Source organism: Pseudenhygromyxa sp. WMMC2535 (genome assembly GCF_011083025.2).
This window is the reverse complement of the sequence record NZ_JABJWV010000001.1, coordinates 6394350-6449457: the sequence shown is the minus strand read 5'-3', so window position 1 is coordinate 6449457 and position 55108 is coordinate 6394350. Positions and strand designations below refer to the sequence as shown.

Annotated in this window: 55 protein-coding genes (2 of these 55 only partly in view); 28 read left to right on the top strand and 27 right to left on the bottom strand. The window is 70.8% G+C overall.

The features are described from left to right. On the top strand, positions 1-249 hold the 3' end of the coding sequence (locus G6O69_RS25060; protein ID WP_176397076.1) for a leucine-rich repeat domain-containing protein. The gene continues 1008 nt to the left of window position 1, outside the view; the window shows 249 of its 1257 coding nt (coding positions 1009-1257); its start codon lies beyond the left edge, outside the window; it ends in the stop codon at positions 247-249. Positions 250-259: 10 nt separating this feature from the next. Here the strand turns inward: G6O69_RS25060 and G6O69_RS25055 are convergent, their stop codons facing one another. Then, a complete protein-coding gene (locus tag G6O69_RS25055; RefSeq protein ID WP_172306030.1) occupies positions 260-937 on the bottom strand; it encodes a hypothetical protein in 678 nt (225 codons plus the stop codon). A 325-nt stretch (positions 938-1262) separates the two neighbouring features. After that, a complete protein-coding gene (locus G6O69_RS25050) occupies positions 1263-1706 on the bottom strand; it encodes a CBS domain-containing protein (RefSeq protein ID WP_172306029.1) in 444 nt (147 codons plus the stop codon). Positions 1707-1840: 134 nt separating this feature from the next. Between G6O69_RS25050 and G6O69_RS25045 the strand changes: the two genes are divergently transcribed. The 4 genes from G6O69_RS25045 to G6O69_RS25030 all read left to right on the top strand — a co-directional run bounded on the left by G6O69_RS25045 (position 1841) and on the right by G6O69_RS25030 (position 5517). Then, positions 1841-3091: a hypothetical protein gene (locus G6O69_RS25045; RefSeq protein ID WP_172306028.1), complete on the top strand. Its 1251-nt coding sequence runs from the start codon at positions 1841-1843 to the stop codon at positions 3089-3091. After that, positions 3091-3915: a TatD family hydrolase gene (locus G6O69_RS25040; RefSeq protein ID WP_172306027.1), complete on the top strand. Its 825-nt coding sequence runs from the start codon at positions 3091-3093 to the stop codon at positions 3913-3915. Before G6O69_RS25045 ends, G6O69_RS25040 begins: the two co-directional genes overlap by 1 nt. A gap of 130 nt (positions 3916-4045) precedes the next feature. Beyond that, positions 4046-4717, top strand: coding sequence for a 50S ribosomal protein L3 (gene rplC, locus G6O69_RS25035; RefSeq protein ID WP_172306026.1), 672 nt, complete (start codon positions 4046-4048; stop codon positions 4715-4717). Positions 4718-4836: 119 nt separating this feature from the next. Beyond that, on the top strand, positions 4837-5517 hold the full coding sequence (locus G6O69_RS25030; protein WP_172306025.1) for an RlmE family RNA methyltransferase: 681 nt from the start codon (positions 4837-4839) through the stop codon (positions 5515-5517). 117 nt (positions 5518-5634) lie between these two features. Here G6O69_RS25030 and G6O69_RS25025 read toward each other — a convergent pair whose 3' ends face one another. Further along, positions 5635-5787, bottom strand: coding sequence for a hypothetical protein (locus tag G6O69_RS25025; RefSeq protein WP_172306024.1), 153 nt, complete (start codon positions 5785-5787; stop codon positions 5635-5637). Between the two features lie 442 nt (positions 5788-6229). Between G6O69_RS25025 and G6O69_RS25020 the strand changes: the two genes are divergently transcribed. After that, on the top strand, positions 6230-7177 hold the full coding sequence (locus G6O69_RS25020; RefSeq protein WP_172306023.1) for a hypothetical protein: 948 nt from the start codon (positions 6230-6232) through the stop codon (positions 7175-7177). A 43-nt stretch (positions 7178-7220) separates the two neighbouring features. Here G6O69_RS25020 and G6O69_RS25015 read toward each other — a convergent pair whose 3' ends face one another. The 5 genes from G6O69_RS25015 to G6O69_RS24995 form a co-directional block, all read right to left on the bottom strand. Beyond that, a complete protein-coding gene (locus tag G6O69_RS25015; RefSeq protein ID WP_176397075.1) occupies positions 7221-7937 on the bottom strand; it encodes a hypothetical protein in 717 nt (238 codons plus the stop codon). Between the two features lie 87 nt (positions 7938-8024). After that, positions 8025-8627: a hypothetical protein gene (locus G6O69_RS25010; RefSeq protein ID WP_172306021.1), complete on the bottom strand. Its 603-nt coding sequence runs from the start codon at positions 8625-8627 to the stop codon at positions 8025-8027. 65 nt (positions 8628-8692) lie between these two features. Then, entirely contained in the window at positions 8693-9307 is a 615-nt protein-coding gene (locus G6O69_RS40565) for a pentapeptide repeat-containing protein (RefSeq protein WP_217909909.1), read from the bottom strand. Next, positions 9304-9816, bottom strand: coding sequence for a thioesterase family protein (locus tag G6O69_RS25000; protein ID WP_172306020.1), 513 nt, complete (start codon positions 9814-9816; stop codon positions 9304-9306). Before G6O69_RS25000 ends, G6O69_RS40565 begins: the two co-directional genes overlap by 4 nt. A 22-nt stretch (positions 9817-9838) precedes the next feature. After that, on the bottom strand, positions 9839-10699 hold the full coding sequence (locus tag G6O69_RS24995) for a hypothetical protein (protein WP_172306019.1): 861 nt from the start codon (positions 10697-10699) through the stop codon (positions 9839-9841). A 212-nt stretch (positions 10700-10911) separates the two neighbouring features. Between G6O69_RS24995 and G6O69_RS42340 the strand changes: the two genes are divergently transcribed. The 5 genes from G6O69_RS42340 to G6O69_RS24970 all read left to right on the top strand — a co-directional run bounded on the left by G6O69_RS42340 (position 10912) and on the right by G6O69_RS24970 (position 16326). Beyond that, the gene (locus G6O69_RS42340) at positions 10912-11868 is read left to right on the top strand and encodes a class I SAM-dependent methyltransferase (protein WP_172306018.1); all 957 of its coding nucleotides are present in this window, start codon (positions 10912-10914) and stop codon (positions 11866-11868) included. 11 nt (positions 11869-11879) lie between these two features. Beyond that, a complete protein-coding gene (locus G6O69_RS24985; RefSeq protein WP_172306017.1) occupies positions 11880-13967 on the top strand; it encodes a prenyltransferase/squalene oxidase repeat-containing protein in 2088 nt (695 codons plus the stop codon). A 207-nt stretch (positions 13968-14174) separates the two neighbouring features. Then, positions 14175-14594 carry a hypothetical protein gene (locus tag G6O69_RS24980; RefSeq protein ID WP_172306016.1) on the top strand — a complete coding sequence of 140 codons (420 nt, stop codon included), beginning with the start codon at positions 14175-14177 and terminating at the stop codon, positions 14592-14594. Between the two features lie 354 nt (positions 14595-14948). Further along, positions 14949-15437, top strand: coding sequence for a hypothetical protein (locus tag G6O69_RS24975; protein WP_172306015.1), 489 nt, complete (start codon positions 14949-14951; stop codon positions 15435-15437). Positions 15438-15444: 7 nt separating this feature from the next. Then, positions 15445-16326: a hypothetical protein gene (locus tag G6O69_RS24970; RefSeq protein WP_172306014.1), complete on the top strand. Its 882-nt coding sequence runs from the start codon at positions 15445-15447 to the stop codon at positions 16324-16326. A 9-nt stretch (positions 16327-16335) separates the two neighbouring features. On the opposite strand, the gene G6O69_RS24965 is transcribed toward G6O69_RS24970, so the two are convergent. Beyond that, the gene (locus G6O69_RS24965) at positions 16336-17898 is read right to left on the bottom strand and encodes a serine/threonine-protein kinase (RefSeq protein WP_172306013.1); all 1563 of its coding nucleotides are present in this window, start codon (positions 17896-17898) and stop codon (positions 16336-16338) included. 142 nt (positions 17899-18040) lie between these two features. Here G6O69_RS24965 and G6O69_RS24960 point away from each other — a divergent pair, with 142 nt between their 5' ends. After that, entirely contained in the window at positions 18041-19588 is a 1548-nt protein-coding gene (locus G6O69_RS24960) for a DNA polymerase Y family protein (protein WP_172306012.1), read from the top strand. A gap of 27 nt (positions 19589-19615) precedes the next feature. Here G6O69_RS24960 and G6O69_RS24955 read toward each other — a convergent pair whose 3' ends face one another. Beyond that, entirely contained in the window at positions 19616-20398 is a 783-nt protein-coding gene (locus tag G6O69_RS24955) for a dienelactone hydrolase family protein (RefSeq protein WP_172306011.1), read from the bottom strand. A 268-nt stretch (positions 20399-20666) separates the two neighbouring features. On the opposite strand from G6O69_RS24955, the gene G6O69_RS24950 reads away from it, so the two are divergent. From G6O69_RS24950 to G6O69_RS24940, 3 genes are all read left to right on the top strand, one after another. Continuing rightward, a complete protein-coding gene (locus G6O69_RS24950; RefSeq protein ID WP_176397074.1) occupies positions 20667-21560 on the top strand; it encodes a hypothetical protein in 894 nt (297 codons plus the stop codon). A 74-nt stretch (positions 21561-21634) separates the two neighbouring features. After that, positions 21635-22792 carry a hypothetical protein gene (locus tag G6O69_RS24945; RefSeq protein WP_172306009.1) on the top strand — a complete coding sequence of 386 codons (1158 nt, stop codon included), beginning with the start codon at positions 21635-21637 and terminating at the stop codon, positions 22790-22792. A 74-nt stretch (positions 22793-22866) separates the two neighbouring features. After that, positions 22867-23997 (top strand): hypothetical protein, encoded by a 1131-nt coding sequence (locus tag G6O69_RS24940; RefSeq protein ID WP_172306008.1) that lies wholly within the window; start codon positions 22867-22869, stop codon positions 23995-23997. Between the two features lie 75 nt (positions 23998-24072). Here the strand turns inward: G6O69_RS24940 and G6O69_RS24935 are convergent, their stop codons facing one another. Beyond that, positions 24073-24369, bottom strand: coding sequence for a Fe-Mn family superoxide dismutase (locus tag G6O69_RS24935; protein ID WP_217909908.1), 297 nt, complete (start codon positions 24367-24369; stop codon positions 24073-24075). Here G6O69_RS24935 and G6O69_RS24930 point away from each other — a divergent pair. Beyond that, complete coding sequence (locus tag G6O69_RS24930; RefSeq protein ID WP_172306007.1) at positions 24343-25569, top strand: hypothetical protein; 1227 nt, start codon at positions 24343-24345, stop codon at positions 25567-25569. The two genes, G6O69_RS24935 and G6O69_RS24930, sit on opposite strands and share 27 nt — an antisense overlap. Here G6O69_RS24930 and G6O69_RS24925 read toward each other — a convergent pair. Continuing rightward, complete coding sequence (locus G6O69_RS24925; protein WP_172306006.1) at positions 25531-25809, bottom strand: hypothetical protein; 279 nt, start codon at positions 25807-25809, stop codon at positions 25531-25533. The genes G6O69_RS24930 and G6O69_RS24925 overlap by 39 nt on opposite strands. 317 nt (positions 25810-26126) lie before the next feature. Continuing rightward, positions 26127-26702 (bottom strand): superoxide dismutase, encoded by a 576-nt coding sequence (locus G6O69_RS24920; RefSeq protein WP_172306005.1) that lies wholly within the window; start codon positions 26700-26702, stop codon positions 26127-26129. Between the two features lie 226 nt (positions 26703-26928). On the opposite strand from G6O69_RS24920, the gene G6O69_RS24915 reads away from it, so the two are divergent. Next, positions 26929-28329: a hypothetical protein gene (locus tag G6O69_RS24915; RefSeq protein ID WP_172306004.1), complete on the top strand. Its 1401-nt coding sequence runs from the start codon at positions 26929-26931 to the stop codon at positions 28327-28329. Here G6O69_RS24915 and G6O69_RS24910 read toward each other — a convergent pair. Continuing rightward, entirely contained in the window at positions 28326-30722 is a 2397-nt protein-coding gene (locus G6O69_RS24910; protein ID WP_172306003.1) for a hypothetical protein, read from the bottom strand. The genes G6O69_RS24915 and G6O69_RS24910 overlap by 4 nt on opposite strands. Between G6O69_RS24910 and G6O69_RS24905 the strand changes: the two genes are divergently transcribed. Continuing rightward, positions 30721-32505, top strand: coding sequence for a hypothetical protein (locus G6O69_RS24905; protein WP_176397072.1), 1785 nt, complete (start codon positions 30721-30723; stop codon positions 32503-32505). The two genes, G6O69_RS24910 and G6O69_RS24905, sit on opposite strands and share 2 nt — an antisense overlap. Positions 32506-32530: 25 nt before the next feature. On the opposite strand, the gene G6O69_RS24900 is transcribed toward G6O69_RS24905, so the two are convergent. Continuing rightward, complete coding sequence (locus G6O69_RS24900) at positions 32531-33712, bottom strand: metallophosphoesterase (protein ID WP_172306001.1); 1182 nt, start codon at positions 33710-33712, stop codon at positions 32531-32533. A 175-nt stretch (positions 33713-33887) separates the two neighbouring features. Beyond that, on the bottom strand, positions 33888-34406 hold the full coding sequence (locus tag G6O69_RS24895; protein ID WP_172306000.1) for a hypothetical protein: 519 nt from the start codon (positions 34404-34406) through the stop codon (positions 33888-33890). 230 nt (positions 34407-34636) lie between these two features. Between G6O69_RS24895 and G6O69_RS24890 the strand changes: the two genes are divergently transcribed. Continuing rightward, positions 34637-35848 (top strand): hypothetical protein, encoded by a 1212-nt coding sequence (locus G6O69_RS24890; protein WP_172305999.1) that lies wholly within the window; start codon positions 34637-34639, stop codon positions 35846-35848. 16 nt (positions 35849-35864) lie between these two features. On the opposite strand, the gene G6O69_RS24885 is transcribed toward G6O69_RS24890, so the two are convergent. Next, positions 35865-36692, bottom strand: coding sequence for a hypothetical protein (locus G6O69_RS24885; RefSeq protein ID WP_172305998.1), 828 nt, complete (start codon positions 36690-36692; stop codon positions 35865-35867). Between the two features lie 86 nt (positions 36693-36778). Next, a complete protein-coding gene (locus tag G6O69_RS24880; protein ID WP_172305997.1) occupies positions 36779-38821 on the bottom strand; it encodes a hypothetical protein in 2043 nt (680 codons plus the stop codon). Between the two features lie 189 nt (positions 38822-39010). Between G6O69_RS24880 and G6O69_RS24875 the strand changes: the two genes are divergently transcribed. From G6O69_RS24875 to G6O69_RS24860, 4 genes are read left to right on the top strand one after another with little or no spacing between them, the layout of a single operon-like run. Further along, positions 39011-39775 (top strand): HAD family hydrolase, encoded by a 765-nt coding sequence (locus tag G6O69_RS24875; protein ID WP_172305996.1) that lies wholly within the window; start codon positions 39011-39013, stop codon positions 39773-39775. A 42-nt stretch (positions 39776-39817) separates the two neighbouring features. Beyond that, on the top strand, positions 39818-40645 hold the full coding sequence (locus G6O69_RS24870) for an STM4013/SEN3800 family hydrolase (RefSeq protein WP_172305995.1): 828 nt from the start codon (positions 39818-39820) through the stop codon (positions 40643-40645). Continuing rightward, on the top strand, positions 40642-42012 hold the full coding sequence (locus tag G6O69_RS24865) for an STM4012 family radical SAM protein (RefSeq protein ID WP_172305994.1): 1371 nt from the start codon (positions 40642-40644) through the stop codon (positions 42010-42012). Before G6O69_RS24870 ends, G6O69_RS24865 begins: the two co-directional genes overlap by 4 nt. A 45-nt stretch (positions 42013-42057) precedes the next feature. Continuing rightward, the gene (locus G6O69_RS24860) at positions 42058-42969 is read left to right on the top strand and encodes an STM4011 family radical SAM protein (RefSeq protein WP_172305993.1); all 912 of its coding nucleotides are present in this window, start codon (positions 42058-42060) and stop codon (positions 42967-42969) included. Here G6O69_RS24860 and G6O69_RS24855 read toward each other — a convergent pair. The 7 genes from G6O69_RS24855 to G6O69_RS24825 form a co-directional block, all read right to left on the bottom strand. Next, positions 42928-43710: a siderophore-interacting protein gene (locus G6O69_RS24855; protein ID WP_172305992.1), complete on the bottom strand. Its 783-nt coding sequence runs from the start codon at positions 43708-43710 to the stop codon at positions 42928-42930. The two genes, G6O69_RS24860 and G6O69_RS24855, sit on opposite strands and share 42 nt — an antisense overlap. A 69-nt stretch (positions 43711-43779) precedes the next feature. Beyond that, positions 43780-44226 carry a MarR family transcriptional regulator gene (locus G6O69_RS24850; protein ID WP_172305991.1) on the bottom strand — a complete coding sequence of 149 codons (447 nt, stop codon included), beginning with the start codon at positions 44224-44226 and terminating at the stop codon, positions 43780-43782. Between the two features lie 42 nt (positions 44227-44268). After that, complete coding sequence (locus G6O69_RS24845; protein ID WP_172305990.1) at positions 44269-45252, bottom strand: hypothetical protein; 984 nt, start codon at positions 45250-45252, stop codon at positions 44269-44271. Continuing rightward, positions 45249-45638: a hypothetical protein gene (locus tag G6O69_RS24840; RefSeq protein ID WP_176397071.1), complete on the bottom strand. Its 390-nt coding sequence runs from the start codon at positions 45636-45638 to the stop codon at positions 45249-45251. Before G6O69_RS24840 ends, G6O69_RS24845 begins: the two co-directional genes overlap by 4 nt. 249 nt (positions 45639-45887) lie before the next feature. Beyond that, positions 45888-46688 carry a hypothetical protein gene (locus G6O69_RS24835; RefSeq protein ID WP_217909907.1) on the bottom strand — a complete coding sequence of 267 codons (801 nt, stop codon included), beginning with the start codon at positions 46686-46688 and terminating at the stop codon, positions 45888-45890. A 186-nt stretch (positions 46689-46874) separates the two neighbouring features. After that, entirely contained in the window at positions 46875-47537 is a 663-nt protein-coding gene (locus tag G6O69_RS24830) for an SDR family oxidoreductase (protein ID WP_172305987.1), read from the bottom strand. A gap of 15 nt (positions 47538-47552) precedes the next feature. Continuing rightward, positions 47553-48410: a hypothetical protein gene (locus G6O69_RS24825; protein ID WP_172305986.1), complete on the bottom strand. Its 858-nt coding sequence runs from the start codon at positions 48408-48410 to the stop codon at positions 47553-47555. Positions 48411-48585: 175 nt separating this feature from the next. On the opposite strand from G6O69_RS24825, the gene G6O69_RS24820 reads away from it, so the two are divergent. Beyond that, entirely contained in the window at positions 48586-49866 is a 1281-nt protein-coding gene (locus tag G6O69_RS24820; RefSeq protein WP_172305985.1) for a hypothetical protein, read from the top strand. A gap of 109 nt (positions 49867-49975) precedes the next feature. Here the strand turns inward: G6O69_RS24820 and G6O69_RS24815 are convergent, their stop codons facing one another. Then, the gene (locus tag G6O69_RS24815) at positions 49976-50173 is read right to left on the bottom strand and encodes a hypothetical protein (RefSeq protein ID WP_172305984.1); all 198 of its coding nucleotides are present in this window, start codon (positions 50171-50173) and stop codon (positions 49976-49978) included. Positions 50174-50300: 127 nt separating this feature from the next. Beyond that, positions 50301-50531 (bottom strand): hypothetical protein, encoded by a 231-nt coding sequence (locus tag G6O69_RS24810; RefSeq protein WP_172305983.1) that lies wholly within the window; start codon positions 50529-50531, stop codon positions 50301-50303. Between the two features lie 435 nt (positions 50532-50966). Here G6O69_RS24810 and G6O69_RS24805 point away from each other — a divergent pair, with 435 nt between their 5' ends. The 4 genes from G6O69_RS24805 to G6O69_RS24790 all read left to right on the top strand — a co-directional run. Further along, positions 50967-51248, top strand: a complete 282-nt coding sequence (locus tag G6O69_RS24805) for an acylphosphatase (RefSeq protein ID WP_172305982.1) — start codon at positions 50967-50969, stop codon at positions 51246-51248. A gap of 32 nt (positions 51249-51280) precedes the next feature. After that, on the top strand, positions 51281-54139 hold the full coding sequence (locus G6O69_RS24800; protein ID WP_172305981.1) for an insulinase family protein: 2859 nt from the start codon (positions 51281-51283) through the stop codon (positions 54137-54139). 132 nt (positions 54140-54271) lie between these two features. Continuing rightward, positions 54272-54946, top strand: a complete 675-nt coding sequence (locus tag G6O69_RS24795; RefSeq protein WP_172305980.1) for an Ig-like domain-containing protein — start codon at positions 54272-54274, stop codon at positions 54944-54946. 3 nt (positions 54947-54949) lie between these two features. Continuing rightward, on the top strand, positions 54950-55108 hold the beginning of the coding sequence (locus G6O69_RS24790) for a DUF1592 domain-containing protein (protein WP_172305979.1). The gene runs 1440 nt beyond the window's last position; only the first 159 of its 1599 coding nucleotides appear in the window; it begins with the start codon at positions 54950-54952; its stop codon lies beyond the right edge, outside the window.

Below are 55108 nucleotides of genomic sequence, written 5' to 3'. Positions count from 1 at the left end.
CTGCGCGAGCTACCTGCGCTGCGCGACCTCGACCTCTCGGGCACCAACATCAACACCGTCGACCAGCTCATGACCTTCCCCGCCCTCGAGCGGGTCGAGGTCCACGGCTCGAGCCTGCGCGAGGTCCAGCGCCTGGTCGAGCGAGGCGTCCGCGTGGACGGGCGGCCGCCCGCGCAGCCGCCGAGCTGGCGCGACCTCGCCGATCAGCTCCTGCGCCAGAGCACGGACGAGCCGGCCTCGGGCTCCTGAGACCCGCGGCTCAGAGCTCGCCAGCGTCGATCCGCGCCCGCAGCTCGTCGAGCGGCTCGAGGCCCGCGCGCACCATGGCCAGGCGCTCGGGCTGCTCCGGCCGCGCGGCGCTGTTGACCGAGCTCGTGTAGCGCCCGATCACCCGGCGCAGCCGAGCCCTGCGGGCCTGGAGCTCCCGGCCGCCGCGCAGGGTCCACAGCTCGCTGGAGACCAGCGCCGCGTAGGCGGGGGCCCACGCGCGCAGGGCCGCGAGCAGCTCGGGGCCGATCAGCTCCGCGGGGCTCGCGGCCTGGCCGTCGCGCCCCTCGCAGCGGACCAGGATCTCCGAGAGGAGCGCGGCCTGCTCCCCGAAGCTCGGCCGCATGAAGCGGCTCATGGGCGGGAAGAGCTCGTCGAAGAGCGCCGACCGGCTCGCCCGCAGGCGCTCGAAGATCCGCGTCCACAGCCCCTCCGTCCGCCGCTCGATCTCGACCACCTCGCGCTCGGCGACCACGTCGAAGTCCTCCCCGAGGTCCGCCAACAACGCCCGCGTCAGGCTCAGCTCTTGCTCGATGCTCTTGGCTCGTTCGCGGATCGGCTCGCCGTCGAGGGGCGGCGCGAGCACATAGAGGGCGACAGCCAGGTCGATGGTGTCGAGGGTGCCGACGGGGGGAAGGTCGATGCCGTCGAGTCCTTTGGCTTCGAGCATGCTGCGGAGGCTCGGAGCAACTCCCGTGCCATATGGCACTCGACTTACATTGCGTGAACTGCCCACCGCCACCTGGCAGCAGCGCCGCCATGCGCGGCGAGCACTCGGGCGCTAGCGCCCATACGAACGCGATTCCTCCAGGATCCGACCACATTCGGGCCAATCAGGCACCCTATGCCGTTTTTGTCGCTTGGCAACGGAAAAAATCGACCTAACCCCAAGCGTAATTCACGACCCCGAGGTCACGGAAATGCTGACCGTGGAGATTTGGGACCGCGAGGTCTTCGGGTCCAGCTCGGCGGCCGAGCCGGACCCGCGGCGCGGGCTACTCGTCGCCTTCTTCGAGGATCTCGCGGGCGTAGCGGAGCACGTCGATGTAGCTGACGATGCCGACGAGCTCGTCGCTGTCGCGATCCACGACCGGGACGGCACCCACGCGATACTCGATCATCGCCGCGATCACCGAGTCGATGCTCTCGCTGCTGTCGACGGCCACGATGTCCGTGTTCATCGCCTCGCTGACCGGGGTGTCCAAGATGCGGTCGGCGCGGGCGCGGTCCTCCTCGTCGAGGCGCTCGATCTCCAACATCACGGGGATCCGATACTCGCGCAGGTCGCGATCACTGACGATGCCCACGAGCTCGCACCCACCCTCGACGACGGGGAGGTGGCGGACGTCGCTGTCCTCGAGCAGACGCACCGCCTCGCGCACGGTGGTCTCCGGGCTCACGCTGAGCACCTCTTTGGTCATGATCGCCTCGACACTCATGGGCCCCGAGTAGCACGGCGGGGAGCCCGTCCCAAGCGCTAAGTTCCGCCTCTTTGCGCCTCCAGGGGCCGCTGCGCCCGGCTCTCGCTTCGCCCTTTCCCGAGCAGGGCGAGCGTGCATTACTTTCGCCGACCATGGCTCCCCTCGCCCGACCGCTGTCCGCCACGCTGCTCGCCGCCCTCACCCTGAGCTGCGCGGGATCGGGCTGCGCGGGCGAGACCGCCGGCGAGGCCACCGAGACCACCGAGACCGCCAGCGAGACCGCCGAGACCGCTGGCGAGACCGCCGACGACACCGCTGGCGAGACCACCGAGGGCGCGCCGCAGACCTTCGAAGGCTGCGCGGGCGCCAGCTTCCTCGCGCTCCCCGACGACCCCGCCGCGCGCGGACCGTGGCCCGTGGGCGCGCTGACCTCGGAGGTCTCCGGCCTGAGCACGGAGATCTGGTATCCCGCCGCCTTGGGCAGCGAGCTCGGCGCGCCAGCCAAGACCTACGACATCCGCGAGGCCCTGCCGCCCTCGGAGCAGGCCAAGATCAGCGACGAGCTCGCGCCTGCCCAGAGCTGCGCCTGCGTCGACGACCTGCCCATCGACGCCGAGCGCGGGCCCTACCCCGTGATCGTGTTCATCCACGGGACCGCGGCCTGGCGCAGCCAGTCGCTGACCCAGATGACTCACTGGGCCAGCCGCGGCTTCGTGGTCGTGAGCGCGGACCACCCCGGGCTGTGGCTCGCCGATCTGTTGTCGGCCGTCTGCGGCGGCAGCCCGCCGGCCCAGGATCTCGGCGGCGACACGGACACGCTGCTCGCGGCCCTCGCGGCCCCGAGCGGCCCCCTCGCCTTCCTCGACGGCCACCTCGACCTCGAGCGCGTGGCCATCGTCGGCCACAGCGCGGGGGGCAACGCCGCCGCGCTCCAGACGGGCAGGCCCGGCGTACAGGTGGCGATCCCCATGGCCGCGGCCCAGGCCGTGAGCGAGAGCGCCACGCTCGCGTCCACCTTGCTGCTCGCGGCCCTCACCGACGGCGTGGTGCCCTACGAGAGCAGCCTCGACGCCTACGCCGAGTCCCCCGCGCCCAAGCGCTTCGTGGGCATCGCCGACGCCGGGCACCTGGCCTTCTCGGACATCTGCGCCTTGAAAAACGCGGACGGCCAGAACATCCTCGAGATCGCCGTCGACGCTGGCGTCTGCGGAGCCGAGCTCGCGGGGGCGCTCTTCGACTGCGACCCCGCCTTCCTCGACGCGGCGATCGCCGGCGAGATCATCGACTACACGACCACGGCCGCGCTCGAGCAGGTGCTCCAATGCCGCGACCTGGGCGACCCCTTCGCGGACCTCCAGGCCCGCTTCCCCGAGGTCGCCGAATACCGAGAAGAGCTCCCCTGATGGCCCGCAAGCCCAAGCAGCCCCCGCACATCCCCGGACTGATCGACAGCCACTGCCACCTCGACTACGAGCCGATGGCGGCGGACCTCGACGCGACCTTGGCCCGGGCGCGCGCGGCCGGGGTCGTCCAGGTCGTGCACATCGGGTGCAGCCCCCAGACCATGGCCCCGGCCGTGGCCATCGCCGCCGCCAACGAGCAGGTGTTCGCCAGCGTCGGCGTGCACCCCCACGACGCCCGCCTGCTCGACGCCGCGCTGCTCGCCGAGATCGAGGCCCACGCCGCGCACCCCAAGGTCGTCGCCCTCGGCGAGACCGGCCTCGACTACCACTACGACTTCTCGCCCCGGGCGGCGCAGCTCGAGGCCTTTGGCCGCCAGGCCGACCTCGCCCGGCGCCTGCAAAAGCCGCTCGTGCTGCACATCCGCGACGCCCACGAGGACGCCTGGGCGGTGCTCGCCGAGCACCCCGCGCGCGCCGAGGCCCCGGGCGTGGTGCACTGCTTCACGGGCACCCCGGCCGAGGCCGAGCGCTGGCTGAGCCTGGGCTGGCACATCTCCTTTTCGGGCATCTCCACCTTCAAGAAGGCGGCCGAGCTGCGCGAGGCCGCCAAGCTCGTGCCCCGCGAGCGCATCATGCTCGAGACCGACGCGCCCTATCTGGCGCCGGAGCCCATGCGCGGGCGCAAGAACGAGCCCGCCAACGTGGCCTTCACCTGCGCGCGGCTGGCCACCGAGCGCGGTGAGGCGCCCGAGGCCCTCGCCGCCGCGGCCGCCGCGAACACCCGCGCGCTCTTTGGCCTGCCCACGCCCGCCCAGAGCCAGTGAGCGCCATCACGGCCCAGCACCTTGGCCTGGCTCCCCCGCTCCCCCATCATCCCCGTCCCCGTCCCCGGCACCCCTGTCACCTCTCGCAATCCCGCGACGTGCGCAAGTGCCAAGAAAGAAGGAGGCACCCATGAACCGCCAGATGGGACTGCTTGCCAAGAAGCTCGGCATGACCGAGTTCTACGAAGAAGACGGCACCCGCGTGCCCGTCACTGTCCTGCTCGCCAAGGGCAACGTCGTCACCGCGCAGCGCACCGAAGCGCGCGACGGCTACACCGCTTTGCAGCTCGCCTTCGACGAGCAAAAGCCCAGCCGCTTGAGCAAGCCCAAGCTCGGCCAGTTCAAGAAGGCCGACGTCGCTCCCCGCCGCAAGCTCAAGGAGTTCCGCGTCGATGCCGAGACCGCGTCCAAGTACGAGGTCGGCAGCGAGATCCCCGTGGATATCTTCGAAGCCGGCGCCATGGTCGACGTCACCGGCACCAGCAAGGGTAAGGGCTACCAGGGCGTCATGAAGCGCCACGGCATGCGCGGCGAGAAGCGCACCCACGGTCAGCACGAGGTCTACCGCCACGGCGGCTCGATCGGCTGCCGCCTGACCCCCGGTCGCGTCATCCCCGGTAAGCGCATGCCCGGCCAGATGGGCAACGAGACCGTGACCACGCAGAACCTCAAGGTTGCGAAGGTCCTGCCCGAGAAGGGCCTGATCCTCGTGCGTGGCTCGGTCCCCGGCGGCAAGAACGGCTACGTTCAGGTCCGCGCGTCGATCAAGTCGGCGATCCGCAACAAGCACAGCCAAGGCTGAGCCCGCTCGATGCAGGCCTGCTCCAGCAGGCCCGGCGAGCCCGCACCTCCACTCGGAGGGCGGGCTCGCTTCGTTTCGAAGCCCTTCCAGACTCCCTGTCCGGGTACTAAGCTGTCCCGATGGCACGCAAGGGCCTCGGCGACAAGCGAAACCGCCACGACCCGGACTACCTCCGGGCGAAGCGGGAGAACTACGCCGGCCGAGCCATCTACAAGCTCCAGGAGATCGACCAGCGCTTTCGACTGATCAAGCCGGGCATGCGGGTGCTCGACCTGGGCTGCTGGCCGGGCTCGTGGCTACAGTACGCCGCCGAGAAGGCCGGGCCCGAGGCCAGCCTGATCGGGGTCGACCTCGCGGAGGTCGAGATCGCCTTGCCGAGCACGGTCCAGACCTTCGTCGGCGACGTCTACAAGCTCAAGCTCGATCGCATGCGCGAACGCTTTGGCCCCTTCGATCTGGTGATCAGCGACATGGCGCCGAACACCACGGGCAACAAGGACTACGACATCCCGGCCAGCGAGGACCTGCTCCTGCGCGCGCTCGAGATCGCCACGGCGACCCTGCGCACCGGCGGCCACTTCTGCGCCAAGGTCTTCCAGGGCGGCCGCTTCCCCGAGCTGATCCGCGCCGTCGAGCAGACCTTCCAGCAGGGTCGGGCCTATCGCTGCAAGCACACCCGCAAGCAGAGCCGCGAGCAGTACATCGTGGGTCGCGGGCTGCGAGCGTCGATCGTCCAGGCCCGCGAGCAGAGCTCGGCCCAACACCCCCACGCCGACGCCTCCGAGCCCAGCGAGGGCTGAGCGGGCGCCACAAAAAAGCCCGCCCCCTGGATGGGGACGGGCTCTCTTGGATGTCTTCCTGGCTGCCTGGGCACCGGGCTCGTCCATGAGCCTCGACACCGTCCGCTAGCGCGGTGCTCAGGTGAGCATCGAAAAGGCGTCTTCGCGCAGGCGAGCTCGGGGCGAGCGGCCCGACTTGGTGCGCGAGCGAGGGGCTGGCGCGTCCATGTCGCGGGTCCGGCGGGCGCGGGCGGTGGAGCGGCGGAACAGCATGTCGGCGATGAAGTGCATTGTCTTTGACCTTCCGTGGTGTGGTGCGAGGGGGTGGGTCAGCCTCTTGGCGTTTCCCGATTACGACTCTACTGTACCGATGACCCCGGCTTCGATCAACAGTCTCATCGAATTTTTTTCGATGAGAATGGATGCGCCAAAACCCCATCCCTGAGCATGGTTTGTGGCCCTCGGTACGTCCGGAACCATCGAATTTCATCACCCACGAGCAATTTTGTGTGGAGAGGCGCCTTCTCCAGCTGATCCAAAGCCCAAATCGGTGCTGTCCTTTCGCTCAAACCAGTGTCCTCATTACCCTTATTTGGCACTTCGTAGATTTTAGCCACGCTGGAATTTCACCGAGGCGCACCCACTGGGGATTTCAGACACACTGGAATTCCACCTCGCGTGACCCACGCCGGAGACATGTAGAACACCCAGCCTCGGCCGCGTAGACTCGCCCATGGTGCTCTCAGGTCTGTTCTTTGCCGTCCTCTGGGCCCAACCCAGCGCCCCGCCAGCGGCGGCTTGCACCGAGCCACCGGCCGACCTCGCCACGTGGCTGCCCGATGGCGCGTCGAGCGCGATCGGCCTCGACGTCGACGCCTTCGCCAAGACCGCCATCGGCCGCGCGCTCCTGCCTGCTCTGCGCGCAGATCTACAGCTCGCCGAGGCCCTGGAGATCATCGACGACTGCGGCCTCCGCCTCGAGCGGACCTACGCCCTCGCTCTCGCCCGCGATCCTGGAGACGGCCGCGCGGTGATCGTTCAGGGCCGCGGCCTCGGCGAGGACGAGACCTTGGCCTGCCTCGCCGACGAGCTGCGCGCCCGCGCCGACGGCCAGGCCCCGTGGACACGCAGCGCCAGCACCTGCGGCGACGTCCTCGAGTTCGGCGACGGCTCGCGCGCCTGGATCGTCAACCCCTTCACCTTGGTCTGGGCACGCGGCGACACCTTCATCGCCCAGACCGACGCGCTCATCGCCGGCGCCAGGGCCCCCGCCCTACCGCCGAGCCTGGCCACCGAGCTCGCCCGGGTCGATCGCAGCGAGCAGCTGTGGCTCGCCGCGGCGCTGTCGAGCGAGGATCGCCGCGCGCTGCCCGAGGCCTGGTCCCGCGAGGCGACCAGCGTCACCTTGAGCGCCAACTTCGACGACGGCCTCCTCGCTCGCATGAGCTTTGGCGCCGCCGACATCGCCTCCCTGGCGACGCTGCGCGAGCTGGTGATCGCGGGGCTCATCGGCCTCGCGGAGCGCCTCGACAGCTACGGCATCGAGCACGAGCTGCGCGAGCGGGCGCGGGTCGGGATCGTCGACGGCTTCGTCGGCGCGGAGCTCAGCCTCGACGCGGGCGAGATCGACGACATCCGCGAGCGCGTGGGTGAGCGGATCATCGGCCGCGGTCCTATCTGAAACGGGGGCTGAAACGGGGGCTGAAACGAGGGCGGGCGCTCCCTCAGCGGCAGCGCAGCGAGACCAGGGCCGAGACCGCCGCGCCCTGCAGCAGCCCCAGCGGCTGGTTGACCAGCTTCCAGCCCAGGCGGTTGCCGATCGAGCGGTTGATCCGGGCCTCGAGAGCCTGGAAGTTCCACAGGTGATCCGCCCCGCCGCGGCTCTTGGGCCAGATGTGGTCCGCGTCCTTGCCGTCGAGCTTCACGCCCATCTTCTTCCAGTAACGGCGGACCTCGGCGCGGCTCATCTTGCCGTCGCAGAGGGTGCGCAGGGCCTTGTCCGAAGACGCAGCCAGGACCAGGCTCGCCGCGGCCAGGCGGTAGTTGGTCTCGGCGCGCTGGTAGTCCTCGACCGCCGCCCGATAGACGTCCGAGGCCTCGGCGTGGGTCTGCCGCGCGCGCTCGAGGCTCGCGGCCGCGTCCTCGAGCGCAGCGCCTGCCTGCGACCACGTGGCCGCGAGCGCGTCGAGCTGGACGTGGAGGTCGGCGACCCGCCCCTCGTAGCCCGCCAAGGTCGCGTCGTCGTCCGCTGCCGCGGCCGCGAGCGCGTCCATGCGCGCCTGCGCGTCGGCCTCGGCACTGGCCGCGCCCCGGCCCGCGCAGCCCCACAGCCCCGCGCAGCCCCACAGCCCCGCGCAGCCCCACGACACGGCGCAGCACCACAACCCGACGCGGGCCGCCCTCGGGCTCGGCGCGAGCCTGTGACGCTTCGACCCACGCACGCGCTCGGAGTCTGTGATTTTTTCCCGCACACCGGCATCGGGGTCCTCAGGCGTGCATGGCGTCGTGCGGGAAAAATTCACAGACTCTCAGTCCTCCGGCGTCGTCGCCATATCGAGCTCGAGCTCGAGGTCACCGCGCTCGCAGGCGGACAGGCGCGAGACCTCGACGCGGAGCTGCTGCTGCTCGGTCTGGAGGCTCTGGTGGCAGGTCGGAGCCTCGCCGCACTCGCCCTGCGTGGCCCTGCCCGCCAGGTAGCCGCCCGCGCAGCCGGCCAGGGCCAGCGGGGCCAGGGCGCCGCCGGTGGCCACCCCCGCGAGGATCCCCAGGCCGCAGCCGCCGAGCGCCTTTTTGCTGGTGCTCGCGTCGTTCTTGGCCGCGCAGGCCTCGAAGCGCGAGAGCTCGAGGCCACAGCGCGCGCGCTGCTCGGCGAACTCGGCCTCGGCGACGATCCGCGCCGCCCTGCACTCGGCCTGCCGGGCCTCGGCGCGGGCCAGCGCGAGCTTGTCCTCCGCGCTGGTGATGGCCTCCCCGAGGTCCTCCAGCCGCGCCTGCCGACGCACCTCCTCGCGCTCGAGCTCGTCGAGGCGCGCGTCGAGGGCCGAGGCCTGCCTCGACGCGCCCGCGCAGCCCACAGCGCCGGCGCAGGTCAGGATCGCGAGCAGCGCGGGCGCGGGCAGGGAGGATCGCACTGCCGCAGTGTACGACCTCCGCGCGCGGACCGGCACCACCGCGCGCGCGGTCCCAGCGAGCCGGCTCAGCGCTCGCCCAGCGCCCGATCCTTCGCCGCCTCACCGTCGACGACCACGCCGCGCAGCAGCGGCTCGTCGAAGCCCGGTGGCCAGCGCGTGCCCGCGTCCGCCTGGCTCCCCCGCAGGTCCACCTCGGAGAGCGTCACGCCCTGGAGATCGACCCCGCGCAGGTCCGCCCCGCGCAGGTCCGCCCCGTCCATGCGCGCGCCCTCGAGGCGCGCGCCCACGAAGCTCGTCCCGCGTAGATCCGCCTCGCGCAGGTCCGCCTCGCGCAGGTCCGCCTCGCGCAGATCCAGCCAGCGCATGCTCGCCCCGCGGGCGTGAGCCCCCCGCAGGCCCAGGCCCTCGGTCCTGGCGTGATCGAGGCGCGCGCGCTCGAGGCTCAGGCCGCCGAGCTCGACCCCGCGCAGGTCCGCCTTGTCCATGCGCACGCCCTCGAGGCGCATGGAGCCGAGCGCGACGGCACGCAGGTCGCGGCCACGCAGGTCACCGCTGTCCAGGGGCTCTTGCTGCACCGGGCCGGGGTCGCGGGCCTGGGGCGCGGGCTCGCGGCCGCCCTCACAGGCCACCGCCGACATCCAGGCCAGACCCAGGGCCAGACTCGAGACGCGGCTGCTCACGTGTCGGCCTGCCCGCGCTCGACCAGGCCGTCCCCGTCGAGGGCGCGGATCGCCGCGCGGATCGTCTCGGGCACGGCGAGCGAGCGCCCGCCGGCGTCGTAGTCGACCATCACGATCACCACCTCGCCCTCGGCGACGAGCTCGGCCCGCGCCTCGGACCACACCCGGCTGCGCAGGCGCATGCTGCTGCCCCCCAGCGCGACGCAGGCGGCGCTGACCCAGATGTGATCGGGGAAGGCGACCGGCGCCCGGTAGTCGCAGCTGACCCGCGCGAGGATCGGGCCGACGCCGGCGCCCCCCTCGGCGCGGCTCTCGTGCATCAGGGCCGCCACCCCGACGCGCTCGAACCAGGCGAAGCGGACGTTCTCGAACCACCGCAGATAGATGGTGTGGTTGACGTGACCGAGGGCGTCGAGCTCTCCCCAGGCCACGGGCTGGCGCATGCTGACGGGCGCGACCAGGGCGTCTGGGGCTGCGAAGCCGGGCGGGGGCGCGACGTGATCGACCATCGCGCCGATGGTAGCGCGCGGCTCAGTAGATCGGGTAGGGCGCGTAGCTCTCGATCTCCGGCGCCTCCATGAAGGGCAGCCGGTAGTACTCGAGCAGGCCGCGGCCGGTGAGCAGCGCCGCGAAGAGCAGCGCCGGCAGCAGGGCCACGAGCACCCCGCGGATCAGCGAGGTCACGTGGGTCCGGGCCAGGGCCACGCTGAGCAAGACCATGGCCAAGAGCACGGCCGCGCCCACGCAGAACACCCAGACCTCCGGCGGCACCCCGAGCCCGACCGTCAGCACGTCGAGGACGCCGACGAGCAGCAGCGAGGGCGCGAGGGCCAGGCCGTAGGCCCGCATGCTCGCGCCGATCGAACGCCGCGCGCCGCCGGTCAGGGCCAGGCCGATGTGGGCCAAGATCCCGCCGAAGAAGTAGAGCGTCGGCAGGCCGATGGGCACGAGCAGCAGCAGCCACAGGCGCAGGACGTCGGCGAACTGAGCCCCGATGATCTCACCGATCACGCTGGGCCGCGCGAGCGGGCCGGGGACATCGTCGAAGAACCATTGCGCCCAGGCCAGGGCGAGCGCGATCAGCCACAGCGGCAGGCGCAGCGTGGCCAAAAAGCCCAGCACGCGGGTGTGATCGACGGGCTCGTCGACCACGCGGAAGCTCGCGCTCGGCGAGACGATCAGCTGGACCAAGGTCCGCGCGCAGCGACCCAGCCAACCCTCGCCGCGGTTGGCCTCCAGGGGCAGCGCGCGGGCGCGAGGATCCAGGTGGCAGGCCCGGCAGATGTCCGGCGCGCGCAGCTGAGCGCGGCGGTCTTCGGGGCCCTCGAAGGCCGCTCCGCAGCGGGCGCAGTGGTCCTGTGCCGCGGTGGCTGTCGCTTCGGGCTGGCCCAAGGTCGGGGGAGTGTAAAGCCAAAGCGAGCCGGCGACGAGCGCGGCGCCAGCCCGGGCGCTAACCCCCAAATCCTCGCCCGCACGCCTCGTCCAGCCCGCCTCGCACAAAACGTCACTGCGTCAGCCCCGCGCAGTGACCCGCCTCGCAAGGCGAGCGCCCTCCCCGGCCCCCACCCTTTTCACGGCCCCTCGCGGGTGTCTATGGTGGCCCCGTGCCCACGCTCATCCAAGCCCGTCGACGATCCCTGCGAGCGGCGCGTGCCAGCGAGGGTCACCCGATCCCCCGCGACCGTCACGGCGACCACGACCGCGGCCGCGGCCGGCGCTCGATGACCCTGCCCGCCTTGCTCGGCCTGCTGAGCACCCTCGGCCTGGCGAGCGCGAGCGCCTGCAAGGATCAGAGCGAGAGCCACCCGCCGCAGCACTACGGCGACAAGGAAGAGGCCCTCGCCCGCTTCGAGGAGCCCGAGCGCGACGCCTGGGCCAAGCCCGGGCAAGTGGTCGACGCCCTCGCGGTCGCCAAGACCATGGACGTCGCCGACATCGGCGCGGGCTCGGGCTACTTCACCCGGCGCCTCGCCCACGCCGCCTCGGCCGGCACGACCTACGCCGTCGACGTCGACGCCGACTTCAAGACCCACATCGAGACGCACCGCGACGACTGGGGCACGCCCAACATCGAGACCCGCCTCGCGGTCTACGAGCACCCGCTGCTGCCCAAGGAGAGCGTCGATCTGGTGTTCATCTCGAACACCTACTCCTTCTTGCAGGAGCGCGTCGCCTACTTCACGGCCGTGCACACTGCCCTGCGCCCGCGCGGGCGCCTGGCGGTGATCGACTGGCGGACCGAGGCCGACTGCCCGCGCAGCCTCGGCTGCCCCAAGCCCAAGCAGCGCGTGCCCAAGGAGCTGGCCCTGCGCGAGCTCTCGCAGGCCGGCTTCGTGGTCCTCGAGGACCACGACTTTCTGGAGTACCAGTACTTTTTGATCCTCGGCCGCGTCGAAGATCAAGCCGCCGCCGAGCCGCCCCCCGAGCCAGACGCCGCGGCCACCGACGGCCCGACCGACGTCGACACCGACATCGACGCTGGCGTCGAAGACGACGCACCCAGCGACGACGACGCCGCCGCGACCAGCGACGAGGCGATCAGCGACACCAACGCCGAGTAGGAGCTCCTCTCGTGACCCACGCCCAGCCCATCCCAGACGCCCCGCCCTCTCTCGACCGCGACGCCGTCCTCGACGGCTATCGCCGGGCCCTCGACGCCCTCGACGCCGCCCAGCAAGACAAGGGCGCGTGGGCTGGCGAGGCGATCTGGAACCCCATGCTGATCTGCCAGTACGTGATCTGCATGCACGTCGTCGGTCGGGAGATCCCCGCCGACCGCAAGGCCCGGATCCGCCGCAGCCTCGAGCTCCAGCGCAAGGTCGACGGCGGCTGGGGCATGCACCCGGACCTCCCCCCGAGCCAGGAGCCCGGGCCCCACGCCCTCCCCGGATCCCCCCTCCCCGGCGGCCTGGCCGGCAAGTACGAGTCGTGGCTCTTTCACACCTTGCTGGGCTACGTCGCCCTGCGGCTGATCGGCGAGGACCCCAACGATCCCCTGCTCGCCGACGCCCTCGCGTGGATCCACGCCCACGGCGGCCCCTACCACTCGCCCACCTGGGGCCGGGCGTGGCTCGCCCTGCTCGGCCTCTACCCCTGGGAGCAGGTCCAGCCGCTGCTCCCCGAGCTGTGGCTGTTGCCCGACGAGTCGCCCATGCACCCGCGGCGGCTCTACTGCCACATGCGGCTGATCTACCTCGGCCTTTCTTATCTGTGGGGCGCCCACGTCCAGGCCAAGCGAAGCCCCCTGCTCGACGCCCTGCGCGACGAGCTCTACCCCGAGGGCTGGGACCCCGAGCGTTTCGCCGCGACCCGCGACGAGATCGCCCCGACCGACCTCTACGAGCCCGTCGGCGCCGCCTTGCAGTGGGTCTTCTCCGGCGCCCGGGTGCTCGCCAAGGCCGTCCCCGGGCCGATCCGCCGCCGCGCCCTCGATCGCGCCTGGGAGCACATCCAATACGAATTTCGCAGCACCGACTGGGTCTGCCTCAGCCCGGTCAACGGCATGCTCTTTTGCCTCGCGACCTGGTCGCGCGACCCCTCCTACCCCGAGCTCGATCGTGCCCTCGCCGGCATCGAGTACTGGTTTTGGGAGGACGAAGAGGAGGGCCTGCGGATCTGCGGCGCGCGCTCGGACATCTGGGACACGAGCTTCGTGATCCAGGCGCTGTGCGAGGGCCCCGAGCTCGACGCGGCCGCGCAGCTCGTCGGCCGCGCCACCGCCTGGCTGCCCACGGCCCAGCTGCGCGCCGACATCCCCGGCGGCCGCCAGCACTATCGCGACCCGGCCCGCGGCGGCTGGGGCTTCGCCAACGAGCACCATCCCTGGCCGGTCAGCGACTGCACCGCCGAGGCCCTCGAGGCCCTGATCCACGCGGGCGCCCGGGGTTGGGACGATGACGACGCCCGCCTCGGCGCCGACATGCGCATCGCCGCCGTCGAGTTCGTGCTCCAGCGCCAAAACGACGACGGCGGCTTTGGCTCCTACGAGTCCCGGCGCGGGTCCATGGCCCTGCGCCGCTTCAACCCCGCCGAGATGTACGGCAACTGCATGCTCGAGTACTCCTACGTGGAGTGCACGGCCAGCTGCGTGCGCGGCCTCGCCGTCGCCCGCGACGCCCTCGGCGCGCGCATGCCCGGGGCCCTCCACGCCCGCGTCCACGATGCCATCGAGGCCGGGGTCCGCTTCTTGCTCGCCGCCCAGGAGCCCGGGACTGGCGCCTGGCCAGGCTTTTGGGGGGTCAACTACACCTACGGGACGTTCTTCGCCGTGTCCGGCCTGCTCGCCGCGGGCCTCGATCGTGAGCACGTGGCGATCCGCCGCGCGGCTCGCTTCTTGATCTCGCGTCAGCGCGAAGACGGCGGCTGGGGCGAGCGCTACGAGGGGGTCTTGGAGCAGCGCGAGCGCGATCTCGATCCCGACGAGCCCAGCCGCGTGGTCCAGACCGCCTGGGCCGTGCTCACCTTGATGCAGGCCGCCCCAGAGCGTGGCCACGAGGCCATCGAGCGCGGCGTGGCCTTTCTCCTCGAGCGCCAGCTCCCCGAGGGCGGCTGGCCACACGACGCGGCCATCGGGGTGTTCTTCAACACCGCCGTCCTCGACTATCGCCTCTACAAGCTCGCTTTCCCGACCTGGGCCCTCGCGCGCTGGCTCGGGCAGTGAGCGAGCCCTGCGTGCCAGGTGACCTTGGGGCGCGCCGCCCCAAGGTCCCTGATCGCGGCAAGTCGCCATTACCCACCAAAAGCTCATTTTGGAGATTTTGGAGGTTTGCTACACGACCTTTATTGTGGTCGATGCGATCACAATGACTCAAAGTTCACGAGTCATGCGCGATGGCGCACCGGCACGGATGTTGCTGAACCAACACCTATGGTCGATCCTTCGTATGCACGTCGAGGACGCGCCCTGGCTCCAGTCGGGATCGCTTGGGCCGGCACCCTCGAGTCGACGGTCGCCTATCTCAGCGAAGGTCAGCCCACCGGCGCGGCCTGGCGCCTCTTTCTGGACCGCATTCGCCGCGCCAATCGCCCGCTCCTGCTCCGCCTGAGCGACGGCACCCAGCTCGACGCCCGCGCCCGAGAAGAGCTCGCCGAGGCCCTCGGCTCGACCCGCGTCTCGCTCGTCTCCAGGGGGTCGCAAAAGCACAGCGAGGCCACGGCCCTGCGCTGGCTGGGCGTCGAGGCCGAGCACTTCGAGCCGCGCGAGCTCCGGCGCGCGGCCAGCTTTTTGGGCGTCGACCTCAACAAGGTGAAGGCCGCCCTGGCGGGCCTCGACGGCGCCGCGGCCTGAGCTCGCCCCCTCGCTCCTCCCCCTCGCCCCTCCCCCTCGCCCCTCCCCCTCCCCGGCCATCCGAAAAGAAGACCTCCACCAGTGGAGGTCTTCTTCGTTTTGGCGCGACCCCCCGTTCACTTCACTTCAGCCCTGGGTCCAGCGCTTTGGCCCCCAAATATGAACAACCTCCCATTACCTCGAATACAAGGAGTGAAGAGTCGAGCCTCAGGCGTTTCGCCACGCCGCCCCGTGCCGCGCCATCTCGCCCTCCCGGCCCAGCCCCGCAACCCACCCCGCAACCCTCGTTCCTCGCCATACACGACGAAAGTCGAGCGCGCGCCGATTGGTACGCGAGTTGCTCCGTGCACGAGCATGGTGAATCACTTGTCGCATCGCTACGTGTTCATGACCGATCAGTTCGACAGTGAGCTGGCCTGGGCGAGCGACTTCGAGGCAACCATCATCGTCTTGCGCGGAACCGAGCTACACGGCCGCGCCTGGGCCTCCCTCCTGGCTCGCCTGCGCCGAATCAAGCGTCCCGTGCTCCTCCACGCGCACGCGGGCAGCGGCCTGAACGTGACCCAGCGTGGCCAGCTCGCCGACGCCATCCATCACCAGGCCCCCGTCGCCGTGCTCGCAGAGGACAAGGGCGGCCGCGAGCTGGGCATGGCCCTGCGCTGGCTGGGGGCCGACGCCACGGTCTTCACCCCCGACCAGCTGCTCGGGGCCGCGGCCAAGCTGGGCCTCGAGGCCGCGCACCTGAGCTCCAGCTTGCGGGCGCTCGGCCGCGCGGGCCTCGATCTCCAGGCCGTCGACCAAAAGCTCCAGGCCTACTCGAGCGGGGTCTTTGGCGGTCTATGATCCCCCCATGCGCCACCGCGCCCTCGACTCCGCGCTCCTTATCTCGATGGCCTGCGCCTGCACGGGCGGCGAGACTAGCGAGCTATCCAGCCCCGATCCCTCCAGCCCCGATCCCTCCAGCCTAGAACAGCCGAAAGACAGCCAGACAAAGCCCCAGGCTGACGCCCAGGACACCGCGGCCGACTACTTCCTGGCCGTCGTCGGCCAGACCGGGGTCTGCATCGAAGGTAGCGAGGACCGCTGGACCGCGCTGCGCCCCACCTTGGGCTGGACGCCCACCGACGAGCTCGAGGGTGACCCGCTCGCGGCCCTCCTCGACCGCCCGGTGCTCGCGCGCGGTTCCGCCGACGCCCTCGTCCCCCAGGAGCTCCCGCCCGCCGACGGCCCCGAGCGCATCTGCCAGAACATGCAGATGCGCAGCGACTGGGTCGCGGGACCGCGGGGCTTCCTGGTCGACCACGGCACGCGCCTGGACCTCGAGCACTTCAGCGTCGCCAGCGTGCGCCCCCTCGACGAGCTCTCGATCCGCCGTGAGGGCCAGGAGCTCGTCGTCGAATTCGAAAACCCGCTGCCCTTCGCCCTCGAGGACCTCGGCATGCGCGTGCACTACGAGGGCTGCTACGGCAAGCCCGGGAGCACCTCGCTCGACACCGAGGTGCTGGCCCGCCTCGAGCCTGGCGCCCGCGTCGAGCGTCGCTTCCCGGTGCTCGCCGAGCAAGATCACCCCGGCCCGCGCAAGGCCGGACCCTCGGCGCGCCAGCACCTCGCCAGCGCCCTGGTCATCGCGGTCGGCGGCGCCGAGACGCCCGCGGGCGCCCAGCTCCACGTCGACCTCGACCTCCCCCTGCGCAGCGTCGACGGCCTCGCTCTCGCCTGCCCCGAGCGCTGAACCCAGCCCCTAGGGGCGACCTGCGCCAAAGGGATTCTTGAGCTGCTCGTGCTCTTTTATCCGCGGCTTGCGTTGGCGCTTGCTCGCCTCGTCGTCGACGCGCTCGAGCTCGTGGCGAAAGCGACGATCCCCGCTGGGCACGAGCTGAAAGTCGTAGTCCGCGTAGCCCTCGGCGACCAGACGCAGCGGGATCGGCTGCTTGCCCCTGGCCAGCTCGAAGCCCTCCGGCGCGTTGGTCCAGCCCAGGGAGGCGCCCGTCTCGGGATCGATGATCTCCGCCTCGACGTTGGTCTCGATGATCACCGAGACCGGGCCGAGCTGCGGTGACGCGGCGACGCTCCCGAGCTCGGTCGCGGCCGCCTCCTCTCGCGGCGGCGAGGCCTGGGCCTGGTCCGCCTTCGGCTCATCGCCCGCGCGCCAGACCAGGGTCAGCGACGCACCCAGCGCCAGCAGGCCGACCCCCGCGAGCAGCGGCCCGATCCACCGCCAGCGCGCCGCCTTCTTGGCCGCCTGGTCGGCGAAGCGCATCGGGCTGACCACCTCCGGGCGCCCGGCCGCGTCGTCGTCCATGGTCCGCAGCCGCCGGCCCACGCCGAGGCCGACGATCGCCTCGGCGAACGCCGCCATGCTCTCGAAGCGGTGATCCGGCTGCTTTTGCAGCGCCTTGCGGGCGATGGCCTCGACCCCGTCGGGGACCTCGACGCTCGGCGCGAGCTCGGCGAAGCGCGGCGCCGGATCGTAGCTCTGGGCCATGAGCACCTCGACGTAGCTCTCGCCGGTGAAGGGCAGCTTACCCGTGAGCAGCTCGGTCATCAGCACGCCCAGGGCGTAGATGTCGACGCGGTGGTCGACCTCCTGACCCTGGGCCTGCTCCGGGGCCACGTACTCCGGCGTCCCGACCACGATCCCCGTCTTGGTCAGCCGCCCGCTCTCGGTGGCCTGCTCGCCCAGCAGCTTGGCCACGCCAAAGTCGATGATCTTGATGAAGTCGGGATCCCCCTCGGCGCTCACGCGGATGCAATTGTCCGGCTTGAGGTCGCGGTGGACCACGCCGAGATCGTGGGCCGCGGCCAGGCCCTCGGCGATCTGAAGCAGGAAGTGGGCGACCCGCGGCCAGGGCAGCGGCCCCTCGCGCCGGAGCGTCTCGCCGAGGCTCTCGCCCTCGAGATACTCCATCACGAAGTAGGGCGCGCCCTGGGGGGTCTCGCCGAAGTCGCTGATGTCGATCACGTTGGGGTGATCGACCTGGGCCGTCGCCCGGGCCTCGAGCAAGAAGCGCTCGACGAGCACGGCCTTGCCGCGGTGCTTGTCAGCGAGGACCTTGATCGCTACCTGCTTGCCGATGCGCTCGTGGCGAGCGAGGTAGACCTCGCTCATGCCCCCGGCACCCAGTGGCCGGAGCAGCTGGTAGCAGCCGCCGAGCAGGTCGGGGTCGTGCCCGTCTTTCTTGCCCGCGTGCGAGCCCTCGCCAGCCTCGGCGCTCGGCTCGAAGCCAGGCGGAAGCGAAGCTGGCGGCTCCGTACCGCCCCGCATCCCCTCGTAGCCGATCTTGGTCTTGCGCGAGTCGGACATGGTCCGCGAGAGCGAGCATAGTTCAGCTTCGCGGGCTCCGCTGTGTGCCCCGACCCCGTAGCAAACGCCCGTTCTGGCGTTCTGCTCGCCCCTGACTGACGCTTCTCTCGATCACGAGTCACTTGTTCAGTATCCTCGCGGCGTGGCCCCAGAGGCGCCCGAAGACCGCGAGCGAGTGGCCTGCGTCGAGCTGCCGGCGCTCCCCTTGCAGCTGCTCTTGCGCGAGCAGCCGCAGTGGCGCGCGCTCCCGGTCGCCGTGGTCGAAGCCGATCGACCCCAGGCCAAGCTGCTGTGGGTCAACGAGCACGCCCGCGCCCTGCGGGTGCTCCCGGGCATGCGCCTGGCCGCGGCGCGCAGCCTCGCCCCGCAGCTGCGCGCCAGCGTGGTCCCCGAGGCGCAGATCAGCGCGGCCATCGACGCGCTCTTCTCCCTGCTCTCGGGCTTCTCCCCGCGGGTCGAGCCGCAGCAAAACGAGCCCGGCACGCTGTGGGTCGACCCCTCGGGCATGTGCTTGCTGTGGGGCGACCTCGAGCAGTGGGCCGAGAGCGTGTCCGCGGCCCTGAGCCAGCAGGGGCTGCTCGCCGCCGTCGTCGTCGGCTTTCATCGCTTCCGCTGCCAGGCCATCGCCCGCTCGCGCCCCGCCCTCGAGCCCAGCGTCTACGTGCTCGCGGATCCCCGCCGCGAGGCTCGCCTGGCCGCGGGCGTGCCCCTGGATCGCCTCGGCTTCTCGCCCACGCTGCGCGACGAGCTCGCCGGCCTCGGCGTGCACACCCTCGGCGAATTCATGGCCCTGCCCCGGGCCGAGCTGCGCGCCCGCTTTGGCGTCGAAGCCCAGCGCCTGCACGCCCGCGGGGGCGACGACGACTGGGCGCCGATGCAGCCGCGAGCCTTCGTCGACCCGATCCGCGACCACGTCCAGCTCGACCCGCCAGAAGAGAAGCTCGAGCGCCTGCTCTTTCGGATCAAGCCGGCGCTCGAGGGCCTGCTTCGCCGGCTCGCCGATCGCGGCGCCGCCATGTCGCGCCTGCGCCTGACCCTCGAGCTCGACCACGCCGACGGCCAAGCGCACCTGCTCGAGCCCGCGGCGCCCACCCTCGACGCCATGCAGCTGCTCGAGCTGCTGCGCCTGCGCCTCGAGGCGATCGGCGCGGGCCTGCCCGCCGGCGTCGAGACCTTCACCCTCGAGCTCGAAGGCCAGCGCAGCGACCCGCGCCAGATCGCCTTGTTCCGCGCCCAGCAAAAGCGCGACCTCGAGGCTGGCGAGCGCGCCCTCGCCCGGCTGCGCGCGCTCTTTGGCCCCGAGTCCGTCAGCGTCGCCGCCCTCGCCCCCGCCCACCTGCCCGAGGCCCGCTTTTGCTGGACCCCCCTGACCCGCCTCGCCTACCCCGATCCCCAGCGCATGCAAGTCGACGGCGAGCTCCCGCCCCGCGTCCGCCGCTTGCTCCCCCGCCCGCGCCGCCTCGCCGCCACCGACGAAGCCCTGCGCCCGGGCGAGCGCCTCGACCCCAGCCTCGGCGTCATCGCGCGCATGCAGGGCCCCTTTCGCGCCAGCGGCGGGTGGTGGGTGCGCCAGGTCGAGCGCGAGTACTACTACGCCGAGATTGATGGGCGCGAGGGCGAGGCCGAGATCCTGTGGGTGTTCTACGACCGTCCGCGCAGGCGCTGGTACCTGCACGGCTGGCTGGCCTGAACTGGCTCAGGCCCGCTCGCGCGCGACTCAGACCTTGAGCCGCTCGTCGTAGAAGTCCAGCACCTTCTCCATGGCCGCCCAGGTCGGGTGCTCGGGATCCTCGACGAAGTCGAGGGCGAGCACCGAGTGAGCCGTGCGCGGGATCCCGTGGGGGTTGCCCGGCGACGAGTCGATCTCGACGGCGATGAAGTTGTCGCCGAGGACCTCGCGCAGCCTCGCAAAGCGCTCGGGCGGGACCATGAAGTCCTCGGTGAAGCGCAGGCCGAGCACGCAGACCCCGTCCGCGGCGCGCTCGCGGATCGTCGCCAGAGTCTGCGCGTCCACCCCGAGGTCACGCTTTTGCGCCGCCGTGATCCCAAAGGGCAGCGAGGGCTGGCTGAGCACCGGCGCGATCATCCGCGCGTCGCTCATCATCGCCAGGGCAAAGCCCCCGCTGAGGCACATGCCCACGGCCCCGACCCCCGGGCCGCCACAGACCTCGTGGGCGTGGCGAGCCAGGCTGCGCAGCCACGTGGTGATCGGGCTGGCCTTGCCCGTGGCGAACACCGTGAACTCCCGCACCACGCAGGCCCGCGCCAGGGTCCCCAGCGAGTAGCCCAGGCTCGCCGGGCGTCCAGGCTCCCCGATGAGCGAGGGCATGTAGACCCGAAAGCCGCGCGCTCGCACGCGGCGGGCGAAGGCTGCGACCCCGGGGTGCAGTCCGGGCGCCTCGTGGATCACGATCACCGCGGGGCCCTCCCCGGACTCGAACACGGTCCGACGCAGGCCGTCGAATTCGTACTCGCGCGCGTCGAAGTCTGCGTAGGGCATCCGCGCATCATCGCATCATCGCCAAAAATGACCAGCGAGCCCGCGCACGCTCGCGGGCGTGGCAAACGCTCCCTCCTCACTGTCCGCGGCGCGACGCCTTCGCGTGCCCACTTCCAAGCTCGCTGGGCGGCGCCGGGAACCGGCGATCTCCAGCTCGAAATTGACACGCCCTCGGAAATCAGCGAGGAGAGAGAAGGTTCGATCAATGTGGCAAAAATGGGTTTGTGTAAAGTGCAAACGAACCTGGACCACCCGCGTTTCCACGCCAGTGCTCACGGTTCGTTGCAGCTGTGGCGGCGCGGTGAGGAAGTGCGGAAAGCCCCACAAGAGCAGGCCGATCGCCAAGTATGTCGAGTGGTCCGACATGGTCGGGCGACGATCGCTGCTGCGGCGCTCGGGGATCCAAAAGAACCGGCGCAAGATGAGGAAAGACATCGAGTCCGCCCGGGCCACGCTCGAGAGGTTTCCTTCGCTGAAGAGGCGGATCATCAAGCGAGAGCTGGAGTCTTTCAACGAGCCCTTCGACCTCAGCTATCTGCACCGAAGCTACAAACAGACGCTCTACGCCGAGCTCCTCGACATCCAAAACCCCGACGACGCCGAGTACCTGTCCGGGCGCCCCTACAACATCAAGATGCGCTACACGCTGCTCGATTATCAAAGTGGCGCGCGCTCACAGAGCCGCTCGAAGACCTATCCCCTGAAGATGACGACCCGCTGGTTCCAGGTCAGCGGCGCGCTCGGACGCCCTCAGTCGACCGGGAGCGTCATGGCCACGCATTACGAGAAAAAAGGCAACTATCCGGCCTGGAAGCACGCCGGCTACCCCGACTACAGCGACGACCCAAAAGTCAGCGCCGAGTGGTGTCACCTGATCGCGGACTCGCTCGGCGGCCCGACCCACCCAAGTAACCTCGTCGCCGCGAGCTACGCCGCCAACACCCATATGGCGGCCATCGAGGGCTGCCTCAATGGCAACTCGAAGGTCCAGATCAGGGTGATGGTCTACGCGGCCAAGGACCACATCGCCGAGCACATCACCTACCAGGTCAAGCTCGGGAGCAAGTCAGCCTGCTTCGAGATCGACGCTCGCTGCAGCAACTTCAGCAGCAGCGACGCCGAGAAAACTCGCAAGCGCTTGCACGAGGAACTCGGCCTTTGAGGTCATCCTCACGCCCCCACTCACCAACATCGAATATGACCGAAACGAGGATTTGCCATGATCCCCCACCCGAGATGAAGCCTCGCCCGCCCCAACGCCACATCATCGCCCCCCTCCTCTGCGCCACCCTCGGCGCCTGCCATCGGCCTTCTGCGACCCTCGAGCTGCCCACCGAGACCAGCGCAGACGCCGAGGCGCCGGACACCTCCGAGATCGACGAGCCGCCCAGCGAGGACAACGCTGGCTCGGCCCTCGACGCCATCCGAGCGGCCCCCCTCGACGGGCGCGTGGCCCTGTCCATCGACGCCTCGCTCTTCACTCGATCCGAACGAGCGGCCGAGCTCGGCCGGCTCTCATCGAAGCACGCGTACCTGATGCCCTGGCGGGTCCACGAGGACGCCGGGGCCTTCGTCGCCATCGAGAGCCTCCCCCACGCCGAGCGTCCCCCGAGCTGCTTCGTCCGAGACGACATCGACTACCGCGTGGACGCGGCCATGGACCGCTATCGCCTGCGAGCCTGGGTCGAGCGCTCGGCGCTCCAGCTCGTGACCAGCCGCGAGCTCGAGCTGCGCTTCGCGGACGGAAGCGGGGTGGTGCTCGGCGCCGTCATGCCCGTGCTCGAGTCGGGCCACGGTGACGGTGACGGTGACGACGGCGTCGGCGTCGACGTCGGCGTCGACTACCACGGCTTCGCGCGCAGCCTGCCCATCCCCCTCGACGGCCTCGCGCTGAGCTGGCCCGAGGACCTCGCCCCCGGGCTCTCCTCCCCGACGCCGGTCACCAGCAACGACGTCGACTACGAGCACCCCGACATCTTGCTCCTCGACGGCGTCCCCCTGCGCCTCGACGACCTCGACTTCCCGCTGCGCGAGGTCGATGGTTGGGGCGCCGTGGCCGAGGATCCCAACGCGAGCATCTGGTACTTTGCAGACAGCTGCATCCAGCTCGAGCTCCTCGGGCCCAAGCCCACCATCGTCGCCCAAGCCGGCCTGGGCGCGGGCGGTGGCGGTGGCGGCTACGGCAGCGGCAGCGGCAGCGGGCACCAGGACCACTGGCAGATCCCCGCCAATACCCCCGCCTACTGGCCCGACGGCAGCGACGCGGGCGAGTCCCTGCGCAAGCAGATCGTCCTCGACACCAACCTCACCCGCCGAGGTGAGCTCGCCTGCCTCCCCCTCGTGGCGCAGCTCGAGATTTGCCACGCCCAGTCGGATCTGGTCCACGTCCCCTGAGCTCGCCGCGGCCGGGTCCAGCCCCATCGCTCATTCGCGATGCATTTTTCGGGGCCCTGTGTTTGGATATCCGGGTGAAGCACCGGCACGCAGCGCGCATCGGCATCGGCATCGGCATCGGCCTCACCTTGGCCACACAGCTCGCCTGCCGACCCTCGGCAGACATCGAGCTCCCCAGCGAGTCCCCTCCCGCGCCCGAGCCAGCCGCGCCGGCACCAGCCTCCCAGCCCGAACCCGCCCCGCCCTCGCTCGACACAGCCCGAGCCCTCACCGCCACCGGCCGCGTGGCCCTGGCCAGCAACACCACCCTCCTCAGCCAGCCCAGGACCGACAGCGCCGACGGCCGCCTCGATCTCACGAGCGCGCAGCTGCTGCCCTGGCGCGTGCGCGAGGACGCCGGAGAGTTCATCGCCGTCGAGAGCCTCGACTTGGAAGATCGCGCCCCGAGCTGCCTCCCCGGCTACGGCTCGGGCCACGTCGACTGGGTGCTCCAGACCTACCGGCTGCACGCCTGGGTTCGCCGGGCCGACCTCACCCTGGTCACCCGCCGCGAGGTCGAGCAGCGCTTCGACGATCAAAGCGGCGTCGTCCTCGGCGTCGGCGTCCCCGTGCTCGAGGTCGACGGAGAGCTCGGCGTGAGCGGCTGGGGCTTCGAGCGCGGCTTGTCCGTCCCCCCCGAGGCCCTCGCCCCGAGCTGGCCCGAGGACATCCAGCTCGGGCTCGCGGCGGCCCCCCAGGGCAACGCCTTCACCTCGAGCTTCGTGCGCCCGAGCGACCTACGCCTCGATGGCGACGCGCTGAACATCGACAGCTTCCACTACCCGCTTTTCGATCCCGTCGCGTGGCTCCCCGTCGACGGCGACCCCGACGCGGCGATCTGGCGCTTCGCCAACGCCTGCATCCAGCTCGACCTCCGCGGGTCCAAGCCTGTCCCCCGAGCCGACAACGTCTCGGGCGTCATCGGCGGGCTCGGCCTCAGCGGCACGGGCCGCGGGGGCTTCGGCACCAGCGCCACCGCGATCCTCTGGCAGATCCCACCAGGCACCCCCACCTACTGGCCCGACGGCAGCGAGGCCGGCGAGACCCTCCGCGAGCAGGTCATCCTCGACGCCCAGTTCAGCCGCCGAGCCGAGCTCGCCTGCCGGGTCGTCGTCGGCGAGCTCGAGCTGTGTCACGCCTACGCGGACATGGCCCGCTCACCTTGAATCAAAAAACACGCGCACGGCCGCGGCGCTGTGCCGGCCGTGCGCGCGCTTCCTCTATCGGGCGTTCGACCGCGCTCAGAGCTGGCTGGCGACGAAGTCCCAGTTGGCGAGGTTGTCGATCACCGCGGCGATGAAGGCCGCGCGATCGTTGCGATAGTCGTCGCCTCGGCTCGCGCCAAGCGGGGCCCGGTGTCCGTGCTGGTCTCCGAGCCCGCGCTGGCCGATACTTTCACCATGATCGGAGGTCGACGCTCCGCCCTCGTGTTGGCTCTCGCTACCGGGGGCTGCCGGATCGGCGCCGGCGAGGCCGAGCAGCCGAGCGCGAGCCCGAGCGACTGCGATGAGGTGGACGCACAACCTCTGGGCGAGCACCGTGTCCACGCCCAGCAGCGCGCCCGCGAACTCGAGCGGGCCCTCGCCGCTTGTGGGGGGAGCGAGCTGGCTCATGAGCTCGGCTACACGGAGCTACTGCTCACGCGCCTCGATCGTGCCGAGCGCCACCTGGCGCTCGCCGAGGGCGGATACTCGACGCTGTGGTCGACGCAGCTCGCCCTCGCGCGGCGCGACTTCGATGGCGCCCGCGCGTGGCTGGAGCGCGGGCGGGCGGCTTGTGCGAGCCTGCCTGGAGACGAGCTGTGTTCGCTGGTGGCCCCGGAGCTCTCGCTGCAGCTAGCCCTGCTCGAGAGGAGGGCGGGACCCGAGTGCAGCGAGCTGGGCCAAGCCTACCTCGATATTCGACCCTCCGTGTCGCTCCTGTGCCAGCTCGACGCGGCCTGGGCTCGACGACCGCGCGCGCAGGTCGAGGGGGTCGGCGCGGCGCCGCTGCGGATCGACGTCGCCAGCGCGCGCTGGTTGAGCGAGGCCACGATCGGCGATCGACGCGTCGACGTGGCTGTCGATCCCACGCGGATCTTCAGCGTGGGTAGTGACCAACTCGCGCGCGCGCTCGGGGTCGAGCTCAGTCCAACCCAGCCCCTCGCGTTGGTGACGATCGAGGCGCTCGAGCTCGGGCAGCTGCGCCTGCGCGAGCTCCCAGTCGTGCTCCAACATGGCGAGCCCGGCCCCCTGGGCCCGGGCCCAGCGCTCGAGCTTGGCGTCGACGTGCTCGCCGAGTTCGGTCGAATCGACTATCACTTCGCCGACGGCCAACTCGAGGTGGGCTCGGCGCTCGCCGTCTCCGGCGGCGAGGTCGAGCTCAGGCTCTTGCCCGAAGACGTCCACACCCTGCTCCCCCTCGCTCGCCTCGAGGTCGACGGTCAACCAATGTGGATCGAGCTCGTGTCGCCGGGCGCGGGGGAGCTCCGCGTCGACCTATTCGAATATGCATACGTCGTCGAAGAACAGCCGCCCGGGCCCCGGGTCTCGCTCGCGGGCGTGGCAGTGCGCACGACGACGGAGGTGTCTCAGCCGCCTCGGCCTCACTGGAGTCAGGGCGAGCTCGGGGTCGAGCTGCTCACCAACTCGGAGCTGAGCCTCGACCTGGACGGGGCCCACGCCTGGCTCGAGCTCGATGGCCGACGCTCCGGCGCAGGCTCAGCAAGCCCCGCTGCCGAGCTCGGAGCACCCAGGTAGCACGCCGCGCATGTCGACCTCGTTGAGTACATCCATCGCAAAGCCGACGTGGTCGGCGCAGCTCTCCGCCGGGCCCGGGCTCTCGATTTGCCCGTAGGCCGCGGTGAGCAGCTCGCGGACCTTGTAGCGTATCGTACGAGAGGCGAAGCCACGGGGGACCTCGAGGTCCGCGCCGAGGCTGAACACTGGGCCCTTGTTCACCGATTTGGTCTGGCCGAGCAGCCGCTTCATCTGAGTCATGCGATCCTCGACCTGGTGGGCGAGTAGGCGATCGTCGTCGCTCAGTTTTTGTGGGTAACCGATTCGCAGGGGAGGCAGCTCCTGTCCGGGTAAGAAGTTGGACTTGAAGCGCGCGTGGCTCCTAGGCGCATATGCGAGGTGCGGTAGCTCGACCTCGGTGGGACTCCGACTCCACCTGAGCGGCGGGGCGCCCTCGACCGAGCTGTGTCACGCCTACGCGGACATGGCCCGCTCACCTCGAGTAAAAAAAGCACGCGCACGGCCGCGGCGCTGTGCCGGCCATGCGCGCGCTTCCTCTATCGGGCGTTCGACCGCGCTCAGAGCTGGCTGGCGACGAAGTCCCAGTTGGCGAGGTTGTCGATCACCGCGGCGATGAAGGCCGCGCGATCGTTGCGATAGTCGATGTAGTAGGCGTGCTCCCACACGTCGATGGTCATCAGCGCGGTCACGCCGTGCTTGAGCGGCGTGTCGGCGTTGGCGGTCGACATGACCTCGAGCGCGTCGCCCTTCTTGACCAGCCAGCCCCAGCCGGAGCCGAACTGCGTCGCGCAGGTGGTGCTGAACTTGGTCTTGAATTCGGCGAAGGACCCGAAGCTGCGGTTGATCGCGTCGGCCAGATCGCCGCTCGGCTCACCGCCGCCGCCGGGCTCGAGACAGTTCCAAAAGAAGCTGTGATTCCAGACCTGGGCGGCGTTGTTGAAGATGCCCCCCTCGGCGCCGCGGATGATCTCCTCGAGCGACTTGTCGGCCCACTGCGTGCCCGGGATCGCGGCGTTGAGCTTCTTGACGTAGCCCGCGTGGTGCTTGCCGTAGTGGAAGCTGAGCGTCTCGGCGCTCATGTGCGGGGCGAGGGCGTCTTGGGAGTAAGGGAGCGAAGGCAGTTCGATGGCCATTGGTTTCCTGTCTGTGAAAGTTGTGGGGAGGGAGTCCGCGCGGGCGCAGACAGGCAGACTATTGTCATCGGCCCTGGGCCATTCAAGCGATCCGCTCATGCGTCGACCAGTTGTCATTTCCTTAGCCGCGCCCAGAGGAGGGCCCTTCGGGGCCGCTTCACCGAGTGCAGACTGGCCAGATCACCCTCGCGCACGCGCGCAAGGGACTGCGCTATGCTCGCTGGTGATGGCGGGAGAGGCTGACGCGATTGCCAAAGGAGCGCAGGTCGTCATCACCAAGGGCGACGACGCGGGAACTTGTGGCGAGGTGTTCTGGACGGGAAAGAGCAAGTTCGGACCAGGGCTGCGCTTTGGGGTCAAGGACGAGGCTGGCAAGATCTACTGGGCCGGCGAAGGCGAACTCGAGCACGCGAGCCCAGCTGCCCCCCTCTCCCAGACCGCCAGCCCAGCACAGACGCCCGGCCCAGCGCCGGCCCGCGAGCGCCTGATCCAGTTCCCCGCTGACGACGGCGCCTTCAGCGATCGCATCAAAGTCTTCGAGGAGTCGGTGCGCCTGAGCAACGGCGTCTCGGTCACGGAGCTCGTGCGGGCGCTGGGCAAGGCCGGCGCGCCGGTGGTCGAGCCCCTGGTCGCGCGCATCGAGGCTCGCACCGCGGCCTTGAAGGCCACCTCTCGCGCGAGCGGCTACAAGCCGAGGCGGCGGGTGCTCGCCCTGCGCAACGCCCTGCTCGCAGCCCTCGGCCACGCCGCGGCCGAGCAAGACGCCGAGATCGACCCGCGCTTCGACGCCTACCTGCGGCCGGAGCCCGCCACCCTCTTCGTCGGCAGCGACGACTTCCCCTTCAGCTTCCTCAGCGCCCTACCCGAGGCCCGCGAGCTGCTCGAGCGCCTCCCCGACGCTCGGCTGCGGGCCATCATCGCCGCGTGGCGCGGCTCGGCGGCGACCTTCGACATCGAGAAGCGGCTGGCGCGAGCGCTGCCCCCCTCGCGCAAGAAGCTGCTCCGCGGGGGCCCCTCCCTGGCCGAGGTCGTCGACAGCCTGGCTGCGCAGACCGGCCTGGTCCGCGGCGACGTCACCTACCTGCTCGCCCCGAGCCGGAGGAAGCTGAGCACCCTCAACCGCGTCGGCGGCCGACCCAAGGGCCTGAGCAAAGATCGCTGGCCGCGAGACCCGGACGAAGACCAGCCATTTAGCGTGGCCTTGATCCTGGATCTATCGACCATCCCCGAGCTCCAGTCGCGCTACGCCGACGCCCGCGCCCTGGTCGTGCTCGTCGATCGCCCAGACGAGGGCTTCGAGACGGCGTACGTCCTGCCGCTGACGGAGGCCGAGGCGGCCGCCGGCGTCAGCGGAGGCCGCTCCTTCTCGGTCGAGCGCGTGACGGTGCCCGCCGAGGTCTGGGCCACCTCCGAGCGCGAAGGCCCGCTGGGGACCCTGCGCACGCGCCTCGCCGAGGCCCCCGGGCGCGCGCTGGGCTGGCCGTGGCTGCTGCAAAGCGCGCCCGAAGCCAGCGACGCCGCCGGCTTCGTGCTCCAGGCGGACGAGCGCCTCGTGCCCAAGCTCAACCTCGGCGACGCGGGGCGGCTCTTCGTCTATGACGGCGACGCGTTTTGGGAGAGCCACTAGCGAGCACCACTAGCAAGTGTGCGGCGCAGCAGCTCGCGCTGCGCGTAGTCGCCGAGCCCACGCCCATACTGGCGCCAAGCATCGAGATTGCCGCGAGGAAAGATCCGCAGCGACCCAGCCTCGTCGACCAGGGTGTAGGTGACCGAAGAGCGGTTGCCCTTCATCGCGTCGCGCAGCACCTCGAGCACGCGAGTGAGCGCGCTCGATTCCTCTGGCAGCGCGAGGCTCGGCGTGACCCCTGCCCGCTCCTGGGCGATCCAGACCATGGCCGGCGCGAGCGTCCAGACCTCCGCCGCGGCCTCGCGCGCGCGCGCGAGCTCTCCTGCGCTCACGCAGGCCAAGGCGAGCTCGCTCCAAGCGCCGAGACGCGCCGGCCGATGCTTCACCGCGTGCTCGAGGTCCGCGCGCGCCTCGTCGAGATCATCGCGCAGACGATGGAGCTCCCCGCGATAAGCGTAGGTCGCCTCGGCCTCGAGGTAGATGTAGTGCTTGCTCCCCTCTTCCCAGATCGCCAGCGCCTCGTCGTAGCGGCCGAGGTAGAGCAGACACGCGCCGCTGCCGATATAGCCCCAGCGCGTCCGTGTGCGCGTCCAGACGTCGCGAAAGCGAGCGAGCGCGCCCTCGTAGTCGCCCATCCACAGCAGCAGCTCCGCGGAATAGGTGATGTTGAAGGGCACCTGGGGATGGCGACGCTCGAGCCCACCGAAGGCGCGCCGCAGCGCCTCCACCCCCTCGATCGCCAGACGCTTTTGGAGCTCCTCCGCCCGCCGGCGCGGCGGTAGAATCTCGTCGATCCAACGCAGCGGCTCGCTCTCCCCAAAACGATCCGGCTCGACGAGCACGCTCAGGCGAGCGCCACGGTTGCCCCCGAGGCGCGCGAGCGCCTGCCTGAGGGCCTCGGTCGCCTGTTCGTGCGTGGGCAGGCCCGGCGCGCCCGCCCGCTCGCGCCAGCGCGCGCCGAGCAGCTGCTCGAGCAGCGAGTCGGCGATGAACCAGGTATCCAGGTTGATCACCCGCCCGGGCTCATGGCGCTCTTCGATCAGCGCGCGGAGCAGCTGCCAGGCTGTGTGATCGCCAAACCTGCACCGCGCGATCTCTCGGTGGGCCCTGTCGATCTCTCCGCTCTCGAGCAGGGCCTGGGCGAACCACAGCTTGCTCTCTTCGTCGGTGTCCATGCCCCAGGGGCGCTGCACTTCATAGCCAACCGCCAGCTCGAGCGCGGCGCAGGCCTGCTCGGGCTCACCGAGCATGAGCGACGCGACTCCGCGGATCCGATGGAGCTCGAGGCGATCGTGGCCCGCGGCGAGCAACGCGTCGGCGCGCGCTCGAGCCTGCTCGGCCTCGCCACGCCACAGCTGCAAGCCCGCCAACCGGACGCCGATCTCGAGCGCCCCCGGCTCATGCTCCGGCTCATGCTCGGCGAGCTCGCTCAGGACCCGCTCGGCCTGCAAGAAGGCGCCGGCCCTCACGAGCAGGTCGACGCCCTCGAGCCGCGCCTCGAGCCCCCGCGCGAGCGCGATCATTCGCGCCCCCGCAACCGCGGCTCGCTGGGACGCATCCGCCAGCAGCGCCTGCCGGGCGACCCGGAATTCGTCGTCGAAGCGCCGCCCTCGCGCAGCCACGAGTTCGAAGTGCGGCAGCGCCTGCGCCGGCATGTCCAGGAACTCGAACAGTTCGCCACAGCGCCGCTCCTCCTCGAAGTCGCGGACCGCCGCGGCAAAGCTGGCTGCCCGCGCGCTCGCCTGCTCGCGCGCACCCAAGAAGGCCAGCATCACCGCGGCGCAGAGCTGGGCGCTGGCGTCGTGTTCGCTAGCCAGCAGCTGCTGGCCCGCAGCCGACCACAACCCGAGGGCGCGGGCAAAGTCGCCGCTCGCCAACGCCAGCGGGATCCCAGCCGTCGCCAGCGCCACGTCATCGATGGCGACTCTGGACGCTCCTCCACCCGATCGCGAACCTCTCTCTTCTGCCTCGGCGAGCAGCACATCGAGCGCTCGCTCCCACGCCTGCGCGCGCGCGCAGCGTAGCGTCCTCAGCCAGCGCGCATCGCCTGGCGCTTCCTCGTCCGCGAGCTTCTGCTCCAGCGCGGCGATCTCCTGCCCTCGCGTGCGCATCCAGGCTTCGGCCTGCCCGCGCGAGCCAGCGAGCTTCCGGGTGATGGCCCGACACAGGCGCTCGCGCGCGGCCGCGTCATCGTGGTGGCTGAGCAGCTCGCGGACCCGCGCCCGCCCGCCCTCGAGGCGCAGCGCCACGCAGACCCAGCGATCCTCGGGCAGCCGATAGAGCAGCTCGAGGCTGTGTGTCGTGGTGTGCAGCGCATGCGGGCGCAGGCCTCGGGGCCATCCGAGCATCCACGGGGGGAGCTCGAGACGCACACGCAGCTTGTCCACAGACATGCGGCCATCATGCCCTCCGCCGCGCATCGGCGCCAGCGACCTCCAGGCACTCCATGGCGGCCCAACCTGCTACTGTCGACTCGTGACCGGCGAGACCAGCGAGGGAACAGCGTCCGCGAACGACAACGCCGGTCCATCGCGCTCGCGCGCTCGCTGGGCCGTGCTCGCCCTGCTCGCCCTGCTCCTCGGCGCGACATCCCCCTATTTCGAGGCCTTCATCAGCGACAACGAGCGCCCGCGCCTGCTTCAGGCCATGGCCCTCGTCGACAGCGGCGAGACGGCCATCGACGGCCCCGCGAGCCGCGGGCTGCGACCGGGGGCCGACGTCGCCCGAGCCGACTTTCCCGGGGCGCGGCTGCACCCCAACAAGCCGCCCGGAGGCACGCTCCCCGCCCTCCTCGCCTATGGCCTGCTGCTCACCTTCGGCCCGGCGGCCCCGACCCTGGTCGCCTTCACGGCCCTCGCCCGGCTGCTCGGCGCGCTGGCACCCACGCTCTTGCTGATCGCCGTGGCCTGGCGACGCTTTGGCGATCGCGCGTCCGCCCCAGCCCTGATCGCGGCGAGCTTCGCCTACGCCCTGGCCACCCCGGCGTCGAGCTACGCGATGCTGCTCTACGGCCACCAGCTCACGGCCTGCACGCTCTTCGCCGGCGTGGTCTTGCTCGTCGGCCGCCCGGGTCACAGGCCCAGCGCGGCGCTCAGCTTCGTCGGCGGCCTGCTCTGCGCCCTGGGGATCACCGTGGAGTACGGGGCCGTGTTCGCGGGGCTGCCGATCGCCGCCTTCTTGCTGTGGCGCGCCCGCCGAGACGGCCCCAGCGGCCTGGTCCGGGCCGGCGCCGCGCTGGCCGGCGCCCTGATCCCCGTGGCTGCCCTGGCCGCCTACCACGACCACGCCTTTGGCAGCCCCTGGAGCACCTCCTACCACCACGTGATCGTCGAGGACTTCGCACAAAAGCACGGCCGCGGCCTGCTCGGCCTGCACCTGCCCACGCCCAGCTCGCTCTACGAGGTCCTGCTCTCGCCCTGGGGCGGGCTGCTGCCCTGGGCGCCCGTGCTCCTCGTCGCCCTCGCGGCGGGCGTCCACCTGGCCCGCGCGCCGCTGAGCGAGTTCACGCCCGCAGCCCCGAGCACCGCCGAGCCCCCCGGCCCCTCGCCGGACGCCCTCGCCGCGGACCGCCGTGCAGAGCTGCGCCTCCACCTGGCGATCTTCTGCGTGTGGCTGCTGGTCGTCCTCGGTCTGACGCAGACGGGTGGCTGGCGCGTGGGCCCGCGCTACCTCGTGGCCGCCTTCCCCTTCCTCCTGCTCCCCCTCGCCTGGGCCTTCGAGCGCGCCCGCAGCCGCGCGCCCTGGCTGATCGCCCTGACCGCCACGAGCCTCGCCGGCGCCTTCGTCAACGGCCTCGCCGGTCGGCTCTTCCCCTTCCTCGTGCCCGAGGGCAGCCCGGTCCGCGACCAACTCCTCCCGCTCCTGGGCGAGGGCGCCAAGCCCTGGGCCGTGCTCACCTGGGGCCCCGCCGCCCTCGTGTGGCCGCTGGTCATCCTCGGCCTGCTCGCGCTCTTCGCCTGCCTCGCCGCCTGCGTGGCCGAGGAAGGCGAGCTGCCCTCAGCCAAGGCGCGCGCGCTGGGCCTCGGCGTCGTCCTGGCGGCGGCCTTCACCCTCACCAGCGTCGCCCTGCCCGATCGCGCCCTCCGCCAGGAGCGGACCTTCGACATGTTGACCAAGATCCAAGCGTCGACGCCCGGGCTCGAGCGCGAGCCCAGGCGTCTACCTGCGTTGGAGTAGCGCTCGCCAGCGAGCGCTCACGCGATCACTTGGTGATGTCGCGCTCGTAGTTGAGGTTGCCCTCGAGGTCGTAGATCTCGGTGTGAATCGTGTCCGCGCTGACCTGAAGCAAGGTGAAGCCGGGGGTCGTGTCGTCCTCCCAGTACACGTCGTTGCCGCCGTCGTGATACTCGAAGTCGGTAGTCTTGCAGCCCGCGCCCGAGACGATGAAGTGCGTGGTCCGATCGCCGCCACCGCCGGCGCAGGTCGGGGTGACCCACTGGCGGTTGTGGTCATGGCCGGAGAGGTAGAGGTCGACCTTGCCACACATCGAGTCGTCCATGACCTCCTTGACCACGGTGCCCGACACCTGTTCGATCCACGACGGCACGCCCTCGTAGCTGCCCGCGTTCCCGTGGGCGCCGTTCGAGTAGTAGGGGTGGTGACCCGCGGCGATCTTCCAGGTCGCAGTGCTCCCGCCGATCGCGTCGTCGATCCAGTTTTGCTGCTCGCTCGTGTCGTGGTTCCACATGAAGCGGGTGGTGTCGAACACGAAGAAGTCGGTGTGCGCGCCCGTGAAGCCGTACCACTCGCTGGGCAGGCTCCACTTGTCGCTGTAATCGCTGTACTCGATCTCGTACGCCGACTTCTCCCACAGGAAGCTGAGCTCGCCGTAGTCGTGGTTGCCGAGCACGATGTGGAAGGGCATGTCGAGGTCGGCGTAGGGCAGCTCGAACTTGGCCTGGAATTGGTCGTCGTCGACCGACTCCACGCCATCGTCGTAGAAGTTGTCGCCGAGGTAGAGCACGAAGGCGCAGCCGCCCTTGTCGGCGCAGACCTGCTCGACGATGTCGGCGACGAGGTACTGCTCCTCGTTGCCCTCGCCGGCGTCGCCCATGGCGATGAAGGTCAGGACCTCGTCCTCCTCGCCAGTATCCTCGCCGGTGTCGGTCTCCGAGTCGGTGGTGTCCTCGTCGCCGACGTCGGCCGAGGTCTCCTCGGTGCTGCTCTCCTCGCCCGCGTCGACCGAGGTCTCCTCGGTGCTGCTCTCATCGGCCGAGCTCTCGCCCGACTCGTCGTCGGTCGTGGTCCCGATCTCGTCTTCGCCGGCGGTCTCGGTCCCGGTGTCACCTGTCTCGCCGGTCTCGACTCCCCCGGAGGAGTCGCCACAGGCGAGGGGCAAGACGGCCAGCGTCAGGGCGATGGAGCGCGAAGCAAGGGAACGCATGCCCCCGTTGATAGCAGCAAATCCACGGCCGGTGGGGTAGCGAGGCGCTCAGCAGTCGTCGTCTCTTCGCAGGAAAACTCCCGCTACCTCAGCCGTGTGCATCTCGGGGGGTGTAAGACCCCACCGCGCCCGCTCGGGGCGCGGCGAGATCGAAGTCGCCCTCGCAGATCTGTGGCTAGGCGGCCTCGGGCACCAGCGCAATCCACTCGAGGGCGGAGCGCTCCTCGAGCTCCCCAGCGATGAGCTGGAGCTCGCTCGCGCGAGATTCGCCGCTCGCCAGGCCGACGTCGAGGTCGACGCGCAGGACCACCGCGCCACGGGGATCACAGATGCTCACCGCGAGCGCCGCGGATCCCTCGGCCGCCCGGCGGACCTCGACGATCACGCTGAGCTGCTCGCCCATGACAGGCGCCCTGAGCGCGACTGGACGCAGGCGATGGCGAATGGTGAAGCGCCCCGCGAAGGCCTCGACGCAGACGAGGGCGCGCTCGAGGAGCAGCCGAACCGGGACGCCCCGATCGACGCGCAGGCTCGAGGGTGTGGGCCGAGGTCCGGCCAGCTCGCAGGCGTGGCGGAGCAGCTCGGCGGGCTCGATCACGAAGCTGCCCGCGAGCCCCTGCGTGCCAACCTCCAGGGGTCGGTGCTCGGACCACGACGGACGCGGCGAGGACGGTTGCGAAGCGACGACTTCCATATTGAAAGCTTGGATCCACTCTTGGGCCAATGGGTGCTCGTTTCTCGAAAAGATCGTGTTTGCCACGGAAGCGTCGCATTGCCGAGAATTGCCGTTCAAACCGGCTATTTACGCCCGTTTTCGGCGTTTCATGGCCACTCCGAGCTGTTCTGAATGCGTCACTTCGCGCCGATTGCATGAAGATCACCAGAGATCGCCTCTATTCGTGCGAGAGCTGGTAGCGTGATTTCGTGAATACGCCGCGCCCCCTCCCCCTCCTCCTCGCGTCCAGCCTCCCCCTGCTCGGCCTGGGTGGATGTGCCCTGTTGAACCTGCTCACGGGCAAGGACGAGAAGCAAGAACGCGCCCAGGCCCAGGCCGAGGCCGAGGCCGAAGCCGAGGCCGAAGCCAAGCGAAAGCAGGAGCAAGAAGACGCCGCCTTGGCGGCCGCCATCGACGAGCGCAAAGCCGCCGCCGAGGCCGAAGACGCCGGCCCCAGCGCGGCCGTGGACTACGCCGTGGCCGTGAAGCAGGCCGTACACGACGGTCACATCGAGCGTGGTGCGGTCCCGGCTGCACACATCGCGGGGGCCGAGGCCCAGCTCGAGCGCTGGCGCGCCGCGGGAGCCGAAGCGGACAGCGAGCTCGCGGCTGCGGACCTCGCCGCCCTCGAGCTCGCCTGGGGCGAGCTACTCGTGGCCACCGATCGCGCCGAGGAGGCGGTCCCCCACATGTTCGCCGCGCTCAGCAGCGAGCCCACCGGCGAGCACTTCTACGCCCTGGTGGCGCTCCCGCGGAGCGCGGCTGCCGACGACGCGGTCATCCAGGCCTGCCCGATCCGCCGGCCCGAGCTCGCCAGCGAGGCGGTCCCCGACTTCATGGAGATCTGCCTCGAGCGAGCGGGGGGCGACGCCTCCAAGCTGCGCTGGAAGAAGGTCAAGAAGGACATCGCGGCCTACGAGGCCGAGCTGCGCCGACGCGAGGCCGAGGCCGCGGCCAAGGCCGAGGCCCTCGCCAAGACCATGTCTCAGCTCAGCGCCGCGGTCTTCGCCGCGGGCGACTGTAGCTTCGACAACTGCGTCGAAGAGGGCTGGAAGACCAGCACCGACGCGGGCACGATCACCACCAACTGCCGCTTCGATAACTGTCTGACCGACGGCTGGGACACCTCCTTCCCCGGCGGCCGCACGGCCCAGACTCGCTGCCGCTTCGACAACTGCATGTCCGACGGCTGGGACACCTCCTTCCCCGGCGGCCGCACGGCCCAGACTCGCTGTCGCTTCGACAACTGCGCCGAGGACGGCTGGGACACCTCCCTCCCCGACGGCACCACCGTCCAGACCCGGTGCAACTTCTCCAAGTGCTTCGAGGACGGCTGGACCACCAGCCTCCCCAACGGCACCTCCGTGCGCTGCGACTGCCAGTTCGACGACTGCCTCGGCAGGGGCGCCAAGTGCAACTGAGCTGGGCCCAGCTGGATCAGCCCGCGCTCGCGGTGATCACGAAGGCGTAGGTGCCCAGCGCGGGATACTCGACCTCCGGCCCGAGCTCCTCCTGCGCCAAGCTGGTGACGTAGACGTGAAAATCTCCTTGGTCGGAGTCCGTCACCGTCGCGCTGCCCGGCGCCGGGACCAGCGTGGCCTCGCCGCCCGTGGGCGTCAGCGAGAGCGCGCGGGCATCCTCGACGCAGGCCGCGTAGGCCACGTCGACCTCCAGCGGGGCGTACCAGTCGTCGCCCTGGCCGTCGTTGGGCACGAGCGCCAACGACTCGGCCTCGGCGTCGACGCTCGCCACCAGCAGCTTGCCGGTCTCGCTGTCGTGCAACGTGAGCCACTCGCCCTCGCTGGTCCGGGCGACCTCGTGCCAGCTGTCGACGATCCAGCGCAGCTGCACCACACTATCCATCGATGCTGGCGGCATCTCGATGTCTCCCGACCAGGTCAAGGTGACGGTGTGGACGGTGTCATCATCCTCGAAGCAGCCGAGGATCCACGCGCTCTCGTCTCCCTCGCCGTCGATGGTACAGATCGCGTCGAGGTGGACCTCCTCGAGCTCCGTGACCTCGTCGATGGTCCGCGGCCAGGTCGGCGCGCTCACGCTCAAGGTCGCGCTGGTCGCCCCGCCCTCGACGCAGCCGGCCTCGGGCTCGAAGCCGGCCTCGGAGTCAGTCTCGGTGCCGGTCTCGTTCGCGTTCTCCGTCGCGCCATCGTTGAGCTGAATGTCCCCACAGGCGAGGAGCAGCGGCATGGCCAGCGCCGAGGCCGTGAAGGCGCGCCCACAGCTGCGCAGGTGAGTAAGTGCATGCATGGCCCCACCCTAGCAGGGCGCGGTGAAGCCGACCACGGCCGGTCGGCTTGCGCCAGCGCCCGGCCGTGACACTTCTGAGCAGAACATCAGTCCGGGTCGCAGACCCCGTCGCAGAAGCTCTCCACCACCCCCGTGCGCAAGAACTGCTCGACGGTCATCAGCGCGACGGGGACATCACCCAGCGCGCCGTGGGGGTCGTCCCCCTCGGTCATCGGCACGTTCTCGATCGGCTCCGCCGGCAGGCCGAAGTCGTACTCGATCATCACGGAGCCCTCGTAGGGCCCATCCACGACATCGATGCCATAGAGGTCGGGGCGGTTCGCCGGGCTGAGCTGGGGGATGCCGAGCTCCCGCGCCATCATGTGGCCGCCGAGGGTCGTCACCTGGTGGTCGCCGATCGCCAGCAGGCTCAGCACCTGCTTGGCCGGGGTCCCCTCCAGGGGATCGAGGACCACGTGCCGCGAGTAGCCCGAGGGCTCGGCGCGATCCCACTCGATCTGCAGCAGCTCGATCAAATAGCGCAGCCCGAGCTTGTCGGGGTAGGCGGCGTCGATCAGCGCGAAGAACTCGGTGAAGTCGATGGAGCGGTTGAGCAGCAGGTTGTAGGGCTGGCCGGGCACGCCCAGGACCCCGCGCATCACGTCGGGGCTGAGGGCCATATAGGACGAGCCAAAGATCCCGCCCTGGCTGCCGCCGAAGTACCAGGGGTCGGTCTCACTATCGATATAGCTGCCGTTTTCGCCCTGGAAGATCGGGTCCTCGGCCAGCTTGCCCCGGACCAGGCGCATGGCCGCGAAGGCGTTGAGGAAGCCCTGCTGGAGCCGGTCGGCGACCGTATGAAAGTCGTCGATGTGGCCGGTCGCCAAGATGTTGCCGATGTTGCTGACGTCGTCCTCGGCCATGCCGATCCAGTCGGTCGCGAACATCAGCACGTTGGCCTCGGCCGCGAAGTCCACGAGGTAGCCGCCGTTGACGCTCTCGCGCGAGCCGAGCAGGCCGTGGCCAAAGGCGCAGGGGACCGCCGGCGCATCGGCGGCGCCGCTCGGCACGTTGATCAGCACGGGGTAGGTGGCCATGCCCGTGGGCTCGGGCAGGCCGTCATCACCAAAGTTCAGCCGCCCGCCGGCGCCGGGGTCATCGAGGTAGAGGGGGACGCTCATGTCGACCTCGACGCGCATCGCCACGCCCGGCTCGGGGTCGTACTCGACGTAGGCGATCTCGTAGTCCGGGCCGTCGGGGTCGATCAACCCGAGGCCCTCGTCGCGCATGTGCAGCGCCCGCTCGGTCAAGTTGGCGTCGCTGGCGGTGCTGAAGTCCCAGGCCAGCTGGAGGTCCTCGCGGGGGATCCCGGCGTCCTCGAGGTGGCCAAAAATGTCGACGTAGAGATCGCGGCGCGCGTCGACGGAGGGCTCGTCGCTGGCCGTGTCGTCGCGCAGGGCCGCGAAGGCCTCGCTGGGCTCGAGCAGCTCGCCGCCGCTGTCCACGACCCCGCGGATCGCCGCGATATAGCGGCGCTCGGGATCCAGGCGCACGGCCGGGCGGATGATGAAGGCGCGACGATCGTCGTCGTCGTGGGACATGTCGAGCTCCGACCAATGCGGCACGCGCTCGCCGGTCTCGACGTCGAGCAAGACCGTGGGCGAGTCGAGGGTCAGGGAGTCGGCGATGGTCAGCGGGGTCGGCAGCCCGGTGACGGTGGCCCCGGGCAGGAAGCTCAGCAGCGCGGCCGAGGGCGAGAAGCCGTCGCTTTGGTTGAAGCTCGCGGGGTCGGGCACGTAGCCCGCGCCCACGGGCATCCCCGCGGACGAGAGCGCGGCCCGTCGGCCCGTCGGGCTGTCCTCGTCCGCGATCGAGAACACGTTGCTCGGGTAGGGGAAGCCGCAGTAGTCGGGGACCAGCGGATCGCACTCGAGGGTCGGCCACGCGAGCTCGGGCTCCTCCCCAGTGTCGGTCTCCGTGTCCTCCCCGCTCTCGGACTCCGACTCGGACCCAGACTCGGTCTCGCCGCCCGTCTCGGTGCTCGTGCCCTGGTCTCCGATCTCGTCCTCGCCGCCGCCGTCATCGGAGCAGGCCAGGGCCAGGAGGCACGAACACAGGGGGATCCAGACACGCGGGCGCAGAACAACCATGGCCGCCAGGCTACGCCATTTCGCCGCCGCGAGGCGAGCTGCGAGCGCGAGCCCTGGCCTTGATACCCTCGCCTTCGTGCCTGTCTCCTCCCGGGTCCGCGACCCTGCCTCCCCCCCCGCCCCCGCCCCTGCTCGGGGCGGGTCGCGCGACACGCGAGCGCTGCTGAAAGCGAAGCCGAGGGCCGACGCGTGAGCGGCCGCTACCGCGGGCTGCTCGTCGATCTCGACGGGACCTTGGTCGACCGCGACGCGGGCCTGCGCAAGTGGTTGCGCCATCGCGCCGGGCTCGAGCGCGAGGCGATCGCCGAGCTCCTCGCGCTCGACCGGCGAAGCGGTCAGGACCTCGCCGCCCTCGCGGTCGAGCTCCACCTCGCCCGGCCGGGTCTGGCCGCCTCGCCCGCGGCCCTGGCCGATCGCGTCCGCGCCGAGCTCCCCCGGGAGCTGCGCCCGGATCCCGCCGTGGACCGAGCGCTGCTGCGGCTGCGCCGAGCCGGGGTGCGCCTGTGCCTGGTCAGCAACGGATCCGGCGAGACGCAGCGGGCCAAGCTCGCCGCGGCCGGCGTCGACCCGCGCAGCTTCTCGGCCGTGCTGATCTCCGGCGAGCTCGGCGTGGCCAAGCCCGACCCCGAGATCTTTCGCCGCGCCCTGAGCTCGCTGGGGCTCGGCCCCGAGCAGGCGCTGATGATCGGGGACGCGATCACCCATGACATCGCCGGGGCGCGCCAGGTCGGCGTGGACGGCCTGTGGATCACCGGAGGCGGCGCGGAGCCGGTTCCTTCCCTCTCCCCTCCCTTCTCCCCTCCCCCCTCCCCTCCCCCCTTGTCCGCCCCCGACTTCCCCAGCGCCGTCGCGCGCCTCTTCGACGAGGGTCGACTCGCCGGCGCGCCCCAGCCCCGCACAGGCGTCGGCGCCCGCGTGCGAGGGCTGCTCGGCCGGCGCGGCTCGAAGGCATAGGCGCCGCCACACCTCGACCGCCGCCGTGCTATGGCTGTGCCCATGCTCGACGCCGCGGCCTGCGTCGGCAGCCACGACCTGCTGCTGATCACCCTCGACACCTTGCGCTACGACGTGGCCATGCGCGCGCTCGCGGACGGGCGCACGCCCTTCTTGGCCGGGCTGCTCGCGCGCAGCGAGGCGGGCACCTGGGAGCGGCGGCACACCCCGGGGAGCTTCACCTGGGCCGCGCACCAGGCGTTCTTTGCCGGCTTCTTGCCCACGCCGGCGCGGCCCGGGCCGCACCCGCGGCTGTTCGCCATGGCCTTCCCCGGCAGCGAGACCACCGGACCCGAGACGGCGACCTTCGACGCCCCGGAGCTCGTCTCCGGCCTGCGCGGCCGCGGCTACCACACGATCTGTGTGGGCGGCGTGGGCTTCTTCAACGGCCTGACCCCCCTGGGCAGCGCGCTCCCCAAGCTCTTCGACGAGCAGCGCTGGCGCCCCGAGTTCGGCGTCACCGAGCCGACCTCGACCACCCACCAGGTCCGCTGGGCCTGCGAGCGCGTCGCCGCCCAGCCCAGCGCGCGCCGGGTGTTTTGCTTCCTCAACGTCTCGGCCCTGCACCAGCCCAATTGCCACTACCTGCCCGGCCGCGAGGTCGACGACGCCGACACCCAGGCCGCGGCCCTGGCCTGGGTCGACGGCCAGCTCGCGCCGCTCTTTGCGGCCCTGCGCCAGCGCGCCCCGCTGCTCGCCGTGGTCTGCTCGGACCACGGCACGGCCTACGGCGAGCACGGCTACGTCGGCCACCGCCTCGCGCACCCGACGGTCTGGGAGGTCCCTTACCTCGAGCTCTTGCTCCCCCGCGCGGGAGACCCCACGCCATGAACCAAAACCAAGTCCTCGGCTACGGCCGCGACGCCCGGCCCGAGCGCCTCGCGGCCCTCCTGCACGGCTCGCCCTTCATCGCCTACGGCTACGCCTACCCGCACAAGACCACCTACCGCCCCCTGGCCCGGCCGCGGCCGCTCGCCGAGGTCTGGGCCGAGGAGGATCAAAGCGCGCTCTTCCTCTACGTGCACGTGCCCTTTTGCGCGGTCCGCTGCGGCTTTTGCAACCTGTTCACGCAAAAGCAGCCCGCGGCCGAGCTGCCCGCGCGCTGGCTCGAGACCCTCGAGCGACAGATCAGCGTGGTCCGCGAGGCCGTGCCCGCGGCCCGCTTCGCTCGCTGGGCCCTCGGCGGCGGCACGCCCACGCTGCTCGAGGCCCCGGCCCTCGAGCGTCTGCTCGCCAGCCTGCGCGACGGCTTCGACCTCGATCTCCCCGCGCTCCCGAGCTCCGCCGAGACCTCGCCGGAGACCTGCACCGACGATCGCCTGGCCGTGCTCGAGGCCGCCGGCACCCAGCGGATCAGCATCGGCATCCAGAGCTTCGACCCGCGCACCCTCGCGGCCATGGGCCGGCCCCAGGGCGCCGACCTCGGCGAGGCCGCCCTCGACCGCATCCGGGCGCGGCGCTTCCCCGTGCTCAACATCGACCTGATCTACGGCGCCGTTGGCCAGACCCCAGCCGGCTTCGTCGCCGACATCGACCGCGCGCTGCGTTGGCGGCCCGAGCAGCTCTACCTCTATCCCCTCTATCAGCGCCCGCTCACCGGCCTCGGCCGCCACGATCGCAGCTGGGACGATCAGCGCATGGCCTGCCTGCGCGCCGGTCGGGATCACCTGCTCGCCTCGGGCTACCGCCAAAAGTCCATGCGCATGTTCGTGCGCGACGCGGCCGCGGGCAGCCAAGACGCGGGGCCGGCCTACTGCTGCCAGGCCGACGGGATGATCGGCCTGGGCGTGGGCGCGCGCTCCTACACCCGCGCGCTGCACTACTCCGACGCCTGGGCCGTGGGCGCCCCCGGGGTGCGTGACATCGTCGCCGACTGGATCGAGCGCAGCCCCGCGCAGCTCGCCCAGGCCTGGTACGGCGTGGCGCTCGACGGCGAGGAGCAGCGCCGACGCTGGCTGATCCAGTCGCTGCTCCAGGCCGAGGGCCTGCACCGCCGCGCCTACGCCGAGCGCTTCTCGACCCGCGTCGACGACGACTTTCGCCCCGAGATCACCGAGCTGCTCGAGCTGCGCCTGCTCACCGACGAGGGCACGCGCCTGGTGCCCACCCCCCGCGGCCTCGAGTGGGCCGACGCCCTCGCCCCCTGGCTCTACTCCGAGGCCTCGCGCGCGGCCTCCCGCGACTTCGAGCTGCGCTGACCCGGCGGCCCGGCGACCACGACCGCGACCACGACCACGAGCGCGATGGCCCACGATCTCCACCTCTACTGGCGCGGCCCGCTGTCGAGCTGCAACTACGACTGCCCCTACTGCCCCTTCGCCAAGCGCCAGTCCTCGCGGGCCGAGCTCGCCGCCGACGAGGCCGCGCTCGCCCGCTTCGTGGCCTGGTGCGCCGACCACCGCGGCCACGGCCAGCGCCTCTCGCTCGCCTTCACCCCCTGGGGCGAGGCGATGATCCGCCCGCACTACCAGGCCGCGCTGATCGAGCTCTCGCGCCTCGAGTGGGTCGCGGCCGTGGCCATCCAGACCAACCTCTCGGGCCGCCTCGAGTGGATCGCCGACGCCGACCCCCGGCGCCTGGCGCTGTGGACCACCTACCACCCCGGCGAGGTCGCGCTCGACGACTTCCTGGCCCGCTGCGCCCGCCTCGACGCCGCCGGCCTGCGCTACAGCGTCGGCGTCGTCGGCCTGCGCGAGCACTTCGATCACATCGACGAGCTGCGCGCGCGTCTGGCCGCCGGGGTCTACCTGTGGATCAACGCCTACAAGAGCAGCGGCCCCGGCTACTACCGCCCCGGCGAGGCCGAGCGGCTGAGCGCCATCGATCCCCTGTTCGACCTCAACGCCCTGCGCCACCCCAGCTCGGGTCAGGCCTGCGCCGCGGGCTCGCGCTCGCTCTTCGTCGACGGCCACGGCGACGTGCGCCGCTGTCACTTTGTCGATTCGGTGCGCGGCAACCTCTACCGCGATCCCCTGCCCGCGCTGCTCGGTGAGCAGCCCTGCCCCCAATCGAGCTGCGGCTGCTTCATCGGCTACGTGCACCTCGAGCGCCTGGGCCTGCGCCAGCGCTTTGGCGACGGGCTGGCGGCGAGGCTGCCCAATTGGGATCCGAGCTCAACGACCAGCGCCGCCGCCTCGCCCACCACCGGGCCGTGATCCCCCCTCGTCCTTGCCCGCCTGGCCGCGCTTCCAGTAGCCCGAGGCGCGCATCCACTCCCGCGGGTGGCCGCGCTCGACGAAGTGCGTCCTCAGCTCGTCGGTGACGCCGGCCTCGGCGGCGATCCACACGTAGCCCTCGCCCGGCGGCAAGCTCAGCTCCGAGACCGCCACCTTCAGCCGCGCGGCGTCGTCGGGGCTGGGTTCGCCCCGGGTCACCCACACCGGCCGCCAGTCGGCCGCGGCCTCGAAGCGCTGGACCTCGGCCTGATCGAAGATCGTGACCACCGTCCACACTGGCACCCCCGCGCGCAGCGACTCGACGCGCCGCCCGATCGCCGGCAGCGCCGTCTCGTCGCCGACCAGCACGTACCAGTCGAAGTCGTCGGGCAGCACCCGAGAGCCGCGCGGGCCCCCGATCTCCAGGCTGTCGCCCGGGCGAGCCTGCGTCGCCCACTGCGTCGCTGGCCCGGCGTCGTGGATCGCAAAGTCCAAGGTCAGCGTCCCCGCCTCGCGGTCGAAGGCCCGCGGCGTGTAGTCGCGCATCGCGAGCTTGCCCTCGGCGTCTGGCAAGAAGATCTTGACGTGATCGTCCGGCGAGAGGCTGATGAAGTTGCTCAGCCCCGGATCGCTGAAGTGGATCCGCCGCATCCGCGGCGTCAGCTCCTCCACGCGGGTGACGGTCAACATGCGGCGATGAAGCTCGTGACGCACGAGCTCGAGTTGGTGGCGAGCGTTCATGCTCGAACCCTAGCAGCGCCGCCTTTTAGTTCAAGAAGAAACTATCTTAACTTTTACTAAGTTGCCGCTCTAGCCCTCGTCGTTCACGCGCTCGATCACGCGCCCGAGCAACGCGAGCAATTGCCGCTGCTCGCTGCGCGTGAGCACCTCGAAGACGCCCGCGACCCCGGCCTCGTACTCGTCGTAGAGCGCCGCGCTAAGCTCGTCCCCAGCCTGCGTGAGCTCGAGGATCGTCGCCCGGCGATCGCGGGGGTGCTTGACCCGGCGGACCAGGCCGTCGCGCTCCAGGCCGTCGACCAGCGCGGTGACGTTGGCTTTTTTGATCCCCAGGTGCGCCCCCACGGCCCCCATCTTGCGCGGCCCGAGCATGCGCAGCGCGCCCAGCAGGCGCATGCGCGGCGCCGTCATGTCCGCGGTCTCGGGCAGGTGCGCGCGCAGCCACCCGCGGTAGGCCGGGAAGAAGGTCGCAAAGGCTCGGACGAGCTCCCGGTCGGGCGTCGGCTTCTTGGCGGCCACCTTCGTACCCTAGCAAACAGTCCAGTCCATAACCAAATCGGCTCACTCGACCGGCTCGAAGACCATCGGCTCCGAGTCCGTGATGTCGGCGATCTCCCCGGCGCGAACCTCGATGTAGCGTGGTGGACCGATGGGTCGGGCGGTGTAAGCCTTGTAGTCGTCGCGCTGGTCGACGCTGATCTTCCCGGCTACGAACTGTAGCCCCGGCGGCGTGGCGATCATGTACTCGACCTCCGACCCGGGCTCGGGCGCCGGCAGCGGCTCGGAGGAGATGTCCTGATCCCACTCGATGCGCGAGATCTGGAAGGCCTTCGGCGTCGAGTCCTGGCCGGGGAGAGCGAAGACGTTGGGCATGGGGTTGGGCACGCCCTCGGGCAGCAACATGGTCCCGCGAATGAATCCGACCTCCACGCTGCTCGAGTCTCCGCTCGGGTCGTCGAAGGCGCCCAGGCGGGTGTGGCAGATCGTGCAGCTGCCGTTGCCGATCCGGCCCTCGAAGCGCGGATCCACGAAGCTCTCACTGGTCCCGAGGGCGCCCTCGAAGCGCGCGCCGAAGGGCTGGAGCTCCCCGGCCGCGATCGCCTCGGCGACGGCCTCGGGGCCCATGTCGAGACGCGCCTGAACCTCGTCGCGGAAGGCCCAGCGGTAGGCCTCGTTGCCGCGCAGGGCCGTGTACCAGTGACGCTTGGCGCGGTCGCTGTCCCCTGCCCGAGCCGCCATGTCGCCCATCAATGCCTGGGTCCCGGGCATGTTGAAGGGCGCCGAGGCCCAGTCGCCGAGGCGAGAGCCGCGCTCACGGCTGAGCGCGTCGTCGTTGTACTGGAGCTCGCCAAAGTCGACGAGCAGGCGATCGTACTCACCGAGGGCCTCCTCGATCAGCGCCTGATCGGCGTCGGGATCCCCGGCGACCATCAAAGTCACGCCGAACAAGCTGAATGAGGTGTAGGCGTCGGTCGCCGCGCGCAGGGAGTCGTAGCCGGCATCGACGCTCGCCTGATCCCCCGCGCGCATCGCCTGGAGGGTCACCAGGTAGGCCCGCCAGGCCGGCAGCCGCCCGTCGTCGGGATCCCCGGCGATCGCGTCGGCGAGGCTGTCGATGCCGGCGTCGAGCAGTTCGAAGCGATCGAGCTCCGCGACCCGAGCAGAGCCGCCGCCCCCATGCTGCGATCGCGCTCGAGGCCCGGGGTGGCCTCGTCCTCGAGCCAGGTCCAGGTCGCGTCGAACTCGCGCAGGTCGTAGTTCATGGTCCACAGCAGCCGCGCCCAGGGATCGTCGGGATTCTCGGGCATGTCCGGAACCGAGGTCGCCGAGAGCAAATGCTCTGGCGCCGGGACATAGACGGGGTCGGGCTGATTGCACGCAGCACAGAGCACGACGAGTGACATCGGGACAAAGCAACGAGGCGCCAGCATGGCCGCGACTCTAGGAGCCCGTGGTGAAACCCAACACGACACCTGGCTTGGTCTTTTCGCCGAGGGCTTTGTCGCCAAAACTTGCAGTACGCCCGGTACAGCAGCGTTTTGGCTTCGCGCCCTCGACGAAAATCCCGGCGCCAGGAGCCGCGCTGGGTTCCACCACGGGCTCCTAGCAGGGCGCGGCGACTGCGGTCGCGCTCACGAGCGCGCGTCGAGGCGCCTTCCCAACGCTCGGGAGGAATTCACTCAGTGCCTGACACGCAGTTGTCGGCAGCGGTCCTCGAGGGGCTGGAGCGCCGTGTTCACGCGCTCGCAGCTCTCCTTGCTCAGGCGATCCGGCGCCTGGCGAAGCTCGTGGGCGTAGCGGGCCAGGGCCAGGCGCATGGTCGCGCGGTGCTCCGCGAGACCGTGGGAGTCGTCGCGCCCGGCCATGTGCAGCTCGAGGTCGTGCTCGTAGCGGAGGCGCATCAGGGGGACCAGCTCGTTGAAGGGCCGGCGCAACAGCTCACCGTAGTTGGTCTCGCCGTCGGCATCGGTCAAGGTCCGCAGCCAGGCCGAGAGCTCGCGGAAGCGATCGACGTAGGGCAGCTTGAAGAAGTCCTGGCCGCCCTCGCCAAAGAAGCCCTCGTAGACCCCCTTGCCCCGGGTTGCGAGCATGCGATCGTCGGCGACGATCTGCCGCGCGAGCTCGCCCTCGGGCTCGTTGTCCCCCGACCACACCACGCGCTGCGCGACCAGGTAGCTCGACCAGTAGCTCAAGGCCGCGTCGAGCATCCCCGCGAGGTCGTCGGCGCTCGCCTCGAAGGCGACCTCGACCGCCTCGCACTGAGGATCGTGCGCCTCACCGAGCGTCGCCATCGCGTCGGCTGCCGCGTCGGCCGCTGCCTCGACCGCATCCGCAGCGCGCGCGACCTCGGGCGTGCGCTCAGGTAGCGTCTCCTCGAGGCGGACCCGCATCATCTCGCGGCTCAGCTCGACATACTCCGCCACCGTCATATGCCGAATGGCGTAGTACAGATGGGTCGGAAGCTCGCTGGGGCGATCCACCGCACTAGTCTACGCCCACTCGCGCGTCGGCGCCGTGCAGGCGCGAACTCGCGCCGCGCCCGTAGCCCTCCCAACCACTCGATTCGCTCGCGAGTGAGACAGCCCGAATTGCGAGCGGGCCATGGGGCCGAAGGCTCGAACACCTCGGTCCAGCATGGCCCGCGGACAGGGGGGGATCCCACCTGCTCACCAGGGCAGGCGCTCGCCCTTTTGGTGCCAGAAGCTGCCGCTGTCCTCGAGGGTGAGCGCGTCGATGCGCGCGATCATGCCGCGGGCGGCCTCGTCGGCGTCGATCAGCCCGGTGTTTTGGGTCATGTCGGTGCGCACCCAGCCGGGGTGGAGCAGGATCACCGCCACGCCCTCGCCACGCAGATCGATGGCCAGGCTGCTCCCGGCCATGTTGAGGGCGGTCTTCGACATGCGGTAGCCGTAGCTGCCGCCCGAGTCGTTGTCGGTGATCGAGCCCATGCGGCTGGTGACCAGCGCGATCTTCGAGCCCTCGCCCAGGTGCCCGCGCAGAGCAGAAACTGCGCGCAGCGGGCCCATGGCGTTGACCTCGAACTGCTCGCGGATCGAGTCGAAGTCGAGGTCGTCGAGGCTGACCGGCGCGAGGATGCCGGCGTTGTGGATCAGTACGTCGATGCGCACGTCCCCGAGCCGCGCCGCGAGGGCGTCGAGACTGTCGGAGTCCGTCACCTCCACACCGGTCTCCACCTGGATCCCCAGCGCCTCGAGTTCGGGCGTGGGCTTGCGGCAGGCGGCGATGACTCGTTCGCCTCGGGCTTGGAGCTGACGCGCGAGCTCGAGGCCGATGCCCCGGTTCGCGCCGATGATCAAGGTGGTGGTCATGGCCCGGAGCATCGGTCAGCCCGCGCTCAGCGTCCAGGTCCGGGTCACCGTCGCGTCACCGAGATCCCTCGGCTCTGGCCAGCCCGCGCCTGGCAGCGCCTGGCGCACGCAGTCGGTCACGGCCGCGGGCGCGCCCTCCCCCGAGACCGAGGTCGACTTGAGGCGGCGGTTCCACTTGATCGTGAAGCGCAGCTCCAAGGAGATCGGCCCGCTGGCGCCACCGGCGACGGCGGTGGTCCAGCACCCGGCGAGGGCCTCGTCGACGCTCTTCAGCTTGGACTCGACGCTGGCCTGCGAGACGCGGCCGCGGACCGAGGTGCTCGCGACCTCGACCTTGGCCGCGGCCGGTGTCGGTGTCGATGCCGGCTGGCTGTCCGCGCCAGCCTCGGGCTGTGAGCCTGCGTCCGTCACCTCCCCTGCGTCGGCAGAGCCCGACGCGCTGGCCGGTGCGTCCTCCGGCTCGGCCGCCGTCGCGCTCGCCTCGCCGGCTTCGCCTTCGAGCGCGCTCACTTCGCCCGCGTCACCGTCCACGCCCTCGTCCGCGCCCTCCACCTCCAGACCATCTTCCGAACCGGCCCCGGCCTGCGCGTCTGCGACCTGGTCCTGCTCCTGATCCGAAGCCAGCCCGGCCCACGCCGAGATTGGCTCCCACCACAGCCAGACCACCCAGGCGACCAACGCCGTGAGCCCCAAGATCAATGTGATGCTCAGCACAGCTCGCAGGCGTCGCCCACGATCGATCATCGTCGAGGGCCGATCGTCGCGAAGCTGAGAGCCCGGCAGGCCTTCGAATTCATCGTCGAAGGTGCGTAGCCGCCGGCCCCCCTCGTGGACGTCGCCGATCTCGGAGTCGAAGGTCTGGCGGCCGGGCATGCGTGAATCCTAGCAGCCCGTGTTAGCGCGGGTCCTCACACGCCCCCTCAATTCGCGCAAAAACACCCACGCACGGGCAAATCCCGGCGCTCTGCCGGCTCGGCGGGGATCCACGCACCCGCCGAGCATGATCCATCCACCGTGCCCACGAGACAGGAGGAGCGACTGGATTGCCATGCCACGCATCACACTCGTCCCCGCCCTCAGCCTGATCACCCTGACCCTCGCCTGTACCCCCGATGGCGACACCCAGCCCGACAACTTGGGCTCCGACGCCGAGGGCTCCTACGAGTGTGTCGAGACCGCGACGGTCCTGAGCTCCATCGACGAGGTCTCTGCCCTCGGCTTCTCGGCCGCCGACGTCCTCGCCGTCGCCGCGGGTGAGCACAGCTCCCCGATGACCTGGGTCGACCAGATCCAAGATGGCCTCGTCGAGATCGAGGTCGGCCCCGAGAGCGGCGAGAGCACCATCGACCTGAGCCTGACCCACGAGGGCGGCGAGATCCGCTACATCGACTCGGAGCCCGCCGAGAGCGACTACGAGATCGACATCGACTGCAACGACCGCCTGGAGATCGACGTGGTCGCCGAGGTCGAGACCGGGGGCGGCGCCCTCGCCGAGACCCTCTCGGTGGTCTTGAAGGCCGAGAACATCATCCAGCCCTACTTTCAGACCGCGCTCGACCTCGACGCGCTCGCGGGCAGCATGACCGTGACCACCGAGACCCCGGACCTCACCATCGGCGCGCCCTCCTTGCAGGTCGGCATCTCGAGCTTCGGGCTGAACGGCACGCTCACCGGCATGGTCGAGCTGGTCAGCGGCAACGCCGTCGCCGCCGGCTTCGTCGAATACGCCAGCTTCCCCGGCGGCAGCAACGACTGCGAGTTTGGCGACCTCTCCATCCCCCTCGACCACGCCCTCCAGGGCTTCTCGGCCGCCGACGCCCTCGCGCTGATCAACGACGACTGGGGCCTCGAGATCATCTGGGAGGAGCAGTCCGCCACGGCCTTGAGCCTCAGCGCGGCCCACGACGGCGAGGCGATCTGCGCCGTCGTCGGCAGCGGCGAGGGCGAGGCCGGCAGCCTCCGCTTTGGCGCCGTGCTGACCCTCACCGGCACGGACCTCGACGCGACCATCCCCGTCGAGGTCGTCGCCACCGCCGACGAGATGGGTGCCCTCGCCAATGTCAGCGTCTACAGCGACATCTACAGCAGCCTCGTCGACGCGCCGGACTTCGCCGACACCTACGGCGAGTTCGGCGTCGACGTCAGCGGCTACGATCTCGCCGGGGTCGAATTCTCTGGCGCCTTCGCCCCCAGCGACGTGCCAGGCAGCGCCGACGGCTCGCTGGCCGTGCTCGGAGCCATGAACCCCGACTGCAGCGACGTGCCGGGTGAGCCCTGCGAGGGCATCGACACCGAGGAGCTCGCCCGCGCCACCTGGGCCAACCCCTGACCGCCATCGCCTCATGACGACGCCGCCGGCTGGGCCCGCTCTCGAGCGGGCAGTCGGCGGCGTGTATTCACTGGTTGGCCGCGGGCTGCTCGCGGGTTGCCGGTAGGCCTCAGCGCACGCGCTGGGCCGGGTCCGTGGGCTCCGGGGGCAGCTCCTCCGGCGGCAGACGCTTTTTGATCGGCTCTTGGCCCGCAGCCTCATCGAGGCCTCCGTCGTCGAGCTTCGGGCGGATCACGAAGAACCACGCCAAAAACAAGATCACCGCGATGGCGGGGGCGACGTAGAGCTTGATTTTGTCCGCGTCCATGGGCGCGGCAGTCTAACAGATCCCGCGGCGCCCAGGCCCAGGCTCCAACTGGGGGCGCCTCTGTGCCCGAAGCGCGAGGGCGGCGCGCTGGCCTCGCCCGAGGCGAAGACCAGCGCGCCGAGGCAGCTCAGGACAGCTCGCCGTCGTCCTCCTCGCCGATAGCGAGGGTCGTCATGGGGTCCTCCTCGCCGATAGCGAGGGTCGTCGGCTGGGGATCCTCCTCGCCGACGGCGAGGGTGGTCACGGGGTCCTCCTCGCCGACCGCGAGGGTCGTCGCCAGGCCAGTCTTGCCACCGGTGACCTTGCCGAGGTCCTCGATGTACAGATCCTGAAGCTTGTTCTCGTTCGTCTTGTTCATTTTGGTGTTCCTCTCGTATGGATTGAGGGCATCATCAACAATCCGACTGCAAGCAATTCGGACTATACCGAATCAGCCTTGCCAGTAATCGAATCGCCGCTGACGTGTCGCCAGTCAAACACCGCCACTGGGGCCGCGCAACACGATCGCGAGGCGGGGCCAAACCCACGACCCATCGCCGAGAGAGGGCCCCGCGAGCGCCCCACGGATCCGCCAATTTGCGACCTTGCTGCCCACAGCGAGGCGACGCGCGGCAACGCTCGTGGCGCTGTCTTCACCGAGCCCGCCCCGCGGGGCTGTGCGCGAGGTCCAGACGCAGCGAGGACCCACGACGGATTGCGCAACGTGAGCACGGGCGTCCAGACCGCAGCCAAGGGGCGCCGACGACGGGTACGAGCGCCCACTCTCAGCGGCCGAGTGTGCGACCATCCACGCATGAGCCAAGCCCGACGCGTCCACCTGCGCATCCGCGGCCGAGTCCAGGGCGTCTACTACCGCGCCAGCACCCGCGAGCAGGCGGCCGCCCTGGGCCTGCGCGGCTGGGTCCGAAACCGCCCCGACGGCAGCGTGGAGCTCGTCGCCGAGGGCGAGCCCGGGGCCCTCGAGGCCCTGCTCGCCTGGTGCGCACAGGGGCCCCCAGCGGCGCAGGTCAGCGCCGTCGAGACCCAACACCTCGACGCGACAGGCGAATTCGCCGATTTTCAGATTCTCCGCTGAGTCGGAGCGCTGGCCTGATAGCCTGCTGAGCAGTGCGCTTCGCAGCGATCCCCGAGATGACCGTGCACCAGCACACGCTGGACAACGGCCTGCGCGTCTACATCGCCGAGAACCACGACGAGCCCTGGATCTCCTGCCGCGTGGCCGTCCGAGCGGGGGCCGCCCAGGAGCCCGCCGGGGCCACGGGCTTGGCCCACTACCTCGAGCACATGCTCGCCAACAAGGGCTCGCGCCGCCTGGGCACCCGCGACCCCGTGGCCGAGCGCAAGCACCTCGTCCGCCTGCGCGAGCTCTACGAGCAGCTGCGCGCCATTGATCCAGCTGTTCCAGGTGATCCGGGCGCCCCTCGAGACCCCGCGCGCGCCGAGCTGCTCGCACAGATCGACGCGGCCAACCTCACCGTCAACCGCTGGGCCATCGCCAACGAGCTCAAGCAAGCCTACGGGCTGCTCGGCGCCCGCGGACTCAACGCCTACACCTCCCACGATCGCACGGTGTTCACCGTCGACATCCCGGCCAACCGCGTCGAGGCCTGGGCGATGCTCGAGGGTGATCGCTTCGCGGACCCGGTGTTCCGCGGGTTCCCGACGGAGCTCGAGACGATCATCGAGGAGCGCAACCGGGCCCTCGACAACCCCGGGCGCGTCCTCGCACGCGCCGGCGCCCAGCGGATCTGGGCGGGGCACCCCTACGCCCGCGACGTGCTCGGCGAGGTCCAGGATCTGCTCCGGCCCTCGATCGCCGAAACCGAGGCCTTCTTCCAGCGCTGGTACGTGCCCAACAACATGGCGGTGATCCTCGCCGGCGACCTCGACCCGGCGGCGACCCTCGAGCTGATCCGCGCGCACTTCGGCGGCCTCGCGCCGGGCGAGCTGTCCGCCTACACCCAGCCCATGCCGCCCCTGGCCGAGGGTGAGCAGCGCGTCGACGTGGTCCACCGCGGCGACCCCGAGGTCCGCTTGCTGTGGCGCACCGTCGCCCGCACCCACGAGGACGCCGAGGCGCTGATGCTCGCCGACATGATGCTCAGCAACAGCGCCACCGGCCTGCTCGACACCCGCCTCGAGCAGCGCCAGGCCGTGCGCGCCGCCGGCTCCTTCCCGGGCATGCGCTATCAGGGCGGCTGCCAGACCGTGTGGGGTCGACCGCGCATCGACCAGAGCCTCGAGCAGGTCGAGGCCCTGCTGCGCGAGCAGGTCGCGGCCCTGCGCGCCGGCGACTTTCGGACCGACGACCTCGAGGCGTTGATCGCCAACTTCGAGGTCGGTGAGCTGCGCCGGCTCGAGAACACCGCCGCCCAGGCCTCGCTGCTCCTCGACACCTGGTTTCACGACTGGGACTGGTCGTGGGTCTGCGCGCGCCTCGATCGCCTCGCGGCCATCGACCGCGATCAGCTGGTCGAGGCCGCCCAGCGCTGGCTGGGCGAGGACATGGTCGTCGCCCGACGCACGGCCGGCGAGCCCGAGGTCGAGCAGATCCCCGTGTTCGGTCTCAGCGAGCTGCGCCTCGACAGCGACTCCCACTCCCCGCTCTTTCGCGCCGTCACCTCGCTGCCGAGCACCGAGCTCGACGTCCAGATCCTCTCGCGCGGCGAGCACTTCGAGGTCGAGCAGACCCCGGCCGGGCTGCTCTATCGCAGCCCCAACCCGAGCAACGACCTCTTTCACCTGACCTTCCGCCGCTACGTCGGCAGCGCCCACGATCCGGCCCTCGCCAAGGGCCTCGACCTGTGGCGGCGCGCGGGCGTGGGCGCCCTCGACCTCGAGGGCTACCGCCGGACCCTCTTCCACGCCGCCGCGGCGACCAGCCTCGACTGCCGCCGCCAGCAGACCGACCTCAGCCTGGCCGGGCGCGCCAAGGTCCTGGGCGAGGTCCTGCCCCTGGTCGTGGATCGCCTGCGCAGCCCGGTGATCGGCGAGGACGAGCGCCAACGCTGGGCCGAGGAGGTCGTCGGCAAGCGCCAGCAAAGGCGCGACACCACCGACTTCAAGTTCAACTGCCTCAAGCAGTGGGCCCTGCGCGGCGAGGACAGCCCCTATCTGCGCGAGGCCCTGACCAACGATGCCGTGCTCGCGCTCGAGCTCCCGGCCCTGCGCCGGTCGACCGACGCCCTGCTCGGCTACGAGCAGGTCTGCTTCTACGCCGGCCCTCACCCGCGCGACGAGCTCGTCGAGCTCCTCGGCCTCGGTCTGCCCACCGATGGCAGCCCCAGCGCCCCCGCCCTGCCCGCCCCGGCCTACCAGCCCACCCGCTATGTGGCGCACAGCGGCACCCGCCTGTTCCTGCTCCACCAGGAGGCGGCCCAGACCCGCGTGGGCGTCTACCTGCCCTCGGCCGCCTACGACCCCGCCCGCTCCGCCGTCTACCGGCTCTTTCACGAGTACGTCGGCGGCCAGGCCGGGCTGATCTTCCAGGAGGTCCGCGAGGCTCGCGGCCTGGCCTACTCGGCCCACGGCGGGCACTCGGCCGGCGCCCGCCTCGGCGACCACAACCTGATCTGGGCGACCGCGGCCTCCCGCCCCGAGCGCGCGGCCGAGACCGCGGCCGTGCTCCTCGGCCTGCTGCGCGAGCTCCCTGCCCACGAGCGACGCTTCGAGCGCGCCCGCGGCTCGGCGATCGAGAAGCTTGTCGGCTCGCGGGTACGCTTTCGTGGCTACGGCTTCACCGCGGAAGACTGGCGCCTGCGCGGCCTCGACGAGGACCCGCGCCCGCGCGTGCTCGCCGAGCTGCGCCACCTCGGCCTGGCCGACCTGCTGCACTTCGCCGAGCCGCTCGAGCAGGCCGGCGCCGCGGTGGTCCTCGTCGGGGACACCACGGCCATGGACATGGCGGCCCTCGCTGGCCTCGGCGAGCTCGAGCGGCGCGAGCTCGACGAGCTCGTCGCCTACTGAGCCCGGGCTCCCCGCTCACGACCTCCCCGCTCGCGGATTCGAGCACCTCGAGTATTCCTGTGCCCGCGGGTGATCGATCGCCCGCGCTGGTGGCACATGCACACCATCGGGCCGAGCGGCCCGCGACTTCTCATGCATTCCTACAAGCTGCTCCTATCCGTCGCGCTTGGCGCAGGCATCCTCACCACCGCGAGCTCGGCCCACGCCGAGACCACCGGCGAAGAGCCCATCGACGCGCTCATCTACATCAGCTCCCCCGCCGACGACGCGAGCTTCCCAGAGGCGACGACGATCGACGTCACGGTTTGCCACAACGGCGGCTCGCTGAACGAACTGGAGAGCGTCGAGCTCTACCTCGACGGCGTTCTCCAGGGCTCGCAAGCCATCTCATGGTACGACTGCGTCGACTTCTCGGTCGATCTCGACGAAGGCTCCCACGAGCTCCTCGCGGAGGCCGACAACGGCAGCTCGGACCTCCATACGGTCTTCGTCGGCGAATCCAGCGAGGAGTCGGGCGAATCCGGTGAATCCGGAGAGGAGTCCGGCGAATCGGGCGAAGAGTCCGGCGAATCGGGAGAATCGGGCGAGTCCGGCGAATCGGGCGAGTCCGGCGAGTCGGGTGAGTCCGGCGGCGAGTCTGAAGGTGACTCCGGCGACGAATATGGCGACTCCGGCGGCCCCGCGGACACGGACAGCGATGGTGGATCGGGCGGCGGAGGCTGCTCCGTCACCGGCCAGCCCGGCGCCCCCTGGGGCCTGCTCGCCCTCCCCGGCCTGCTCCTGCTCGGCCTTCGCCGCCGCGACTGAGCCATGCCCAGGCCCGAGCAGCTGCGGCGCGCGCTGTCTGCCCCCGCGCTGACCGTGCTGGTGACCCTCGCAGGGTGCAGCGAGCCCGCGGACACGCAAGGCGTGGACGCGGGCCTCTACCTGCACCGGCTCAACGCCACGCAGTACGCCAACAGCCTCGAG

What these genes read in the sequence shown, in the direction of transcription:
- G6O69_RS24855 (WP_172305992.1), bottom strand. Translation starts at nt 43,710, where the DNA reads ATGAACGCTCGCCACCAACTCGAGCTCGTGCGTCACGAGCTTCATCGC.
- G6O69_RS25020 (WP_172306023.1), top strand. Translation starts at nt 6,230, where the DNA reads ATGGTGCTCTCAGGTCTGTTCTTTGCCGTCCTCTGGGCCCAACCCAGC.
- G6O69_RS24955 (WP_172306011.1), bottom strand. Translation starts at nt 20,398, where the DNA reads ATGCCCTACGCAGACTTCGACGCGCGCGAGTACGAATTCGACGGCCTG.
- G6O69_RS24815 (WP_172305984.1), bottom strand. Translation starts at nt 50,173, where the DNA reads ATGGACGCGGACAAAATCAAGCTCTACGTCGCCCCCGCCATCGCGGTG.
- G6O69_RS24885 (WP_172305998.1), bottom strand. Translation starts at nt 36,692, where the DNA reads ATGCATGCACTTACTCACCTGCGCAGCTGTGGGCGCGCCTTCACGGCC.
- G6O69_RS24905 (WP_176397072.1), top strand. Translation starts at nt 30,721, where the DNA reads ATGCGGCCATCATGCCCTCCGCCGCGCATCGGCGCCAGCGACCTCCAG.
- G6O69_RS25025 (WP_172306024.1), bottom strand. Translation starts at nt 5,787, where the DNA reads ATGCACTTCATCGCCGACATGCTGTTCCGCCGCTCCACCGCCCGCGCC.
- G6O69_RS24900 (WP_172306001.1), bottom strand. Translation starts at nt 33,712, where the DNA reads ATGCGTTCCCTTGCTTCGCGCTCCATCGCCCTGACGCTGGCCGTCTTG.
- G6O69_RS24825 (WP_172305986.1), bottom strand. Translation starts at nt 48,410, where the DNA reads ATGCCCGGCCGCCAGACCTTCGACTCCGAGATCGGCGACGTCCACGAG.
- G6O69_RS24830 (WP_172305987.1), bottom strand. Translation starts at nt 47,537, where the DNA reads ATGACCACCACCTTGATCATCGGCGCGAACCGGGGCATCGGCCTCGAG.
- G6O69_RS25030 (WP_172306025.1), top strand. Translation starts at nt 4,837, where the DNA reads ATGGCACGCAAGGGCCTCGGCGACAAGCGAAACCGCCACGACCCGGAC.
- G6O69_RS24860 (WP_172305993.1), top strand. Translation starts at nt 42,058, where the DNA reads ATGGCCCACGATCTCCACCTCTACTGGCGCGGCCCGCTGTCGAGCTGC.
- G6O69_RS24980 (WP_172306016.1), top strand. Translation starts at nt 14,175, where the DNA reads ATGGTCGATCCTTCGTATGCACGTCGAGGACGCGCCCTGGCTCCAGTC.
- G6O69_RS24865 (WP_172305994.1), top strand. Translation starts at nt 40,642, where the DNA reads ATGAACCAAAACCAAGTCCTCGGCTACGGCCGCGACGCCCGGCCCGAG.
- G6O69_RS24805 (WP_172305982.1), top strand. Translation starts at nt 50,967, where the DNA reads ATGAGCCAAGCCCGACGCGTCCACCTGCGCATCCGCGGCCGAGTCCAG.
- G6O69_RS25000 (WP_172306020.1), bottom strand. Translation starts at nt 9,816, where the DNA reads ATGGTCGATCACGTCGCGCCCCCGCCCGGCTTCGCAGCCCCAGACGCC.
- G6O69_RS25050 (WP_172306029.1), bottom strand. Translation starts at nt 1,706, where the DNA reads ATGAGTGTCGAGGCGATCATGACCAAAGAGGTGCTCAGCGTGAGCCCG.
- G6O69_RS24795 (WP_172305980.1), top strand. Translation starts at nt 54,272, where the DNA reads ATGCATTCCTACAAGCTGCTCCTATCCGTCGCGCTTGGCGCAGGCATC.
- G6O69_RS24820 (WP_172305985.1), top strand. Translation starts at nt 48,586, where the DNA reads ATGCCACGCATCACACTCGTCCCCGCCCTCAGCCTGATCACCCTGACC.
- G6O69_RS25055 (WP_172306030.1), bottom strand. Translation starts at nt 937, where the DNA reads ATGCTCGAAGCCAAAGGACTCGACGGCATCGACCTTCCCCCCGTCGGC.
- G6O69_RS24975 (WP_172306015.1), top strand. Translation starts at nt 14,949, where the DNA reads ATGGTGAATCACTTGTCGCATCGCTACGTGTTCATGACCGATCAGTTC.
- G6O69_RS24965 (WP_172306013.1), bottom strand. Translation starts at nt 17,898, where the DNA reads ATGTCCGACTCGCGCAAGACCAAGATCGGCTACGAGGGGATGCGGGGC.
- G6O69_RS24925 (WP_172306006.1), bottom strand. Translation starts at nt 25,809, where the DNA reads ATGACTCAGATGAAGCGGCTGCTCGGCCAGACCAAATCGGTGAACAAG.
- G6O69_RS24910 (WP_172306003.1), bottom strand. Translation starts at nt 30,722, where the DNA reads ATGTCTGTGGACAAGCTGCGTGTGCGTCTCGAGCTCCCCCCGTGGATG.
- G6O69_RS24945 (WP_172306009.1), top strand. Translation starts at nt 21,635, where the DNA reads ATGAAGCCTCGCCCGCCCCAACGCCACATCATCGCCCCCCTCCTCTGC.
- G6O69_RS24810 (WP_172305983.1), bottom strand. Translation starts at nt 50,531, where the DNA reads ATGAACAAGACGAACGAGAACAAGCTTCAGGATCTGTACATCGAGGAC.
- G6O69_RS24915 (WP_172306004.1), top strand. Translation starts at nt 26,929, where the DNA reads ATGGCGGGAGAGGCTGACGCGATTGCCAAAGGAGCGCAGGTCGTCATC.
- G6O69_RS25045 (WP_172306028.1), top strand. Translation starts at nt 1,841, where the DNA reads ATGGCTCCCCTCGCCCGACCGCTGTCCGCCACGCTGCTCGCCGCCCTC.
- G6O69_RS24870 (WP_172305995.1), top strand. Translation starts at nt 39,818, where the DNA reads ATGCTCGACGCCGCGGCCTGCGTCGGCAGCCACGACCTGCTGCTGATC.
- G6O69_RS24895 (WP_172306000.1), bottom strand. Translation starts at nt 34,406, where the DNA reads ATGGAAGTCGTCGCTTCGCAACCGTCCTCGCCGCGTCCGTCGTGGTCC.
- G6O69_RS24880 (WP_172305997.1), bottom strand. Translation starts at nt 38,821, where the DNA reads ATGGTTGTTCTGCGCCCGCGTGTCTGGATCCCCCTGTGTTCGTGCCTC.
- G6O69_RS24840 (WP_176397071.1), bottom strand. Translation starts at nt 45,638, where the DNA reads ATGCTGGCGCCTCGTTGCTTTGTCCCGATGTCACTCGTCGTGCTCTGT.
- G6O69_RS25040 (WP_172306027.1), top strand. Translation starts at nt 3,091, where the DNA reads ATGGCCCGCAAGCCCAAGCAGCCCCCGCACATCCCCGGACTGATCGAC.
- G6O69_RS24920 (WP_172306005.1), bottom strand. Translation starts at nt 26,702, where the DNA reads ATGGCCATCGAACTGCCTTCGCTCCCTTACTCCCAAGACGCCCTCGCC.
- rplC (WP_172306026.1), top strand. Translation starts at nt 4,046, where the DNA reads ATGAACCGCCAGATGGGACTGCTTGCCAAGAAGCTCGGCATGACCGAG.
- G6O69_RS24970 (WP_172306014.1), top strand. Translation starts at nt 15,445, where the DNA reads ATGCGCCACCGCGCCCTCGACTCCGCGCTCCTTATCTCGATGGCCTGC.